We start from the raw sequence: 57671 nt of genomic DNA on the forward strand, positions 1-57671 counted from the left end.
GAATCATTGACTGGCGTCAACTCATCGGGACTCTCTCGTTTGCCGCCTTCCTGCAACTCGAATTATTTAGGGTATATTTCGATTAATAGCAACATTCATTAAAGTCGAGCCATCGCCCCACCATTAGCAAAATATGCTTTGATACCGGCAAATATAGATTCGGCCACTTGCTGCTGAAAATGGCTGGTTCGTAACTTTCGCTCTTCTTCCAAATTGCTGATAAACGCCGTTTCAACCAAAATTGATGGGATATCAGGTGCTTTCAATACAGCAAAGCCCGCTTGATCAACACGATTTTTGTGCAGCTTATTAATTTTCCCCATGCGGTTGAGCACTTCTTTACCAAATTTCAGACTGTCATTAATCGTTGCGGTTTGCAGCAAATCAATCATGGTATGGTCAAGATAGCGATCACCACTTTTGCTAACCCCACCAATCTGGTCGGCCTCATTCTGTGTTTGCGCTAAAAAACGCGCAGCAGTACTGGTTGCCCCTTTAGTCGATAACGCAAAGACAGAGGAACCTCTGGCTGCCTGACTGGTAAAGGCATCGGCATGAATCGAAATGAATAAATCCGCACGCAGCTTGCGGGCTTTCGCCACCCGAACTTTTAATGGAATAAAGACATCTTCATTACGCGTCATAAATACCCGCATATTCGATTCTTTCTTAATCAGTGCCTGCAACCGCCGGGCAATTTGCAGCACAATATCTTTCTCACGGGTTTTATTTCGCCCAATCGCTCCTGGGTCTTCCCCACCATGTCCTGGGTCTAGCATGATAACAATCGGCCTGTCCCGTCCTGCTTTACCTGCTTTGGGGGCTTCTGCGGGCAAAGTGCGCTCCACATTACCTTTATTGTAATCTTCCAATAGTGCCAGTAACGGGTCATCCTCTGCCGAGGTTTTCCCTTCTTGCGGATAGAGATCCACCACCAGACGATTTTTGAATTCGGCAAAAGGTTTAAGAGTAAAAAGTTGCGGGCTAATACTTTGCTTCAGCTCCAAGACCAGGCGAACCGTATTCTTATCAAACTGCCCAACCCGTGCCTGCTTAAGGTAAGGGTCACCGGACTGAACTTGCTTAGTCATCTCTTTCAATGCGCTATTGAGATGCACGCCTTCAATATCAACCACGATTCGATCCGGATTCGTTAGTGCAAATTGACGATACTTAAGCGGTGTATTGGACTCCAACGTGACTCGGGTATAGGTTGAAGAGGGCCAAATTCTGACGGCGATAATATGGGAAGAAGCAGCAAATCCAACCCGGCTGACACTCAGTAGCCAGGTCGCGGCGGCACCTTGTAGTAGACGCCGACGCCCAGAATTATGATTTGAATCTGCCATGTAACTCCAAAGTAACTACCAAAAAATGAATAAAAATCGAACAAAAAAAATTCACGAGGAAAAACTTTAACGAATCGCTCCCACGCTGTCATCAGAAAAACATTTTTATGTTATTCAATTTATTAATACACATGTGCCATACATATGCATTTAATAGCAATTTCGTGCTTGCCATCTTGGTCAAAAAAGAATAAAAATACAAAAATATCGAATAAAAATTCAAAGAGGGTCTGCCGTGAAGGAACGTAGTACTGAACTGGTCCAGGGATTTCGCCACTCAGTTCCCTATATCAACGCGCACCGCGGCAAGACATTTGTTGTCATGCTGGGTGGCGAGGCGATTGAGCATGAAAACTTTTCTAATATCGTCAACGATATAGGCTTGTTGCATAGCCTTGGGATCAGGCTGGTCGTGGTATATGGTGCCCGGCCACAAATAGACAGTAATCTGGCACAGCATCACTACGAACCTATTTATCACAAGCATACCCGAGTCACTGATGCCCGTACGTTAGAAATGGTTAAGCAAGCGGCGGGTTTATTGCAGTTGGATATTACTGCAAGATTATCGATGAGTTTGAATAATACTCCGCTTCAGGGCGCGCATATTAATGTGGTCAGCGGTAACTTTATTATTGCTCAGCCGTTGGGTGTGGATGATGGTGTTGATTATTGCCATAGCGGTCGTATTCGCCGGATCGATGAAGAGGCTATTCATCGCCAATTGGACAATGGCGCTATTGTGTTGCTGGGGCCAGTGGCAGTATCAGTGACCGGCGAGAGCTTTAATTTGACCTCTGAAGAAGTTGCAACTCAATTAGCTATCAAACTGAAAGCTGAGAAAATGATCGGTTTCTGTTCATCGCAAGGGGTGACGGATAGCGAAGGTAATATTATTTCAGAACTGTTCCCAAATGATGCTCAAAAACGGATTGAAGAGCTGGAACAAGAAGGTGATTACAACTCAGGAACAGTACGTTTTCTGCGTGGGGCAGTGAAAGCATGCCGCAGCGGAGTACGCCGGAGTCATTTACTGAGTTATCAGGAAGATGGCGCTCTGGTACAAGAACTGTTCTCTCGTGATGGTATCGGCACCCAGATTGTCATGGAGAGTGCAGAACAAGTTCGTCGTGCGACCATTAATGATATTGGTGGCATATTAGAGCTGATTCGCCCACTGGAGCAGCAAGGTATTTTAGTGCGCCGTTCACGCGAACAGCTTGAGATGGAAATAGATAAATTCACCATTATAGAACGAGATAATCTGACTATTGCCTGTGCTGCACTTTACCCTTTCCCCGAAGAGCAAATTGGTGAAATGGCTTGTGTCGCGGTACATCCGGATTATCGCAGCTCCTCCCGTGGTGAAATGTTGTTAAAACGGGTAGCGAATCAGGCGCGGCAGATGGGGCTTAAAAAGCTGTTTGTGTTGACCACCCGCAGCATCCACTGGTTCCAGGAACGCGGTTTTACTCCCGCAGAGGTTGAGGTGTTACCAATTCAGAAGCAGGAATTGTATAACTATCAGCGCCGTTCAAAGATTCTATTGGCCGATTTGTAATCTGAAGGGGCATTTGCCCCTTCGATATTTTCACTTCAATTGATTCAAACGATCAACCAATCCGCTCACACGAAGTGTAGGGGTACGTATCGCATGACTTAATACTGTATCGCTGCAATACAGCGTCAAGCGCTGCCGTGCGCGGGTAATCGCGGTATAGACCAATTCTCGAGTTAACACTGGCATGAACGTATTGGGCAGAACCAATGCAGTATGCTCAAACTCCGACCCTTGAGATTTATGCACGGTCATCGCATAAGCAGTTTCATGGCTGGGAAGACGACTCGGCTGCACCGATTTGATATTGCCGTCAGGTAATTGGAAATGCACCCGCAGCTCACCTTCAGGATCAGGTAAAGCAATACCAATATCGCCATTGAATAAACCGAGCGCACTGTCATTAAGCCCTATCATCACCGGCCTGCCAACATACCAACGCCCCGACGGCCCTGGCGTTCGCTCTATTAATCGCTTGCGATGCAATAGTTGTTCGATCCGCTCATTTAAGCCACTGACACCAAATGGCCCAGCGCGTAATGCGCATAACAGTTGATAGCGGCCAAATGCAGCAAGTACGTCCACAGCTTGAGCACCTGCTGCTACCAGTTCAAGATAGTGCTGATAACCAGCTGCACAGTCCTCCAGCAATACCTGATAATCATCGGAATCTGCCAGAGAAAAGCGCTCGATATCCGAATATGTACCGTTAAAGACAGCTAACGCATCACGATATCTCCCGGCATTAACCGCTAAAGCAAGTTGCCCGATACCGGACTTTTCATCGAAACGGTAGCTTTTACGCAGCAAACACAAACTATCACGGACATTGACGGTATCTGTCTCCACCTCACCTATTGGGATGTTTCCCACCAATGTGCATCCCGTTAAGCGAGTTAACTGTTCAGCCCTTGGCTCGCTGTAACCCAACTCAGCAAAGCGACATATATCACCCAGTACTGCCCCCGCCTCTACCGAAGCCAATTGGTCACGGTCACCGAGAAAAATCACCTGAGCTTTGGCGGGTAATGCCGCAATGAGCCGTGCCATCATGGGTAAATCCACCATTGATGCTTCATCAACCACCAGCACATCAAGGTTTAGCGGGTTACCACGGTGATACCGTAAGCGCTGGCTGTTGGGTTGTGCACCTAACAAACGGTGCAATGTGGATGCTTGGTCTGGGAATAACTTGCGTTCATCGTCAGTCAGTGAGAGTTGGCGAATGGCGTTCCCCAGTGATTCAGTCAACCGTGCGGCAGCTTTACCGGTTGGAGCGGCAAGCTGGATACGTAAACGCTGCCCTTGGCTAAGTTGTATCAGCGCAGTCAATAGCTTGGCTACCGTCGTCGTTTTCCCCGTCCCTGGACCACCGGAAATCACGGAAATACGGCGGGTAGCCGCTACCGCAGCGGCCACTTTTTGCCAGTCGACCTCATTTTCTGCCGGCCCAAATAGGCGATCAAGCGTATCTCTTAATAATGTTTCGTTGACGTCTCTGGTTTCGCTGCCGTCACTGATTTCGTTGATAAGAGACGCCATATTGTCACTGGCAATAAAGCGCACTACATCACCTTCGTATTGCCACATCCGTTGTAAATACAAACGGTCATTTTGCAACACTAAAGGGGTGGGCTGCGAACCATCACTGACTGCCGGAGAACTATTGAGTTTTTGTATCCAATGTAATTGATCTGGCGCACCGACAGCCTGCCACAGTGCTTGTGATAGCGCTGGCTGTCGGCCACCAAACAGTTGATCTGGCTGCAAATAACTCAATGGTAGACACACGTGCCCGGCACCAGCTTCAGCACTGAGAACAGCGGCTGCCAGTTGCAACATGGGATCATCATCACCGGCTATCATCCGCGAGAACTGGACATCCAGTGGCCGTAGTAAGTGGTCACGAACCGCTTGATCCAGTAACGTCATCATATTGATGTGCCCTCACCGGCTATCGCCATACCACTGTTGTCACTTATATGCGGCCCTACTTCACGACCACTGAATAAACAGTCCATTCTCTCGATGAGTTCTCGTTCTGGGCGGCAGCTAAAAATACCGTTCCCTGGGTGTTGTTTATCAACACCACGCAGGAAGAGATAAATGACACCACCAAAGTCGCGCTGATAGTCATAATGACCCAATCGATGGCGCAAATAGCGGTGTAATGCCAGAGTATAAAGCTGATATTGCAAATCATAACGATGATCAGCCATGGCTTGGGTCATAGCATCTTGGGTATAGGCACTGCTGTCCTCACCCAACCAGTTGGATTTGTAATCCAGTAAGTAATATTTGCCTTGCCAGCAGAAAACCAGATCAATAAACCCTTTCAACATTCCTCTGACTTGCTGAAAATCCAGCACCGGGCACTGGCGAGAGAGTGGGTCATAGTGCTTGATTAAGGTATCTAGCTCACGGGCTTGCAGCAAAGTGTCTATTGGCAAATAAAATTGCAACTCGGCTTGCTTGCTCTGTGGCGTCAATTGCGCCAATGTCACACCGGTTTCATTCAGAGGAGTTTGTACAATGTCAGTTAGCCACTGATACAACATAGATGACCACTGCTCACCAAAACCTTGTTGCTGTAACTGTTCTGTCAGCCAGTCTTGTTCAATCGGCTGGCTGAAATCCAGAGGTTCAAGTAAATCATGCAAAAAAGTACCGGGTGCCGCACCTCGGGGAAAAGTATGAGGGGTTAACTGAGGCTCAGTTATTAATACCTGCTCGCCAACAGCGTCAGTATCCAACCGCGGTAATAACTCCTGTAATGGCACACTCAGCGCCTGTGAGGCTACGCTTTTACTCGAACCATGCTGTTGTAGGCCGGAATAGCTGGTGACCCGCCAAAAATCGTGTATTTGGCGACTAAACTGTCGAGCAGCAAGGGCTGGCAACTCATCCTGCTGCGGCTGCCAAGGTGTCTCATCCAGTTGCCCGGCTTGTGAAACAGAAATCTCTCCATCTGCCAGCGCCGCCAACTCTGCCAATTTATCAGCAAGATACTGTGCATCTCCCGCCTGGCCTTGTTGCACCAGATAACCTAACGCGCTGAGATGCATATCACTTTCACCTTGTTTCTTTCGCCCACCTTTAATTAGCGGAGCAATACCTATGCTGCAATGATAAACCGCACGGGTAAGTGCTACGTATAATAGCCGTAAGTCCTCAGCCAGACGTTCTTCCTCCGCCAAAGCCTGACTCTCTTCATCGGCATTCAGGTCAAGTAATGCTTCAAAGCTATGGCGATCATGGTAAAGCACGTCCTGCTGCTGACGGAAATTGCCAACAAAAGGTAACCAAACTAGCGGGTATTCCAATCCTTTGGATTTATGGATAGTAATGACTTGCACCAAATGGCGATCACTTTCTAAACGAAGTTGCTGATTATCAGACTGATGATTCGGTTGTGCTATTTGTTGTGCCAGCCAACGGATTAGTGCGTGCTCACTATCAAGCTGTGCTGCTGCTTCTTGCAATAACTCCCCTAGGTGCAGCAAATCTGTCAGCCGCCGCTCCCCCCCCTGAGTCGCCAGCAGATTCTCAGCTAAATGGCGCTGAGCCATAATCTCCCGCAGCATCGGGAGCACCCCACGGCGCTGCCAGTGTTGGCGATATCCATCGAACTCATCAACCAAACTATCCCACGCCCGCTCATCGTGATTCAACTCATCCAACATTCGCGCATCCAGCCCCAATATGCCGGTCGCCATAGCGCTACGTAATGTCCGCTCCTGCTCGGGAGCTAAAACAGCCTGTAATAGCCATAGCAAATCTTTGGCCTCTGCGGTATCAAATACGCTGTCACGATTGGAGAGATACACGGATGGGATAGCCAATGTACTCAGGGCATCGCGCACCAGTGCTGCCTCAGCCCGGCTCCGCACCAATATGGTGATATCTGATGCCTGAACCGGCCTTGAACTTGTGGCTGTCACTAATTGCGCCAGGCCTTTTTGCCCAGCAGTAAGCCAGTCTCGGATTTGGACGGCACATTGCCGAGCCATTAACTGTTGGTACTCACTAACCCCTACACCTTCCCCAGGCTGCAACCAGAAAGACATAGCGGGCTGTTTTTTCCCTTTTACTTCAAATGATAAATGTTTGTTTTTTTGTGCAGGTGCCACATTTATAAAGGGAATTTGTTTAAACAAAAAAGGAACATCGACCAGACTAAAAAGCCGGTTAACTGATTGCACCATTGGGAAGGATGAGCGCCAGTTAGTCTCTAATGTGTAGTGGGCACTTACTTCTGAGCGAGCACGAATATAAGTAAAAATGTCTGCACCACGGAAAGCATAAATAGCCTGCTTAGGGTCACCAATCAGCAATAGGCCACACTCTTCCTGCCCACCATAAAGTGTGTGGAAAATTCGGTATTGTTGCGGGTCGGTATCTTGAAACTCATCAATCATTGCTACGGGATAACGAGTGCGAATGGATTGAGCCAACAATTCTCCGCCAGGTTGTTGCAATGCCGCATCCAGTTTACTGAGTAGGTCATCAAACCCCAGCTCTGCCCTCTGACGTTTTTCTTGCTGCACAGAGACTCGTATCTCGCTGATAGCTCGGGCTAAAATCAGATCTCTAAGTGTCAGAGGTTGTTCGAATATACGGTCTATAGCATGAAAAACATCGTGCTGGGGAGCCTCACCCTTTTTGGTTTTTTCAAATAATACTGATTGGCGGAATTTCTCTAATTCTTTAGGCAACTGATAATCGCCGGTTTCTTGCTCAGCCCAACTACCGACTTTTTCCAACCAGTTAGGTAAATATCGAGCACTGTAGCTGCGTTTATCAACACCAGACCCACTAATCAACGCCTCTAATTCTGGAGCCGCAGCGCGCCATTGCGCCTTAACTGCATCAATTTGGGCCACTATATGCTGATGTCGACTGAGTATCGTTTCATCATCACCAGGCGCTTGTCGAAATTTTGGCGTTTCACCTTGTAAGTAAGCAGAAAGATCTTTAAGTAATGCCTCTGGCCCGCTCCACTCCTGGCTAACCGCTCTGGCAATAGTCAGCGGGAGCGGATAGCAATGACGCCGCCAGAAATCGGCGCAAGCCTGCCTACGTAATGGCAGTTCATCTTGCACCAAGGTTTGTTCGAATAAGATACCCGACTCAAAGGCATTGTTAGCCAACATTCGCTGACAAAAACCGTGAATAGTATAAATTGCCGCTTCATCCATCTGGCGCTCAGCTGCAAGTAATTGTGCTGCAGCCTCACTCAAATCAATAATTTCAGCTAATAAAGACCGATGCATTGGGTCATCACTGACTCCCCGAACGCAGGCGATACGCAACTCATGAATATTGTCACGAATTCGCCCTCTCAACTCCTCAGTTGCTGCTTCGGTAAAAGTCACCACCAGGATTTCCTCGACCATTAAGGGGCGACGAAACGCCGCTTCCCCGCCTAAGCCAAGCAACAATCTGAGATAAAGAACCCCAATGGTAAAAGTCTTACCAGTACCGGCAGAGGCTTCAATTAGCCTCTCGCCATACAAAGGGAGCGTTAGCGGTTCTAGCCGCTGGGGAGTCATTGATGTCATGGAGCCAATACCTTCTGCGGTAAGGTTGCTTGCAAGGCTGACGTTGTTGGATAAGTCGTCCATCCTTTAAGCACTGCATACCCGCCCTCAGTTTGCCCCAGCCCTTTAACCTGAGAAAGCAGTGCCAGACCTTGTGGTTTGATCACCGCTTGCTGGAAGAAATCTGCCAATGCCGTGTTCGTCAACAACTTCACCTGAGCGATCATTTTCTCACGGCTATTAAAGGCAAAATTATTGCGATTAAAATCATTGCTGTATCGGCTGGCTTCTTCATCCAGCGTTTGTGGGCGTTGCAGTAATTGGTTGATTAGCGCTTGTTTATATTGTTCAAAATCAGCCGGTTTCATTTCCCTCAGCCGCTTCTCCGCTTCTGGATAGAACGCAAGATAGCGCTGATAAAGATAATCAGGCTGTTTGCTATTACTTTGCAGTAAGAAACCTAAGCCCCATTGACGACCAACTGACATTGGGAAGGCAAATACCGCGTAACCGAGTTGCTCTGCTGTGCGCAGTTGATCATAGAACCACGGCTGAACAATTTGCCCCAACAAAGCGCTGTAAGCCATACCCTCAATTTCGCTATAACCCGTCGGCACATAGACGGCGGCCAGCGCAGCATCAGAACTGCTACCCAGCCGTTCCATATTGGCAAGCTGTGCTTTATCAACAACAACATCCTCACCAGTCCACCAGGTTGTTCCAGTCAAACTGAGTTGTTTTTTCAATGACTCGGCCAGAGATGTCACTTGCTCGGTAGTCATATTGCCTACTGCTAAGACTTCTACCGCAGACTGCTTGAGCAGGTCATCGCGATAAGTCACAACATCTTGCACGCTGATGCTGTCCAGCAATTTACGTCGCTCGCTGCGTTCTGCATAAGGGACATGAGACAGTAACTTCGCTGGCTGAATAGCCAATTCATAAGCCTTACCCTTCTCGGCGACTTCCAATTGCTCACGATACCAAGACTTAGCTTGCGCCAACCCCTCTTTTGTTGGCGTGAAACTGGAATAACCTTCAACCAAAGAAGTCAGCAATTGCGGCATCCGCTGAGTGAAGCCATTTGCACTGACATACAAGCCATTATTCGGCGATGTTGAGAAGCTGATCCCACCGATTGAGGCCTGATAACTCAGCTCATCCAGTGACAGCCCAGCCAGATAGTCAGTCAAAGCAAAAAGAACCTGATGACGGGCGGTGTCCAGAGCATGTGGATTACGGAAAGCAACGGAGATATCGGCTTTCGGTTCATCAGCAAAATACTGACTTGGCATATAGAATACCCGCAGCCCTGGTTGTTCAGCCACTTTCTGTGGTCGGGTGATATTTTTATCCGCTTTGATTAAAGAGAAGTTATCCGGAATATAGGGGTTAAGGGCCGGTAAACTCAGCGTGATATCTTTCCCCAATTTATGCCACTCATGCATCTCTTGCGGGCTGATTTTGTTGACCTGATAAGGAGCATCAACAAAATAAGCGACTTTGTTATGAGGTTCTTCTGGGCTAACAAACCAGATACGGGCATTTTCCGGTGTCATTTCAGCCAGTCGCGCAGCAATGGCTTTCGGATCATACTTATCAGCCAGATAAGGAGCATCAAGCACATGCTCGACAGGCACCCGCAGCATCATATCCACCAGCCACTCGATGTAATCCATATCCCGCGTGATTGAGGGATAGCGGAAATCCAGATTTAATACATGGGCGATTTCATCAAAATAACTCTTTTTAATGCCATCTTTGTGCAGCATGTTGATGTAATCAAAAATGGCCGCTACCACGACATCCCGATTAGCCAGGCCTTTATCGGTAAGGGATACTGAAATGGAGAATACGCCGCCATTTCTATCTACCATCGGGTCAGCACCAGCACTGATTGCATCAGCCAACCCTTGTTTTTGTAACCAATCAGACAAGGTGTCTTTGCTGCGATTCCCTATCAAATAACTGATATAGGTGTCTGTTTTACTGCGAAATTCTGCACTGTTATTTTCAATACGGAACTCGACTTTCAACTGTTTACGCGGTTGAGCTGGCACATAGTGAATAATAATACCGGTTTGCTCTGGTGTGACCGCAGGTACTGTAATCGGTGGTACTTTTGCATCCCGATTCGGAATTCGACCAAAGGTATCAGCAGCTAATTGTGCTAATTGCTCCAAAGATTGATTGCTATACAGTACCCCCACCATCAGATTGGCCGAGTAGTAGCGATGATAGAAACTCAGAAGCTCATCATGTAATTTACCATCTGGCTTATCTTTAAGTGTGTCCAGATTGCCACCGGAGAAACGCGCGCTGGGATGAGCTGGATTAAGTGTTTCCGCATTCACCTGCGCCATCCGCATGCCATCGCGTGAGCGAGCCATCGTCAATTCTGCATTCACCGCATTACGTTCACGGTCGGCATTAATAGGGTCTAACAACGGCTCTGCAATAGCATCAGCCAAACGGTCAACCGCCGGGGCTAATGCATCATTTTCAATTTCAAGATAATAAGCAGTTCGATATGAAGCCGTGCTCGCATTATGGCTGCCGCCATGCTTTTTCAAGAATTCAGAGAAGCTACCTGGCTCAGGAAAACGCTTAGACCCCATCAGTAACATATGTTCTAAATAATGGGCTAAACCCAGTTGGTTATTAGGATCTTCCAGTGATCCAACAGGCAATGCCAAAGCAGCCAAGGATTTCGGTGCTTGTTCATCAGAGACCAACAACACTGTCATACCATTAGGCAATTTTATTGCCTGATATTTACGCAGGTCATGTTCACTTTTGTGAATAACTTCTGCCAGTGGTTGCCATGCAGGAGTGTCAGCCCAACTCAATGGAGCCAGCAAACCTAATAAGAAAAATATGCCAATGATGCGGGCAAACTGTTTATGCATTCCGTTTCTCCCCTAACCCCTTAAAATTGCCGCTAAAACATATATCCGGCTTCTGGTATTCAATCTGCACTAAAATCTGGTTTGGTCATGCACAGCTATCACGCCTTATTATGGCGAGCTATTGGTAATAAATAACGTTCAGTTTCGTTTAATATCGTGTCGAGATGTTGGTTATCCATCAGGCGGAATACCCTTTGTATATAGTTATCCTCACCTTCTCCGGCAATCCGTTGGTCACCTTGCCAAACCTGTAAAAGTTTCATTCGGGCTTTGGTTTGTGTTTCTTCATCCCACAAAATTTGACCAGACTCGCTGTCAAAACACTGACTCAACCATGCCCAGCCACTTTTACTCAGTAATAGCAGAGGTTCGCACATACCTTGCTGATAACCACTGATTAACTGCTGTAAATATTGCCGTGCATCATCGCAATCCAGTGGAGCATAACGCCATGCGGTTCCTTTACGCCCATACATCCGGCTTTCACCCTCACCGCCTGCGGCGCAATACACCAAATGTTCAATCCACAATAAAAGCCCATCGACAGCCGTAAGTGCCGCTGGTCTCCAGCGAACTAAACCATCTTCCTGAATTTGATGCATCCATCCAGTCAGGGTGGTATCCCCAAACCCAATATTTAGCTCAATACTGTGGTTTTCTTTGCATTCAGCACGAATTTGTTCAGCTAATGGCAGCATTTCTTCTTGCTGACTTTCCCAGTAAAGCTCGCCGAAAGAACCATAAGGAAGATTGCCTGCCGCACGGGCTCGGGTGAAGACAGTATTGATATCACTTTCTTCTATCAATGCATTCAATAGTTGAGTATTAAACTGATAACGGTTGAGGTTATCCAAAGTAAAGGGCTCTTCATCGGGTAGCTCCGTTTCTTCAATAACGAAATTCACCCCCAACCGGAGTTGGAAAAATGCCCTCACAGGGTGACGATAGAAGCGGATTAATTCATCAAGAGTGATTTCAGGTAAGGGTTCTGGTGGCAGAGGCTGATTAAATTCTGGGTGCGCCGCCCCTCTGGACTCAGCAGCAGGTAACCATTCAGCGGCATAGCTTTGTAACTCACTATTTTGAGTAAAATTCTCTGCGGCAAACGGCATACGCGCATGCCAGCAGAGTAAATGTTGAATGACCCGTTTGGCACTGTCATCTGCACTGAGTTCTTCATCACCTGGCAAGTGATAACTTTGTGAAATGTATTCAATCAACTCACTAACCAGAACTGAAGGATAGCGCTTACTGTTGTCTTGAATTGAGCGCCCGATATAACTGATATAGAGCTGCTGCTGGGCGGAGAGTAATGCTTCGAGAAACAGATAGCGGTCGTCATCACGGCGGCTACGGTCACCGCGACGAACCTGTTTAGCCATCAAATCAAAACCTAACGGCGGTAGTGTTCGTGGGTAAACACCGTCATTCATCCCCAATAAGCACACCACTTTAAACGGGATAGAGCGCATCGGCATCAGCGTACAGAAATTGATTGGCCCCGCGAGGAAACGCTGGCTAATTCGTTCATTGTCCAGGCGCGAAGCCAGTTCATCTCGCAACAGATTCAGTGGCACGATATCCGGATATTGGGCAGCAATACCATAGCTGATAACCTTCTGCCATTGCTGCTCAATCAGGACCAGCACCGCTTCAGTATCATTATCGGGTTCAAAGAAGGTATCTAATAATTGACGGCATAATGGCAACCATTCACTGAGTGAACGAGATTCGCTTAATTGCTGTCGCCACTGGCTCAATTGCATCAACATATCTGCTAACTGCCCGGCAAGCTCAGCCGCTAAACCGCTGGATTCGTCATAGGGCAAAACCCCTTGCCAGTCACCGGCATTGCTGTCCATAGCATAACCCAGCAGCATACGAGTCAGGCCAAAATGCCAGGTATGCTGACCGGTTGCGGGCAGAGACAACTCACGCACATTGTCATCATCTAATCCCCAGCGGATACCTGACTCGCCAACCCATTGCCGTAAACGGCGCAATCCATCTTCGGTAATACCAAACTTATTGGCTAAAACAGGCACTTCCAGCAGGGCTAATACCTGCTCAGAAGTAAAACGGCTCTGGGGCAAATCAAGTAGAGAGATAAAAGCCTGAAGTGCGGGATGTGCCTGGCTAGCCTTGCGGTCTGAAATCGCAAATGGCAAATAGCGCTCCCCTGTAGTATTCCCAAATGTGGCCTGAATATAGGGGGTATAGCTGTCAATATCTGCGACCATGACAATAATGTCACGTGGAGTCAGTTCAGGGTCGGCCTCTAATAATCGCAGCAGATTATCTTGTAAGACTTCAACTTCGCGCTGAGGGCTGTGGCAGACGTGTATGCTTAGGGAGCGATCCCTGAGATCTAATACTCGCTTTTGGTGGCTATGCGCTAATGTCTCTGGTGTAGTGCCAATAATTGCGTGATCTTCAAGCTCCAGCATATCGTGTTGAATACCATGTAATAGGTTATCGGGTTCGATATCAACAAAAGCATGAACCTCTTGGATCTCATCAACTTGAGATAACAGATACATGTGGTCACGGCCAAGTCGCCCCCATGAGGCTAATAACGGGTTGCTAAGGTCTTGTTCACCATCAGCATTAAATAGTTGCTCCGCCTGCTCAGGGTCACGAAATAGCTTAACTTCCATCGACTCACGATAATGTCTGCGTTTGCGGCTTTGTAATTTCGCCAGAAAAGCATAATCCTGAATATCCCCCCAAAAATAACGGCATGGGTTAGTAAACATCAAATGGATATCGATGTGTTTGCCCAATGCTTGTAAGGCCTGTAAATAGATTGGGGGTAATGCGGATATACCACAGATGAATACTCGTTTGGGCAGCCCTGCTGGACAAACATCGGATTCGAGAAGTGTGCGGATAAAGCGCTGATAAAGATTGGCGCGGTGCCATTCCGGTTGTTCAAGTTGGCGGGTATAGCGCGTTAACTCAACCCATAGTAAAGATTGCCATTTCTGGGAATCATCCAATTTATCAACTAGTTGACCACACTCCCAACTCTCAAGCCATTCTGGACGGTACACCAGATATTGGTCAAACAGGTCAGCAACTCGTGCCGCAAGTTGGTGGATTTTACGCTTATCGCTATCGTCGCTTAAATAGCGTTTCATCGCAGAAAATACTGGATTTTCCAATAAATCCGGTAATAACCACATGAGTTTCCATGTCATGGCATCTTTGCTAAATGCGCTTTCTTTTGGGATTCCGGGTAACACACGGGTAAACATTTCCCAGATAAAGGTCGCCGGCAATGGAAACTCAATATTGGCTGCAATACTAAATTGTTGAGCCAATTGCATTTGTAGCCATTGAGCCATTCCAGGACTTTGCACCAGTACCACTTCTTGCTGAAAAGGGTTATCCAACGGTTCTCGTTCTATCAGCGCAGTTGTTAGCGCTTTGAGTAAATCTAATTGATTAGAATGATAAACCGTGAACATGATGACTCCCTTAAAGCACTATGGAGAATATCCATAAATGATTAAACCAGTTGATTATCACTTGTGGATAAATCCTGAGGTTTAATACTCTAGCTTGATAATGAATGAGCGCAATAGGTTATCGTCATTATCCTGTTTATAGCCATACGACTAACTACCCTCATCCGTATGACAAAACCAACGACTTAATTCTGCCTGCTGCTTCGGTTGTATTCTCAGGGTAAATGTAAACTCTGTGCACTCCCCATCAATTCGCTTTATAAACTGACGCTGTTGCCAGTGAGGTTTGATTCCAGAGATATGCGCCTTAGCTGGCTTATCACCACCACTGTCAATATGTTGATTAAGCAAAGACCACGCCTGACGTTGCTGCCATAAAGAAGAAAAACCCTGCAAAAGTACCTGATGGTATTGCAGCAATCCCAGCAGCGAGACTGAGAAAAAAAGGGCTGCAATCAAAGCCTCTGGCAGGCTAAATCCCTGTTGAAAATGGAACTTCCTACTTCCTTCTATATACTGTAGCGAGTCACGATACTTAACTAAATACAAAATTTCACATCCTTTTCTGGGCAAAAATCCAACCATCCATGAGCCACGTTCACTAACCGATATCGTCCTCTATTTCCTTGTTCTAAAATCAGTTTAGTTCGTTGGTAGAGCATCAAGGGCGGTTGAGATCCGAAAGACTTACTCTCTCCACGCAGGATAAAAAAACCAGCCAGCGATGACGGTCTAATACAGGCTTTTAAGCCATATTGTGGATGTTCATTGCAATGCCATACTGCCCCTATCTGCCACGGTAAGCTGAATGACCAAATCTGGTTCGCCCCCCAATTCAATGATGATGCCGCCTGATTAAAGGCACGCAAGTGGTGCTGTTCCTCTGCAGTAATTTTCTGAATATTATCCAATTGTCGATGTAAGGCTGACAACAGAAATAAGCCAAGCGCAAAAAGGGTAGCGATGGCTGCCAAAGTACTCGTCCCCCGCTGTTGCTCCAGCCTCATAAATTATTCCCACGAATGGTATAAGTCAGTTGACGGTGTATTGCCGGATTATCTTTTTTTTGTCCTGCTAATTGCACGCGATAAACCTGTTCAGTGGTGTGCTGCGGCAATCGGTTAACTGAAAAATGCATGATGGCGATCTCTTGTGGATCGAACAGCTTTTCCCAACCGTTGCCAGAACAATTCAGTGCTCCACGCTGGCCTTCCAATGCTTTATTACGCAGGCGATAACCAAAATATTCGGACTCCTGATGTTTCTCTCCTTCCCACCGGCCATTGCGGTTGAGATCATATGCAACAATCAAGCAAGAGTTTGCGGCCTCTCCTTGATATTGCCGTGTAGTTATGGCCTTTCCCTGGCACTCCCCGTGACAAAATCCCGCCCGCCGAAGATCCTTTTCCAGTGCGGCCATAATTTGGCTTAGCACCAGTTCCAGATGATAATGCTGCTGCAATATTGATATTTGCTTGTGTAATTGGGGGAAAACTTGTGTGGCGGCCATAACAATCATGCTGCCAACACTCAGTGCCAGCATCATTTCTGGCAGAGTAAAACCAGCCCTATATTTCTGCGAGAAATGATCAGGTACAGGGGCATCCATCTCCTTTACTATTTCTTGCATAAATTAATCCCAGCTATTGATTTTCCCTCACCACATAGCCGGATTCGCCCACGACTAGAGATAATTAGTCTGATACGTCCAGCAGGATTACTGAGCACAATATTTCCTGCCTGCGCCGTGTTTCTGAAGCCATAAAAACCAATGTCTTTATTTAAAGAAATCGTAATAGAAACATCAGGATAAGGTGGAGTAAATATTTCTCCCTCTAATAAGGAACAATCTACTGTTGGCTTATTACCACTGCCTAAACACCTCTGTTTGTCATACCGTATCCATAACAGTGTCGTGTTGTTACTGCGATTAGCCTTGGCCTGCAAATGTGTTAAAAAATCAAGTAACTGGCGAGCACTGTCCGCAAGCCTCTCCCGTTGTCGATAATGGTGCCAACTCTGTGCACCCCATACCGTCATAAGACCAGCTAAGGCAATGACTAATAACAGCTCAACAAGGCTGATACCTTTTTGTTTTTTAATAATATTTCCGCTGATAAAGCGCAGTTTATTGAGTCGTAGGTTGGTTTTCATGGTGTGAGTTTACGTCATGAAAAGTTGAGATCCAGCAGCGGTTAATTAAGGTTGGAAGTGGTACGCAAAATTTTATTTATAGCGACATAAATACTAATAAAGGTGCGGCGCACTTCGCAATTTTTTGCCAATAGACGTAGTAGATAAAATAAAAGGAGTGGCTATTAAAGGGGTTGTTGTAGGCTAAAAATTAGTGGTATATACCCTAAATAATTCGAGTTGCAGGAAGGCGGCAACTGAGATACAAATCGGTCGGGAACCGATTTGAACAGCATTTATGCTGCCCGCAGGGTGTGCCTCAGGGATGAGGCACATTCATCCCGATGAGCTTACACAAGTAAGTGATTCGGGTTATTGAACGTAGCCAACGCACATGCAGCTTGAAGTATGACGGGTATAAACCGGAGCCAAATGGCTCCGGTTTAACATCAGATAGCAATCGGGGCTTTGATACCAGGGTGAGGGTCATACCCTTCAATTTCAAAATCTTCGAAACGATAGTCAAACAATGAAGCAGGTTTACGTTTGATAATCAGTTTTGGCAGCGCCCGCGGTTCACGGCTTAATTGCAGGTGAGTTTGCTCAATATGGTTGCTGTATAAGTGCGTATCGCCCCCCGTCCAGACAAAATCACCTACAGCCAAATCACATTGCTGCGCCATCATATGTACCAGTAATGCATAGCTGGCAATGTTAAATGGTAAGCCGAGGAACACATCACAAGAGCGTTGATATAGCTGACAAGACAGCTTGCCATCAGCCACATAAAACTGGAAGAAAGCATGGCACGGTGCCAAAGCCATTTGATCCAACTCACCCACATTCCATGCAGAAACAATGATACGACGGGAGTTTGGGTCTTGCTTAAGCTGTTGCACTACCTTACTCAGTTGGTCAATCTGGCGGCCATCAGCAGCACCCCAAGCACGCCATTGCTTACCATAAACCGGGCCAAGATCACCGTTTTCATCCGCCCACTCATCCCAGATTGAGACGTTATTCTCCTTCAGATAACCAATATTGGTATCGCCGTTGAGGAACCATAACAACTCATGAATGATGGAACGCAAATGGCAGCGCTTGGTGGTTACCAGCGGGAAACCATCTTGTAAATTGAAACGCATCTGATGCCCAAAAATCGACAGCGTCCCAGTACCGGTGCGGTCATCTTTAGCAGTGCCTTCTTCCAGCACTTTTTTCATCAAATCCAGATACTGTTTCATGTTACCTCACGAAAGTTGTTGCGCAGGACGGCGATACGCCCAAATCATCATAATGATACCGGCCAGAATCATAGGTACAGAGAGGATCTGCCCCATGCTGATCACGCCGTCGAACAAGCCAAGCTGGGCATCAGGCTGGCGGAAACATTCCACAATAATTCGGAACGCGCCATAACCAATCAGGAACAGGCCTGAAACACTGCCCATAGGCCGTGGCTTGCGGATAAACAGGTTCAGGATGATAAACAGCACCACCCCTTCCAGAATCATTTCATATAATTGCGAAGGGTGGCGTGGCAATACACCGTATTGATTGAAGATTGCCTGCCACTTAGCAGGGTCTGCGGCAACAATCGCAATATCTTCGCCCCGAGAAGTCGGGAACAGCATCGCCCATGGAGTATCCGTGGTGACCCGACCCCACAGCTCGCCATTGATAAAGTTCCCCAAACGGCCAGCACCTAAGCCAAATGGAATCAGTGGCGCAATAAAATCAGCAACCTGGAAGAAATGGCGCTTGGTGCGGCGAGCAAACCACAGCATCACACAGATAACACCAATCAAACCGCCGTGGAATGACATGCCGCCATCCCATACCTTAAACAGGTACAGTGGATTATCGAGGAACAGCGGCAGGTTATAGAACAGAACATAACCAACACGACCACCGACAAACACTCCGAGGAAGCCGGCGTAAAGGAGATTTTCGACTTCTTCTTTGGTCCAGCCACTGCCCGGCTTATTGGCCCGACGAACCGCCAACCACATAGCGAAGACGAAGCCCACCAAGTACATCAGGCCATACCAATGCAGGGAAACCGGGCCAATTGAGAAAATGACCGGATCGAATTTAGGAAACGCCAGATAGCTATTGCTCATCTATCACCACGAAATGTCTCATATTTTGAGAGAGTTAATGTTCTTGCCCGGTTAGGGCTTCAGGTTGCGCATAATAGCATAGCCTGGGGGCACTCAGGGGAGCTACAGTAGGTAAAGTTCTGTAACATTACTTTCCGCCGCGAATCAAACCACCTAACCCTCTGCGCTCCATAAATGCCGCTGTGAGATGGCGTACATCCGTGGTCATTTGGGCGTTTAATACCCGCTCAGCCAAGGCTTGTGCATCCACTAAGTCGATATTGCGCAGCAAATATTTGATACGCGCCACACTGCGGCCATTCATACTGAGGTTGCGATACCCCAGCCCAACCAGCAGCAAAGCACCCATCGGGTCGCCAGCCATTTCACCACATAAACTCACTTGCAGGCCAGACTGTGTCGCCTGAGCTAAAATGTGACTCAGCACTTGTAGCATCGCCGGATGCAAACTGTCATACAGTGAAGCAACTCGTGTGTTATTACGGTCTACCGCCAGTAGATATTGCGTCAGATCGTTGGTGCCAACCGAGATAAAATCGACTCGCGATTTCAGATACGGCAGCATAAATATCATGGCTGGCACTTCAACCATCACACCCAGTTTGGGCTGTGGCAATTCGTAGCCCAAGACTTCCTGAACTTCACGGCCAGCACGATCAATCAAGCGTTTTGCCTCATCGACTTCTTCCAAGCTGGTGATCATCGGCAATAAAATACCCAGATTACCGGTTCCGGCATTGGCCCGAAGCATCGCTCTGACCTGGATCAAAAAGATCTCTGGCTGATCGAGCGTGACACGAATACCGCGCCAGCCCAGACAAGGGTTCTCTTCACTGATCGGCATATAAGGAAGCTGTTTATCCGCACCGATGTCCAGTGTTCTGAGTGTGACCGGTTTGTTCGGGTAAAGCTGTAACATGCCTTGATACTGTGCCACCTGCTCTTCCTCTGATGGGAAGCCACTTTGCAGCATAAAGGGAATCTCGGTGCGATAGAGGCCCACGCCATCCACTCGCCCACCCAGCAGTTGTTCATGTTCCGGGCTAAGGCCCGCATTGAGCATCACCTGGATCCGCTCACCACTTTTCAGCGCGGCGGGTTGCTCAACATCATCTTCAGCCAGCTTACTAAGTTCAATCTCTTCCGTGACCAGCCGTTGATATTCTTTGACCAGCACCGGCTCAGGATCAACCAGCACTTCGCCGCGATAACCATCAACAATCAGTAACCGCTGGTTCAGCAACGCAGGTTGAATATCTGCGCCCATTACCGTCGGGATCCCCATGGCGCGCACCAGAATGGCGGCATGGGAGTTAGCTGCACCATCCCGCACCACCACACCGGCGAGGCGATCTTGTGGTACTTCAGCCAATAATGTGGCGGTGAGCTCATCGGCAACCAGAATAAAACGCTCGGGCCACTGGCTGGCACCAGAAGTGCTGTCGTCGAGATGAAACAGCAAGCGCTGACCCAATGCCCGCAAATCACTGGCGCGCTCGCGCATATAGGTATCTTGCAAGCTGGCAAACTGCGCGGCAAATTGTTCGACGACTTGTTTAACCGCCCACTCCGCCACCGATCCGGCGTCAATTTGAGCGAAAAGTTCGCGCTTTAGGCGAGCATCATTAAGCAAGTGAGAATAGAGATCGAAAATCGCCGCGCTCTCTTTTTGTGAGCTGGCGGCAAAGCGCTTACTGAAGCGACGGAATTCGGCTGCGGCTTCCTCCAGCGCTTGTGTTAGGCGTTCACGCTCTTGGGCAGTATCGAGTGTCGAGGCCTCGTAAACCAAATCGAGGGAAGGCTGCGAAGTATCCTGCCAGCCCTCAGCAACCGCAACCCCCGGAGCCGCAGCGAGTGCGCGGATCCGCGTTTGTCGGTATTGGCCAAAAATGGCATTGAGTTGAGATTGAGAAAGAATGCCCGCCAGCTGTGTTGCCAGCGTGACCATGAACGACTCTTCGCTCTCATCAAACTGACGATGTTCACGTTGCTGAACCACCAGCACACCAAGCAATTGGCGACGATAAATAATAGGCACCCCGAGGAACGCCCGGAAGCGATCCTCTTTAACTTGGGGAACATATTTAAAACTGGGGTGGCTCTGTGCATCGGCCAGGTTAATAGGCTCAGCCAGGCGCCCTACCAACCCGACAATTCCTTCGTCAAAGGCTAGTGTAATGGTGCGACCACGGGGCTTTTTCAAACCCCGTGTTGCCATTAGGTAGTAACAACGGCGGTCATTATCTGCCAGATAAATCGAGCAAACTTCCGTGTCCATCGCCAGACAGGTTTCATTGACCAACAGCTCTAACGCATCCGTTAGGCTGGTTGCCATCGCCACTTTCTCAACTATTTCTCGCAAACGCGTGAGCATGATCGGCTTAACTTAACCTCTTTTACGGCGATAAGCGGGCGGCACCCGTGGCGGAGCTGCCTCCTGCACAGGCATTACGGTTGGAGCAAACTCTTTCATCACGCGACGATAAACATCCCGTTTAAAAGACACCACCTGACGCACCGGATACCAATAACTGACCCATCGCCAGCCATCAAACTCCGGAGTACTGCTGCGTTGCATGTTGATATCGGCTTCATTACATATTAACTGTAGTAGAAACCATCGCTGTTTTTGGCCGATGCATACCGGCTTTGTATCCCAACGCACCAAACGTTTTGGTAATTTGTAGCGTAACCAGTTACGGGTTGAAGCCAGAATTCGGACATCTTTTTTGTTAAGTCCTACTTCTTCAAAAAGTTCACGATACATTGCCTGCTCTGGTGTTTCACCGGGGTTTATCCCCCCTTGAGGAAACTGCCAGGAGTGCTGACCGTAACGCCTGGCCCACAACACTTCTCCCTGCCGATTACAAATTACAATCCCCACGTTCGGGCGGTAGCCATCATCATCGATCACCGGACTACCTCAATAAACTTAAAACTCAAAGATGCTCTGATTGTTTCACACTAGCAACAGGCGGTAAACCACTGGTTATCCGCCAACGAAACCTGATAACTCTGGGATAACTCACAGATATTGGCAAAGTTATAAACACCCTGAGGGCTGCACTCCCTTTTTTATTCACTTTTTCTGTGGATATAGGTGTGCAGAACTCTAGGGAAAAGCAGGTACAACTCATTTTAACGTAATTATACGCCAAAAATATTAGAAAAAATAAGTGATTAATTTCAATAAAATAACAGGTTTCCCACAGGTATTTATCACCTAAAAATGTGATCTATATCCGTTTTAGATCTGAGGCTGGCTAAAGATCCATCAATGTGGTTTTTATCCACAGATAATGAGGCAAAGTTATGCAAAAAAGGGCAAAACTCGCAAAAAAACCTGCCGTCAAGGCTGTAAATTGAACCAGTGATCACGATTTATTGGGGTTATCCAATAAATCTGTGGATAAATAGGTGTAAGATCCTGTTCATTATTCCTGTCAGCAGGTGTACAAGATAGTCCGATTGGCAGTATTTATCGGGTAGGAGGAAAGAAAACTTCCGTTAAATCATGCTATTATTTGTTTCTGCTGCACTGGATAACAATACATCTACGGTCACTTTTATTTCAGCTCACTTTTTAACCTACTTTAGCAGGTTTACATTTTATGTCTGTTTATTCACTGCCTCCGGCACCGCCCACTGATGAACATCAACTTTTTCAACGTGCTGAAGCACTATCAGGTTTTACTCTTGGCGAATTGGCAACCAAAGCTGGCTGGAGTATTCCAGCGGATTTAAAACGGGTAAAAGGCTGGGTTGGCATGTTGCTGGAATTCTATCTGGGAGCCAGCGCGGGCAGTAAACCTGAACAGGATTTTGCTGATATTGGTATCGAGCTGAAAACTATTCCTATCAGTGCCCAAGGCAAACCGCTGGAGACCACTTTTGTCTGTGTTGCCCCCCTGACCGGTAATAGCGGCATCACTTGGGAAAGTAGCCATGTACGGCATAAATTGGCCCGCGTGTTGTGGGTGCCTGTTGAAGGTGAACGGCAAATTCCGTTAGCACAGCGCCGGGTTGGTGCTCCTTTATTGTGGAGCCCGAATGAGGAAGAGGAAGAATTACTGCGCCGCGATTGGGAAGAGTTAATGGATCTTATCGTTTTGGGCAAAGTTGAAACTATTACGGCTCGTCATGGTGAAGTCTTACAATTGCGCCCGAAAGCCGCCAATAGCCGCGCATTAACTGAAGCCATCGGCGAACACGGTCAACCCATCATGACCTTACCTCGCGGTTTTTATTTGAAAAAAACCTTTACCGGCCCGATGCTGGCCCGACACTTTTTGCTTTAACGGATGAATCCTATTATTCCGCTTAATCAATAAACGCGTATAATTGTATCTTTGTGTTTCCGTAAACTCCGTAATTTCCGTAAGGTGTAAGGCACAATGTTTGAATGGATTGCCGATCCAAATGCCTGGTTGGCGCTAGGCACACTGACTATCCTCGAGATCGTTCTCGGCATAGACAATATTATTTTCCTTTCTTTAGTGGTCGCAAAATTACCTAAAGCGCAGCAAAACAAAGCCCGTCGCCTTGGTTTGGCCGGTGCGATGCTTATGCGTTTGGCATTACTGGCTTCTATCGCCTGGGTTATCCGCCTGACGGAGCCGTTGTTTACGCTGGCCGGTCATGGCGTCTCGATGCGGGATCTCATTTTGCTGTTGGGTGGCTTGTTCCTGATTTGGAAAGCCAGCAAAGAAATTCATGAGACCATTGAGGGCAGTGATACCGACCATAGCAGTAATGTCAGTTCTTTCTTTGCAGCTATCGTGCAAATCATGCTGTTGGATATCATCTTTAGCCTGGACTCGGTGATAACTGCGGTAGGGCTGTCAGATCATCTGTTCATTATGATGGCCGCAGTCGTTATTGCCGTGGGCGTAATGATGTTTGCTGCCCGGCCGATTGGTGAGTTTGTTAACCGCCATCCCTCCGTCAAAATGCTGGCATTATCTTTCCTGATTTTGGTCGGGTTTACCCTGATGTTGGAAAGTTTCCAGATTCATATTCCGAAAGGCTACATCTACTTCGCCATGTTCTTCTCAATGGGTGTTGAAACCCTCAACCTCATGCGCGGAAAGAAAAATAAGCCTGTAAAATAAAAATATTGTGGGTGCGATTCGTCGCGCCCCTTTCCCACTATTTTCTGCACTTTTTCTTTGTGCTCTTCCCCCTGCCGCAGTGCTTAGTTATAGTCGGATAAGGCGGGTTTGACTTAGCCTGATAACTTCAGACACAAAGGAAGGTCGGCAATGCAATATCATCGTATCCCCCACAGTTCATTAGAAGTAAGCCTGCTGGGTCTGGGCACCATGACTTTTGGTGAACAAAACAGTGAAGCCGATGCCCATGCTCAACTGGATTATGCCGTTGCAGCCGGTATTAACTTAATTGATACCGCAGAAATGTACCCGGTTCCCCCAAAACCAGAAACCCAAGGGTTAACCGAGCAATACATTGGTAGCTGGCTCAAAGCCCGCGGTAGTCGAGACAAAATTATTTTAGCCAGCAAAGTCTCCGGGCCATCACGCGGCAACGATAAGCCCATTCGCCCTAATATGGCACTGGATCGGAAAAACATCCGTGTCGCGCTGGAAGATAGCCTCCGACGCCTCAATACCGATTATCTTGATATTTATCAGTTACATTGGCCACAACGAGAAACCAACTGTTTTGGTAAACTGAATTACCGTTACAGTGAACAAACCGCTGTTGTCACCTTGCTTGAGACACTGGAAGCGCTGAACGAACAGGTACGCGCCGGTAAAATCCGCTATATCGGTGTCTCGAATGAAACACCTTGGGGTGTGATGCGTTATCTGCAACTGGCAGAAAAGCATGACTTGCCGCGTATTGTGTCGATTCAAAATCCCTACAGTTTGCTTAACCGCAGTTTTGAAGTCGGTTTGGCCGAGATAAGTCAACACGAAGGGGTGGAACTGCTGGCTTACTCTAGTCTGGCGTTTGGCACTCTGAGCGGTAAATACCTTAACGGTGCACAACCTGCCGGGGCGCGTAATACCTTATTTAGCCGATTCACCCGTTATACAGGGCCACAAGCTCAATTAGCCACAGCTGAATATGTGGCGTTGGCAAAACGTCATGGGCTGGATCCCGCACAGATGGCATTGGCTTTTGTACGTCAGCAACCTTTTGTTGCCAGCACATTGCTAGGTGCAACTACGCTGGAACAACTGAAAAGTAATATTGATAGCCAGGATGTGGTGTTGAGTCAGGAAGTATTGGATGCATTGGAAGAGATTCACACCCGCTTTACCTTCCCTGCGCCTTAATCCTGTCTCTCTTCAAATAGTAAAAAGGCCGCTGAATGCGGCCTTGAGGTTAATGACAAAGTGCCCGTAGCGGTGAAAACAGGCAGATCGTAAAGACGCCGTCAATACGTCCATGTAGGCTCGACCCGCGCCATCCTTGGCGCGGACGCTTTACTCTTCTGCCTGCCTTCACCTTGTAAGATCGAGTCGTTGGGGTTTGTCTGTAGACAGCCTTTCAAATTATTCAGTCGCTTTACGTCGCTGTTGACGCCACTGCCAGCCCCAAAGTAACGCGATTGCCAGTGCAAATATCACGCCGAAGCCAACCCCCACCGCTATCACCGGCACGCCAAGTTTCACGACCACTGAGAATAAGCCCAGCATCAGCAGCATCGCGGTGTTTTCACCGAGATTTTGCACCGCAATCGCATTACCGGCACCGACGCTATTTTTGCCGCGCTCCTGCAATAGAGCATTAAGCGGCACCACAAAGAATCCGCCCAAAATCCCGATGATAATCAGCAGCAGATAGGCCATCGGCATACTGTGTTGCAGAGCAAAAATCGCCACCGCCACACCAATTAGTACCCCCGCTGGTAAGCAACGTTTCACAGTTTTCAGTGTAACAAAACGAGCCGCTGCTCCTGCGCCCACAACAATACCAATCGCTACCATCGCATTTAGCAGTGTGGGAGTGGCATTATCCGTGATCCCCAGCGCGATAGGCACCCAGAGCACCAACAGGAAACGCAGAGTAACCCCTGCCCCCCAAAATAGACTGGTTCCCGCCAGTGAGAAGCGAGTTTCACCGTCACGCCATAAAATCCGGCAAGCAGCAAAGAAACTGCCGGTCATTGCCCGAGGTCGCCATGAGCTGCCTGAGCGAGCAGCAGCTAGCTTTGGGATAAACATATTAGCGACCACCGCAATGGCATATACCAGTGCGCACACACCCAATGCCGCGCCCAAGTGCCAGTCTGCTAACACACCGCCCGCGACCGAGCCGAGTAAAATAGCGGCGATGGTTGAAGCCTCCATCATGCCGTTGGCTTTAACCAACTGCTCGCCAGAGGTAATTTCACCCAGAATGCCATATTTAGCAGGTGAATAGGCCGCAGCCCCCACACCCACCAGGCTATATCCCAGAAACGGATTAAAACCAAAACAGATAACCAGCGCACCGGCCAGCTTCAAGCCATTCGCCACCATCATCACTCGCCCTTTGGCAAAGCTATCGGCAAATTGCCCGACAAACGGAGCCAGAATGATATAGGTCGCGACGAATGCCATTTGTAAAATAGGCTGACTCCAGTCGGGATATAACTGCTGCTTAATTAATGCCAGCGTAGCAAAAAGCAGTGCGTTATCACCAAAAGCCGAGAAAAACTGCGCACATAGAACCGCTATCATCCCTCTGGATAACAATGGCTTATCTGCTAATATTGGCTGACTCATGCGCTCATCTCCGGATCTTCCGCCATTTTACTTAACGTCACAAAGTCAGGTTTGCCGCTCCCCAACAAAGGCAAGGCTTTCACCACCCGAATGTCGCGCGGTACAGCCAGTTCAGGCACACCGTTTTCCCGCGCTGCTTTAACTAATTTCTCGCGGGTTATCTCGCTGTCGGTAGTAAACAACACCAAGGCTTCCCCTTTGGCGCTATCTGTTTTCGTGGCTGCCGCATGCTGCCCTTCTGGTGAAATTCGCAGTACAAGCTGCTCGACACTTTCCAGTGATACCATTTCTCCGGCTAATTTAGCAAAGCGCTTCATGCGGCCTCGAATGGCGCAGAATCCTTGTTCATCGATAGCCACAATATCACCGGTGTCATACCAGCCCGCTTCCTGCTCACCCTGCGCATTTTCAGCGGAGGGGCGTTCCAGCACACCCGGTTTCTCTACCCGCAGGTAGCCGCGCATAATATTCGGGCCGCGCAATTGTAAGCGCCCGCCCTGTTCGATTCCCGGCACAGGGATCACGCGAGACTCCATGCCCGGCAAAATGCGGCCCACAGTATTCACTTTTGCCGCCATCGGTACGTTAATTGCTACGACTGGCGCGCATTCCGTCACGCCATAACCTTCCAAAATACGAATACCAAACTTGTCCTGCCAAATCTGTTTGGTGCTATCAGCCAGCTTTTCAGCGCCAGCCACCACATAACGCAAGCGGGCAAAATCGTATGGATGGGCAAAGCGGGCATAATTCCCCAGGAAAGTGGACGTACCAAATAACACGGTACAGTTACGGTCATACACTAATTCTGGCACCACCCGATAATGCAGCGGGCTTGGATAAAGAAATACCCGGCTGCCGGTCATTAGCGGTGTGAATAAACCGACCGTCAGACCAAAGGCATGAAACAGTGGCAGTGACGACATAAAACGATCACGCGGCGTAAAGTCTGCAATGGTGCGGATCTGCTCAACGTTTGCCAATAAGCTGGCATGTGAATGCACCACACCTTTAGGGTTGCCTTCTGAACCGGAGGTAAACAAGATCAAGGCACTATCATCGGCTTGTTGTGGCACCATCGCCCGACGCGGGCAGCATAAATGGAATAAAATCCATAACTTATCAGCCAGCGTAACCGTATCTTTTAAATCTTCCAGATAGACCCAATTGGCCTCTGTGACCTGTTCAGGTAAATGTGTCAGTTTGCCTTTTTCCAGGAACTGGCGCGAGGTGACGATAGTCTTCAGGGACGCAGCAGTGATGGCACTTTTCAGGCCTTTGGCACCGGAGGTGTAGTTAAGTAGCGCCGGGATACGGCCACGGAGGGTCGCACCGAAAATCGCCGCGGTCGTGATAGTCGCATTGGGTAATAGCATCCCCACATGCTCTCCCTGCGTAGTAAAACGTTGCAGGATACGGCTGACACCTAAGATTTTCTTTAGCAGCGTCTGGTAGCTATCTTCTTTAAAGGAAATGTCTTCGATGCACGGTTTAAAACGCCCATAACGCGTTTGTGCGGATAGCAACGCTTCAAAAAGTGTTTCACGTGGCACGATAGCCATCCGCGCCGCCATCATAATGGAGTGTAAGCGCTCACCCGCCAGCACCCTGCGGTCACGGGCACGCGGCGCTTGTGGCATAGGTAAAGTGGTCGCGGGCAGTACATGAATACTGATTTTCGGGAACCAACGGACTTTTAGCACATCCCCCAGTCGCCCAAAGCGGGTAAATTCAGGGCCTTCCAGACGGATAGGAACCACCGCAGCACCTGATTTTGCAGCAATAAATGCTGCACCATCATAGATTTTCATTAATGAGCCGGTCACCGTGATGCGCCCTTCGGGGAATATCACCACCGGCCTGCCCTGTTCGACCATTCTAACCAAGTGTTTGATTGCCATTGGCTTGGTCGGGTCAAGCGCGACAAAGTCCACATAGGGTTTCAACCAACGCATATACCAGCTTTCAGTAATGTTGGAATAGACCGCAAACACCGGCTTTATCGGGAGAAACAGCGCTAACAAAGCCCCATCAAGGAAAGAAACGTGATTTGGCGTAATAATCAGTTTTTGGTGCGAAAACTGGTCAGTAATACCATCAATAGTGACGCGAAATAACCCACGGAAAAGAGCGCGCAGCAAACGATAAGCCATGTCTGTTTCTCTATAAGTCGATGAATATACAAAGGAGAGAATACTATAGTATGAGAGAGAATAGCGCGAAGAGGGTGCCGCAGAGGTAACAAATAAAAAAAAACCTACGCATCTGCGTAGGTCGGTGTAAATAAAAAACTGGCTTTAACACACAGCGTATGTTGATTACTCACCAATTAATACCTCTGGGATCACTACTCTATCCGTTTAAGTGAAACCTCAGCCAGCAAGCAATCGCAACATTTACGTGCAAAGTGTAACCAGGAGTGAACATTGTCAGAAAGGCGAAAAGGTTTGTAATTCATTGCGGTACATCCGATGCATCAGTACCGCTGAATAAGTACAACTGTATTAATACAGTGCCACCTCAACCAGACAACTCATCGCGTTCGGGCCTTGGGTCAAACGAGAAGTACCAATATCTAATGTCAGGACATTAGGATTACCGGATTGCTCAACTTGATGTTGTTCGCTACCAAAAGGCTGTTTGCCACCAAAACCGGGATCAAACCAGGCCCCCGTTGCCATCAGCACCACCCCACGCGTCACACCGTCAGTAATACGTACCCCCGCCAGACAACTTCCGCGTAAATTACTCACTTTAACCTGGCTACCTTCCGTAATTTCACGATGAGCGGCATCCTGTGGGTGCATATAGAGGGTTTCGCGACCGGCGGTTTTATTGCCCTGCGCCAAGGGAGCAGGATCAAGCTGGCTGTGCAGGCGATCACTCGGCTGGATAGAGATCAAATGCAGCGGCCATTGCTCAGCTTGCGGCGCACCCAGCCATTCAATAGGTGGCTTCCATTGGGCATGCGGGGCAAAATCCTCATATTGGTAACTGGCGATTTTTTCACTGAATAATTCAATTTTACCGCTCGGCGTCTGCAGAGGATTAACCTGCGGATCGGCGCGGAAAGCATCGAAGAAAACGAACTCTTTCTGCGGAGCCGGTAAATCCACATGTCCCCGTTGCCAGAAAGTCTCAAAATCAGGCCATTCCACCTCATGGGGCTGTTGTGCGACACCGCACTCCTGATAAATATGTTTGATCCACGCCATTTCATCGCGCCCTTCAGTGAAGGTGTCGCGATAACCGAGCCGCTCAGCTAAGTCAGCGAAAATATCAAAATCGTGCCGAGCCTGATGTTGCGGGGCAATGGCCTGATGCATTGCCAATACATAGCGATCCCGAGACGATCCACCAATATCATTGCGCTCCAGCGAACTGGTAACCGGCAACACGATATCTGCCATTTTCGCTGCGGGTGTCCACCAGATATCCTGCACAATCACGGTATCCGGCTTTTGCCAGCCCTCCACCAGCCGATTCAATTGCTGATGATGGTGGAAAGGATTGCCACCCGCCCAGTGCACCAAATGAATGTCTGGATAGTTATGAGTTTCCCCCTGAAACTGATAAGGCTGCCCCGGTTGCAGCAACATGTCACAAATCCGCGCCACCGGAATCGCCAGCCCCGCTGGATTTTTCCCCACCGGCATACTTGGCCCCGGGGTATCAATTCTGGGATTACCCACGCCATTCATTGAGCCGTGACCAAACGAGAAACCGCCGCCGGGTAAGCCCACTTGCCCTAACATGGCCGATAACGCAATGACCATCCAGTAAGGTTGTTCACCGCGATGCGCGCGCTGAACGGAATAGGAGCAAGTCATAAAGCTGCGCACACCAATAAGTTGCTGTGCCAACTGACTAATTCTTGCCGCCGGAATACCAGTAATATCGCTGGCCCAATCTGGCGTTTTCGCTACGCCATCATTCACTCCGCGAATGTAATCAGCTAATTGCTCATAGCCCACACAATGAGAAGCCAGAAAAGCCTTATCCTCACCCTCAAGGCGCTGAATTTCATACGCCAGTGCCAGCATCAGTGCCACATCGGTGTTAGGACGAATGGGGATCCATTCTGCATTCACAAAGTCCGGGCAATCATCGCGCATCGGGCTGATGTTGATCACTGGCGTGCCCTTTTGTGCCAATTTCTCCAGCCAGGGTTTTAATGAATGTTCCGCCGAACCGCCAGAGGACACCTGAGCATTTTTCAGCGCCAATCCGCCGAACGCGATAAACAGTTCGCAGTGCTCCACCACACTGGGCCAAGAGGTCACCCTGCCCGTCAGTGGGCTAAAAGTCCCGATGACATAAGGTAAGAAAAACTGTGCCGATCCCCAGCTGTAGTTACCCAGTTGATCAACACCACCGCCGCCACTGAAATAGAAACGCCTGACTAATGAGCGAGCGTGATGTAAACGCCCAGCAGAAGACCAGCCATAAGAGCCAGTAAACAGCCCTGATGGGCCATACTGACCTCTCACTCGGCGATTCTCTTCTGCGACTAAATCCAGCGCGACATCCCAGTCCACCTCAACAAAATCTTCCCGCCCACGCAAAGTGCGATCACTTTTTTCACGTTGCTGCAGCCACGAGCGACGCACTGCGGGTTTGCGGATACGTTTGTCGGAATACACCATCGGGGCAATGGAATCCAATAAGGGTGAAGGATTGGGATCATCAGCAAAGGGTTCACAGCGGATCAATTTGCCATCTTCGACAACTGCAGTATAAGCGCCCCAGTGGGCAAGCTGGGGGTAACGGGTGATGGACATGGCTATCTCAGGCAATTGAATAGATCATAAAAGTAACATTCACATGACAGTAAGCCCAAAGCATAATTTTGACTAAGCATAATCATTTTAGACTAAGCTGCCGCTGGCTATTTTGTTGACCGATATCTGGTGGAGTGACTCTGTTTGCCGCCAAGCGCGCGCCATGTTGCTAATTTCCTTTTCTTTGGTCTTTTCTCACCAAGTTGCGATCATCCCCCCTTGCGGACAGCTTCATTTTCCGCAAAACTGAGTGATGTAAGCGATTACCCTGAAAATATCTGGAAGAAAAATGGCCACTATTAAGGATGTTGCCAAGTTGGCGGGCGTTTCCGTCGCTACGGTATCTCGTGTTATCAATAATTCGCCCAAGGCCAGTGAAACATCAAGAAAGGCAGTATGCAGCGCCATGGAGCAGTTGCAATATCACCCGAATGCCAATGCGCGGGCGCTAGCGCAGCAATCCACAGAAACCGTCGGGATGATTGTTTCTGATGTATCAGATCCCTTCTTTGGTTCTATGGTCAAAGCGGTAGAGCAAGTGGCTTATGCCACCGGTAATTTTCTATTGATTGGAAACGGTTACCATGACGCAGAAAAAGAGCGCCAGGCTATCGAACAATTGATTCGCCATCGCTGTGCCGCACTGGTGGTTCATGCCAAAAAATTATCTGATGAAGAATTGACGTCATTAATGCAGCAAATCCCAGGCATGGTGTTGATTAATCGTACCCTTCCCGGTTTTGAAACCCGCTGTGTGGCGTTGGATGATCGTTATGGTGCCTGGCTGGCAACCCGTCATCTGATTCAGCAAGGGCATAAACGAGTAGCGATTATTTGCTCCAATCATCAAATTTCTGATGCCACCGATCGCCTGCAAGGTTATCTGGATGCTCTGGAAGAGTTTGGTATTGCGGTTGATGACCGTTTAATTTCCTACGGTACACCGGATGAAATCGGCGGTGAACAAGCCATGACTGACTTACTTGGCCGAGGCCGAAACTTCACTGCGGTCACTTGTTATAACGACTCGATGGCAGCAGGGGCATTGTCCGTGCTCAGCGATAACAGTATCGAAGTGCCACAAGAGATCTCATTGATCGGTTTTGACGATGTGTTGATCTCCCGTTATCTGCGCCCGCGGCTGACTACCATTCGCTATCCCGTCGTGGCAATGGCGACACAGGCCGCAGAATTAGCACTGGCGCTAGCCAATAACACGCCACTGCCTGAAACCACCAATATGTTCAGCCCAACACTGGTGCGTCGCCATTCGGTCGCCAGCCCGCAAGCATCGCTTGATGATTGAGATGCTGGCTCATTATGATTAAATCAATTCTAACGCAATAAGTTCTTCAATCGTTTGGCGGCGGCGGATTAAACGCGGCTGCCCCTGTTCAAACAAGACTTCTGGCAATAATGGCCGGCTATTGTAGTTTGAAGACATTGAAGCACCATAAGCCCCAGTGTCATGGAATACCAGATAATCGCCGATGTTAGCGGCGGGCAATGCACGAGTCTCTAACCCGCCCCCCGCTTCCTGAGTAAACACATCCCCCGATTCGCAAAGTGGGCCAGCAACCACAGTATCAATCAGCGGTTGGTTGGCAAGTGAGCGCCCGTCAGCTGGTAATACTGAAATATGGTGGTAACTGCCATACATGGCTGGTCGCATCAAATCATTGAAGCCCGCATCCACCAAGACATAGTGCCGACGCCCCATATTTTTCACCGCCCTAACCTGCGCGATTAACACTCCTGCTTCAGCAACCAGGAAGCGACCGGGTTCTATTTCAAGACTGACGGGATGGCCTAAATGCGCAGCGATCCGCTCGCGTGCGCTGTTCCATAAGCCGTAATAATGCTCGGTATCAATCTCATCATCGCCAAATTGATAGGGGATTGATAACCCACCACCGGCAGAAATAGCACTGATATCCTGCCCCAGCGCAATCACCTGTTGCACCATGGCATCACACACTTGTTCCAGATGCTGATAATCAACACCAGAACCAATATGCATATGTATCCCCACCAGCGTTAATCCATATTGCTGAATTTTCACAATGGCTTGCGGCAAGTCCTCATGCCAAATACCGTGTTTGCTGTTTTCGCCGCCAGTATTGGTTTTCTGACTGTGTCCGTGGCCGAAACCTGGATTAACCCGCAACCAAACCGGGTGACCGGGCGCATGCTGCCCCAGTTGATCAAGCATATCAATGGAACCCGCATTAACCGGAATGCTTAATTCAGTCACCCGCAGTAAGGTAGCCTGATCCAATAAATCGGCGGTAAAGACAATCTCAGCAGGTTCCTGCCCCGGCTGAAAACCAGCCTGCAAAGCGCGCTCAATTTCACCCAGAGATACCGAGTCAACTTTCACGCCTTGCTCACGCATCAAGCGCAAAATATGAATATTTGAGCAGGCTTTCTGGGCAAATCGAATTACATCAAAATGCCGCAATTGATTGATTTTTTGAGTGATAATTTCGCCGTCATAGGCCCAAACCGGGCAACCAAAACGTTCTGGCAAGGCAATCAGATTTTGGGCCGTCAGTGCCGAAGAGGTGTCATTAAGTGCGCGCGGCATAGGTCTTTCCTAATAATGGGGTCAATATATGGGGCGAAAATAATGATTTCGCTGATAGGTTATTATTAGCAACATCGTGGGTGTGAATAAAATATCTATTTACCCTTAGTCTATTCATTTATGATATGGGTTAGATTAAACAGTCGCCACCGCAGGAGAGCTGTGATGCCCGCAATTTCCCTACGACAAATAGAAATTTTTCATGGTGTTATGACCACCGGTAATCTGACTGAAGCCGCGTTATTACTCCAAACGTCACAACCTACTGTCAGCCGCGAATTGGCTCGTTTTGAGCAATTAGTCCAATTAAAACTGTTTGATCGCGTGCGCGGGCGGCTGTACCCCACAGTGCAAGGTTTGCGCTTATTTGAAGAGGTTCAGCGCTCTTATTATGGGCTTGATCGTATTAAACAGGCTGCCGAAGGGATACGCCAATTCCAGCATGCGCAGCTTTCTATTGCCTGCCTGCCAGTGTTTTCTCAGTCATTGCTTCCAGCGGTGTGTAAACCTTTTATTGACCGCTATCCGGAAGTTAGTCTGAGCGTTATCCCGCAAGAATCACCTTTATTAGAAGAATGGCTTTCGGCTCAGCGGCACGACCTCGGTTTAACAGAGAATACACAGACTCCGGCGGGCACGGTACGCCATGCGCTGATGACCGTAAATGAAGTTTGCGTATTACCCTGCGGCCACCCCTTGCTGGAAAAAGCCGTACTGATCCCACAAGATTTTCAGGGCGAGAACTTTATCAGCCTGTCAGTCACCGACAGTTACCGCCAGTTATTAGATAATCTCTTTACCGAACAAGGTATTAATCGAAGATTAGTTTTGGAAACTCATAGCGCAGCTTCAGTTTGTGCCATGGTGCGGGAAGGCGTGGGGGTCTCTATTGTTAATCCATTAACCGCTCTGGATTATATTGGTGCAGGAGTCAATGAAGGTGTTTGCATACGGCCATTCAGTGTTGATATTCCTTTTACTATCAGTTTGATACAGCCGATACATCGCCCATCATCCAACCTGGTTGATACCTTCATTGAGCATTTAAAACAGCAGGCAATCACCTTCCAACAACGTCTGGCGGCGGTGATTACCCAACAGTACTCATCTTTTAATTAAAGCGCAGTAGCCTTACCGGCGCGCGCGCGGGAAAACGTAAACAGGCATAACAGCAAACCAACAACCGCCAGTGCAGCGGCGGCTAGTGGGACGACTGTCAATCCCAATCCTTTGGCAATCACCACACCTCCGACCCACGCACCTAAAGCATTGCCAACGTTAAAGGCCGCAATATTAAGTGTTGATACCAGATTAGGGGCTTTTTTGCCGTAAGCGACCACATTAATTTGCAAGGCAGGTACGGCTGAAAATGCCGCGGCAGACCACAGGAAGAGTGTCACTTCCGCAGCCAGTAATGAGTAACTTGTCCAACTGAATAGAGCGGAAAATATCGCGATGAGTAGGAAAGTCGTCGTCAGGCTTACGGATAAACGCCAATCCGCCAACCGCCCACCCACAATATTACCTAATGTCAGGCCTACGCCCATCAACAACAAGGTCCAACTGATGCCATGCTCAGAAACCTGAGTCACTTCAGTCAAAATTGGGGCGATATAAGTAAACAGGGCAAACATAGCCGCGGCAAAAAAGACCGTCATCAGCAATGATAACCAGATACCCCCTCCGCGCAGCGCAGCAATCTCCTTACGTAACTCTGTTGGGGCTTCCTCCTGAGAAGAAGGCAATTTGCGGTAGAGTGCGGCCAGTGAAAATAAACCGATGATCGACACCACCCAGAAGGTCGAGCGCCAGCCAAAAGCCTGCCCCAACGCCGTTCCCAAGGGAACCCCCAGCACATTGGCGAGCGTCAGGCCGGTGAACATCAGAGCCACTGCGGATGCCCGTCGGTTGGGGGCCACCAGATTAGAAGCAACCACGGCACCAATACCAAAAAAGGCTCCATGGCTCAGTGCGGTAATAACCCTGGCCAGCATCAGGAAATCATAACTGAATGCCAGCGCGCACATCAGATTACCAATGATAAAAATCACCATTAATAACAATAGTGTCTTTTTGCGTGGCAATTTGGCGGTCAGGACAGCCATGATAGGCGCGCCGATAGCCACTCCCAGTGCATAACCGCTGATTAACCAACCTGCCGTTGGAATCGAAATGTGCAGATCACCCGCCACTTGAGGCAGCAGCCCCATAATGACAAATTCAGTGGTCCCAATAGCAAAAGCACTTAGTGCTAATGCCAGCAGCGCAACAGGCATAATAAAGCTCCCAGGCAGATCAAAATGTTGCCGGTAAATGATTAATTAACCGGTACGTTGTAGTGAACAGAAAAAGGTAGATAGGGTCGAATTGCCGGATAAAACCGCAATAACCCTATTATTTATAATTATTTAATTTGCATGCCCAATCGAATTCCAGGTGACGGGTACAAATAGAAATAGCATGAGTTAAGGAATAATAACCAGTAATGAACAGAGTTATAACTAGCATGATAAGTAATATATCTCTCTATTCATTGATAACTAAATGAAATTCAAAATAATTTAAGCTCTGTGCCAATAATAAAAATATGTTTAGGAATGTAACCGCGCAGCTAACACCGCTGCGGTTTCAATTAGGCAGTGGGTGGGTAGTAAACCACTCCACCAGAAAGTCCAACATCGACCTTAATGTGGCTGGCATTTGTCGGCGCGAAGTATAGATACCGTAAATTCCCATCTCTTGAGGTTGATAATCGGGTAATAACTTGGTTAATTCACCACTGGCAATATACGGCGCGGCAGAGTAACTGGGCTGCAAGGTGATTCCCGCCCCTTCCAATGCTCCGCTGAGTAACACCACTGATTCATTGGCACTGAGATTCCCTCCGACCGCAACCGATGATCTAACGCCTTGTTGGTCAAAATGCCATAAACTTTTGCCAAAATAAGAGTATGTCAGGCAGTTGTGAACGGCCAAATCCGGTGGGGTTTTCGGTGTTCCTTTGGCGGAAAGGTAATCCGGAGAAGCACAAACAACGGAATGGCAGATAGATAGCGGACGAGCGATTAAGTTTGGATCTAAATCATTGGTAATACGCAGTGCTAAATCAATACGCTCTTCTACCAGATTGACGGCTCTGTTATTCATTTGCAAATCCACTGCCACTTGTGGATGACAACGTAAATACTCAGCAACAGCAATAACCAATGCACTTTGTCCGAGGGATTGAGAGCAACTGATCCGCAATAAACCGCGCAATTCTTCATTTTCTTGCCCCTCGACTAAATCCATGTCCTTTGCAAATTCAAGCATATGGCGACAACGCACCAGGGTCGCTTCCCCCGCATGAGTTAAACTTAACTTACGGGTTGTCCGGTGTAATAAACGAGCTCCGGCCCACTGCTCCATCTCAGCCAAATATCGTGTCACCATAGCCCGCGACATCTCCAAAACCTCCGCAGCAGCAATCATACTGCCCCGCTCAACAATGGTGACAAAGACCTCTGCTGCGGTAATTCTATCCATAATTAGCTCGATTTAAGCAACAAACAATTGTCCATTATCGGGTTTTTCTATCGATATAAGCAATCTATTATCTAGCCCATATCCCAGTGACTCTCAGGAAAACAAACATGTTAAATAAAACACTATTACAAATGGCCTTTGCGGGTCTGACAACTTTCGCTGCTATATCAACAGTACATGTTGCTGAACAGCTAAAAATGGAAGTCTATAATCCCGGAGAAAAAAGCATCTTCCCGGTATCGTCTGAAATTATTAGCGGTAAAACAGAAGTGGCTCTGATTGATGCGCAATTTCAGCGCAATGATGCTGAAACGCTAGTGAAGAAAATTAAGCAAAGTGGCAAAAAGTTGACCACTATTTATATCAGCCAGGCAGATCCTGATTTCTATTTCGGTCTGGATGTCATTACCCAAGCATTCCCACAAGCTAAAGTCATCGCCACACCGCAAACTATTGAAGAAATTAAGGCCACTAAAGAGGGGAAAATGGCTTATTGGGGCCCTATTCTCAAAGAGAACGCCCCAACACAAATCATTGTTCCTCAGGCGCTGCGTGGCAATAGTTTCACTATTGATGGGCAGGAAATTAGCGTCGAAGGCTTAGATGGACCATCGCCAGAAAAGACATTTGTCTGGATCCCATCATTAAAAGCAGTAGTCGGCGGTGTTGCGGTCTCAGGCAATATTCATTTATGGGTTGCCGATACTCAAACTCCTGAGTCTCGCCAGAATTGGCTGACAACACTGGAAAAAATCAAAGCATTAAAACCCGTCACAGTGGTTCCAGGACATTATCTTGATAACGCCCCACAAACATTGGAATCAGTGACATTTACTCAAAACTATTTAACCACCTTAAATACAGAAATTCCTAAAGCAAAAGACTCAGCCGAACTGATTACAGCAATGAAAAAACATTATCCCGACCTAAAAGATGAATCCAGCTTGGAATTAAGTGCCAAGGTACTTAAAAACGAAATGAAATGGCCGCAGTAAACTGTTAATGCTGATCGTCTCTCAATGAGTACGCCAGAAAAGATAATAGAGGAAGATACGATGACTGCCACAAAGTTACATTACATTTTCGATCCATTATGTGGCTGGTGTTATGGTGCTGCACCACTGGTACAAGCTGTACAAAATATTCCTAAACTCACATTGGTATTACATGGCGGCGGAATGATGTCTGGGGCTAATCGTCGCCAAATAGACAGCCAGTGGCGTGGATATGTAATGCCCCATGATCGGCGTATTGCGCAACTCTCCGGGCAAATTTTTGGCGATGATTATTTTAATAAATTACTCAATGATACCTCGGTTATGATGGATTCCACACCGCCGATTGCCGCCATTCTGGCAGCGGAAGAACTTGCGGGTCGCGGTACAGAAATGCTTCATCACATCCAACACGCCCATTATGTTGAAGGGCGTCGCATTGCAGATACTCACGTATTAGCTGAACTGGCGGTGGAGCTTGGGCTAGAGAGTGAGATATTTATTTATACCTACAATACGGCGCTAGTAACATCCAACCAACATATTGCTGAAAGCCGCACACTCTTGGCTAAAGTGCATGGGCACGGCTTCCCGACCTTTGTGCTGGAAGATGAACAGGGGAAAATAACGCTTTTACCAGCTAGTGAGTATTATGGAAATCCGTCGGGCTGGCGCGAATTATTAACAACTATCATGGCACATTAAAAACTCACTGCGACCTCCTTATTAATACATTGAGGGGGACGCACTGTGACAGGTAAACAAAACCGTGCCACCGACTGATTGAGCTGAAATATTTGTTTCTGCAGCACTTCAGAGGCTTGGCTGGATTGACCGACTAAATCAGCATTCAGTTGGGTGACTTCATTAATCATTCCAACCCGTGCAGTGATATCTTCAATACCTTTACTTTGTTCTTGCGATGCAGCCGATATTTCAGCCATCAGATTAGTCACTTTTATGACCGCGCCAATAATTGCGCGTAAATTGTCACCAGATCGCCCCACCAGATCGGTGCCTGCCGATATGGATTTTGAAGAGTTACCAATAAGGCGTTTAATATTTAGAGCAGAATGACCACTTTGGTGCGCTAATATTCCCACTTCACGTGCAACAACAGAGAATCCCCGCCCGTGTTGACCCGCATGAGCAGCTTCAATTGCAGCATTTAAGGCCAGAATATTGGTCTGAAAAGCTACCGATTCTATTAAAGTGATGATCTCGGCTATCTCCTGTGAGCCCGCAGAAATATCAGCCATCGAATTCACCACGCCAGACATCATATCACCACCTTGACTGGCAATATTTTTAGCTTCATTCGCCAATTGATTTGCCAGGTTTGCACTTTTAGAATTCTGTTTTACACGCTCGGTAAGTTGATACATATTCTGTGTCGTGGCAGCCAATGACTGCGTTTGTGATTGCGTTTGCTCAGAAATACGATGGCTGTCTGCAGCGATTTGATTAACGCCCGTTAGAATAACATCGACTCCACCGCGCACCTGGCTAACCAATGCTACTAACCCTTGTTGCATCTGGTATATGCTGACTGCCAACAGTCGAACTTCCCGGCTGGTAAAAGCGTTATGCTCAATCTGATGAGATAAATCTCCCGCGGCAATCACATGAATTTGGGCAATCAGATAATTAAGTGGCCGAATAACCCAGCGAGTCACACCTAACCAAACAGAGAATGCAAGGCACAATAAAATCACCAAAGCAATGATAACGGCCTGTTTTGCCGAGGACAAAGAAGAGAGCAATTGGCTATCCATAACCGTGCGGTTATTTTCGCTTTCCTGCAAATAACGGTAATATTTTTCAGTAAAATCACTTTGAAAACCTTGGATAGGAACTTCAAAAAAGGCATCAATATTGTTGTTTTTAGCCATTCCCTGACTAATTTCTGATAGACCTTGATACAACTGTAGATAGCTTTCTTTCAGGGCAACGAACTCAGGCCGATCATCATGGGCCGAAACCAATAACAACTGACGGAAATCACCTTGTGACTGCTGCATCGATTGTGTTGCTTCGCTCAAGAGACTCTGCCAACTACCTTCAGAACCAGTCTCTTTATCTTCCATATAATAGATTCCTGCCCGATTAAGTTTATCGCTAGCGATTAATAACTCCATTCTGGCACGATCCATTAATACTTCTTGCTGATGGCGATGGTGTGTTTTTTCAACATTACCTTTGGTATTATCCAATATATGAGATAAATACCCGATGGAAAATAGTTGGAGTAAAGAGAATAGACTAATAACCAAAATAAGGCCCGACAAGATACCGAATCTTCCATTCGTAAATGAGCTTATAGATTTAACACCAGATAAAAATTTCATAACAAAAAAGACAATGCGAGAGAACATTATTTTCACACTTAGCCATGATTGATAAAGCAATATTACTCGCCAAATATGACAGGTATATTTCAATAAATAGAAAGATATACTCAAGTATCAAATACGTGTTAATAATCGCAAGTTGTTAACAGGGTGCCCCTGAGATTGCTCCATCAAAATAGTATTTTCATTCAGCTGATAAAATATAGGATAACTTACCGCGTAAGGTGTATTTAGAAAATTGTTCAAATAAAGGTCATACTCTCCCTCCATCGATAGAGATAATACCTTACCGATGAAGATGTTTTTTTTAGAGTCCATCACAGTGAACACTATATTTCTCCTGGCTTTAATATTGCCATTACTATCATATACATCTGCAGATGCGTTTATTTCCCTTCCAACAATACTGACTCGTGAGTAAACATGATAATTTTTTATGTCATGATAAAAATCATAATTACTCTCCCAATATCCTTCCATATTATTCATTGGATGAAAATAAGAGTAGATACTACCAAAGCCATATCCAACTCCCACACCAAACAAAACAATTATAAATATTTTTTTTGTCATTTTCTTTTGCATGTAATCCCTCCACGTTGTAACTTACAGACTGTATACTCACCATTCTTTTGTTTTTTTAAGAAAATATAAGGCTCTTTATTATAAGAAAATAAAAAACTCTTATTATGCACCTCATCTATATTTATGATGAGAGGTAACTTTTTAATATTGATAATTTTTATCTGATAATAATCAGATGTAATATTAAAGGAAATCAGTAAACAAACACAGAAAATCATGAATATAGTAAATTTGTTTGCAATATGGTTCCGTTTAGAGGGTAATTCGGTAGTATAATAAGCAGAATTATCTAATACATCAGTTTGAACCACTGGTGAAATGTCAAAGGAGTCATGGCTGGTAAAATCAGGTTTTACACCAAGACAGTACCCTTTTCTGGGAATTGTAATAACCAACTCATGTTCTTTATCATTCAAAGCATGACGTAAATTGCTAATAGTCTGGGTTAATGTATTATCAGTAACGTAGGTTTCACTCCATACATTCTTCTCGATATTCTCACGAGAGAGCACATCAGGATAGTGAAAACACAGTAAAGACAAAACCTCGGACTCTTTGTTTCTTATCTTGATGACACCCCCTCCTTTTTTGAGGGTTCTCTTTAGTGGAGTAAAGATAAAATCTCCAATAATTATGTCACTCATCACATTTCTCACACTTAAAATTAAATTTTAAAACCAACAAAAACAATATCATTAGTGTCTTATTATAAGATCATAAAAAAAGACAAAAACAATAACTTCAAATGAAAAACAACAATCACGGTCAAACTAATGATAAACATGAAAGTCTATCAAAAACACGTCAGTAAATAATAAAAACACATCACTGACATGGAGTTATAAGATACAATTTATAATGAAAAAAACATTCCACATCTGCTAAATAAATACATTGACTCAATGAAATATACTTGAGGCATAATTTTGAACACTTACTAACAATAAGAAACTCAACAATCCCAAAAGAAGCCTCTACTAACATGACAAAAGCTAATAATTAAGTTCAATAGAATCCAGCCGAAATCAATAGCAGATTAAAAAAACCAAATCATCACCCAGAAAAAAGTGACCCTAGTTAAATAGCGCACAATACAACAGCTATATATCGCAACTTATGACATTGCTATATAGCTTGCGGTATTAATCATCTTAATATAAACATATCATATTTATATGATATGGAGCTAAGGAAATTCTGGTGAATTTATTTTCATGACACATAGATTAAAAACATTTTTATAAGTACGAACTCCATTATCATTTAATGGTATTTATAGATATAATATCAAAAAACATAATTTTTAGATAAAAATAACAACATTTAAAAACTCCAGACAAATAACCCAACAACAATATAAAAATAACCTCAGCTAAAAAACACATCGAACGTGATGATATTTAATACCTTAAGATAATCCACCAAGAATAGTGAAATAACAGCTCACATTACCATTGACTTTATCAAAAGTAATATTTATCGTGCTAATCTCCATGCGTTCATCTTGTATCAATAAGTAAATCGCATCAATAAGTTTTGAAAATTTTATACTTTCAACTTTTACTGAAGTATAGCCTGGCGATGAATATACAATTTCAAATGAGGTCAAGTTTTCAATAAACAATGCAGACAATATATTATTAATATTTTCATTGGAATGCTTATCAACATTAGAGTTAGTAATAGCTGACAACTTTAATCTACTAGCAAGAGATGAATAATTCATAAGTTTACTATGGTATAAATTATATTTTTTTTGTAGATTTTCGTTGTCTAATGAAGCTATTGTAATAATAGAAACAAAAAGTAATGTTATTATAACTGTCAAAACCACCACTACCATACTTCTACATGAATAAATGGATATTTTGCTATAATTCATCACTTAAACTCAAATATAATTTCGCAGGTGTCATTGTCATTAAATACTTTGGTGATATTTAATCTCTCATCTTGCTCATGTGGATCTTTTAGCTCCCAAACCACATCTTCGTCATCATCTATATTGAAACTAATTTTGTGTGCATTATTGTCGAAACTAATACTATTGATACTAATGTCTGCATCACCAAGAACCTCGCTTGATTTATGTAATAAATCTATAAAATCAGAATATATATCTTCATAATCATGGTCAGCGATAACACTATTATTTTTATAATTCAATACCAGTGGATATTTAACATGAAAATCTGATAGAAGTATATTTATATCATGTATATCTTTTAAGATATTATTTCTATAAAAATAAGAATTAGAGTAAATCACAACAAATAATAACAGACACGAAAAAATAATCATAAGATATAAACTATTATTAACAACTACTTTTCTATGCTGATAATACTGCCCACTGAGTAAATTAGTATTATTATTTTCAATATTATTATCCATAATATTTAGTGCTTCACAAAAGCTCGTAACTTCCGAAGTTGGCTCTTGGCTTTTATTAGGAATCAGTAAGTTTTCACGAAATGGTAATGTTGTTGATAAATATAATTTTTCAAATATACATCTATCTAATAAAAATCCAGAAACCCCACTATCTCTGATTAACCATTCATTATCCAGTTTGACTGTAAACCATTTATTCTCCAAAAATGGTAATGTAAGGACATCAGGAATCATTACAGTAGCAGATATACCGATTTCAGTTAACCACCCTAACCAAAGATTCATTAAGTCACGTTCAACCACCATTACATGACAAAATTCTCTACTCGATTTCAAAATCACAACATGATAATTTTCTATATCCCCAACAATTAAACTTTCAATAGAAAAAAGTAAGAACCTTCTATTCTTTAAATATTTTTTATTTTTTATTTTAATTGTCCTGAAAATCACAACTCTAGATGTTACTAATATCTTCACTTCGTCATTAAAATAAAAAGAAATGTCTTTTAATTCTGTATAATTATTGAGTCTACCATATTTGCAATCCTTTCCAGATTCCGTTTTTACATACCAATAAACAGGGTCACTAGCACAAGCTCCAAGTCTAATAACCAGTATAGTTTTAGATGAAGTTTCACTATTAATATTACTCACTAAAATTGAACCTCCGTCGCACCACAGTAGCGCCCTTATCATTTACATAAAAAGTACTCATCAACTGATAATTCCCTTTATCCTGATACAGTTTAAAAATAGATGAAAAATAATATTTATCATGAGAAAACTTAAGTGTTAAATTATTTTTAAACCCATCTAATTTGTCATTATCAATCGTTGTATTTTCTGTTATAAATTCAAAAAAAGATTCGACCGACGCCCAACCTTCATCAGGTTTAGATGAGATTATCTTCGCAATATTATCTTCACTAATTATATTTATAAAAATAGCTTGTAGCAATTTACCATGTTTAGGCTCAAGCATGTTAATATTGATTAGTAGTACACCGTCATTCCTATGGCAAATGAATGGAGTTATTTTAAATAAATCATCGCCACTTAATTTAATAATGTAATCAGACAAATAACTAATAGCCAATATATCTTCTTCACCAGGAACTAAATAATCTTTAATGCTATCAATATAATCATTTTCAAAACCAAGTTTAGAATAAAACCCAAAATACATCATTCTCTCGTTGAATTCTTTAGACGTGGTATTATTAAGCCGTAAAATATACCAAAACACAATCCATGGGTAAATCGTTCCATTTCCATTGACAGCATTTAGATTAAAACAGTTTGTACTATCAATTAATCTGTAATTAACCTCTGCATCATTCACTTTAATAACATCAGATAAAATCAATAGTTCTAATGAGATATTGTTAAAATGCATTCCCTTTGCAATTAATTGGTTAAATGCTTCCAAAAAAAAACCTTCGGAAGCGAGTAATACCTGTTTCTCAAATTGTTTATTTTTATTATTCTCCACTATATAATATATATCATGTAGATCACGATATGTTAAAGAAACTATTGCACTCATAAATAAAATAGCACATAAAACGAGCAATAACGCAAGTCCTTGTTGCATCATCTGTTCATCTCTGGTTGAAAATTTTCATTTAATAGAAGGATTATTTTTCTTATAGTTCCTGTATTTTCCAGTTTAATAATTATCTCAATTCCTTGAGGTAGAATGGCAGACTCATTCCATTGCGTTAACCACTTTCCTTTATAATACACACGAATTACAAACGCCGTTACACCATCCAGGATTTTAGACACTTTAAGCTCATCACTACTTAAATCATATAATAACTTTTCTAACCTACCATTCTTTAGCCGATATCCAATGGGCATTGGCTGAATGTGATAAGATATGCCACTATGAATATCACATAAAAAATAAATTCCATAATCATCACTCTTTAATAAAAACTTACCGACCTGTAGACCATTATGATGCTGGCTATTTTTTTGTATTTTAGGAAAAACTACTGTATGTGAAACATGATCTTCAATCATATTTATAGCTGTTTGTAATTTATTTATTTCCCTTAACTTTTTATTTATAACACTGTTTCCTTTAACCGTAGCGGTAATAGCTTGATAAACAGTTAAACTTATCAAAGTGAAGATAATAATTGATAACAATACCTCTAAGAGTGTAAATCCTTGTGCGAGATTTTTATTCATTAATAACATGATATCCTTCAAGGATAAATTCTGGATGCAGGCTACTTTTGTTTCTACGGACTTCGACAGTAATAATATCTATTGTATTATTTTTTTTCTCTTTTGATTGCCAATACCATTTTTTATTAAGCACTACATAACTTCCTGTTAACCAGTCTTCAGTTTGCACAGTTTTTAACAATTTAATTTCTGCCAAAACATTCTCTGCAACCCAAGATGCTATAATTTTATCTTCAAAATCTTTAACTCTGGTTAATTGCACACTAGTAGTAGCCATAACTCCTATACCAATAATAGAAAAAATCAGCATCGAGAGCATAGACTCTAGTAAAGTAAAACCTAGCTTATACTTCAGAGATATATCCTTTTTACTGATATACATTTAATATTATACTCAATTATTCTTTATTTTCCTCTGAAGACACTGACCAATTTCCGATATCATCCTCAGTTCTTAACTCTCTATCAGGCCCAGATGAGAGCACATCAATTTCTTTATATTGGCCTGGATTATTAATCTGGTATGCATTTCCCCAGGGATCTTTTGGTAATCTCCTTATATACCCATTTTTAGGATAAATACGAGGGATCGGTAACTCTACTGGTTTGATAACCAATGAATCAATACCTTGAGAATCAGTTGGATAATGACCATTATCTAACTTATACATATCCAACGCATTCTCTATAGCTGCAATATCACTTAATGCCTTTTGGTAGTCAGCTCTATTCTTATTAGCCATTATGCTAGGTATCGTTAAACTAGCAAGAAGCCCCAAAATAATAATAACCACCATCATTTCTAATAATGTGAAACCATTTGGTTTAATATTATTCATATAATTCCTTATAAAAAACTACAAGACTAAATTATTCATTTCCAACATCGGCTGGAATATAGACAATACGATAAGAAATATAAATACCGCCATAAACAACATTATTATCGGCTCTAGTAATATCATAAGAACATTTATCTGATGTAATAATTCCTGTTCTTGAGACTCAGCTATTTTATCTAGAATAAATTCCAATCTTCCACTACGTTCGCCGGATGAAATCATATGTAAAACCATAGGAGGAAATATATTACCATTAGCCAATGATGATGAAACACTCCCCCCTTCACTAACTAATCTTGTGGCAACCTCTAATTTAGACTTAACATATAAATTAGTAACTACTGAACAACTGATCTCCATAGCTTTGATCAAATCAATACCATTAGATGCTAAAATAAACATCATTCTTATATATCGGGATATATTAAGGTTAAATATTAACTTACCAAATATCGGTAATTTCAGGCAATAAAAACCAAGAAATATATTTATCTTTTTTATTTTTGACACGCGAAACAGGATAGTAAATGAGATAACAAATATCGTAATCATTAAAAAAAAATATTCTTCTAACCAATTACTAGTCAATATAAGAATTCTTGTTGATAACGGTAGTGATTTATCATAAAGAATGAACTGCTCAATTATGTTTGGGATAACAATCACTAACAATATAATTACAATACATATAGATATTATAATGAGAACAACAGGATATATTAATGATTGAATTATCTTGCTTTTTATCTTATATACTTGTTCAATATGTTCTGCAAGATTAGATAAGGCTAAATCTAAATGACCAGATACTTCACCGACGGCGACCATAGTTCTGTATAGTGAGCTAAAAAAAAATGGGAACTGTGAGAGTGAATCTGATAATGAGTGCCCCTCTTGAACTCTTTTTCTTACCTCGTAAATTACATTATTAATATTACGATTTCCATTTTGTTTTTCGATTAACTCCAGCGCTTCATTCAATGGAATTGAGGAACTCACTAAAATAGACATCTGACGGGTAATTAACACAAGATTCTTATTACTGACAAATCTGTAAATTTTAAACCACCGTGAAAATATGCTCCTTTGCTTCATTTTTATTTTTAGTAAAAACAACTTTCTTTGATAAAGAGTATTTCTAGCTAAAAACACACTCTCAGCTTCTACACTACCTTTTATTTTCACTCCATCGCGATTGATAGCTAAATAATTAAATACAGGCATGCTTATCCTCTAAGTTCACTCTCATGACTTCTTCTATTGATGTGTAACCAGAAATAACTTTATCAATCCCATCTTGCATTATTGTCTTTGATTTCTTTTCAACCATTTTACTTAAATCAAGTTCACTTTTTCCCTTATAAATACCTTCACGTAAGCTGTTATCTATAATGAGTAGCTCATGTAAAGCAATTCTCCCACGATAACCTGTCGTGTTGCATTTATTGCATCCTACGGCGCGATATCCATATCCTTTCATAGAGGTATTCCCGCTAAAAATTAATTCTTTTAGTACACCCTGTGGGTGAGTATGTTGTTGCCTACATTTGATACATAATCGACGAACCAAACGTTGAGACAAAACAGCTAATAAAGAACTTGATAACATAAATGGTTCAACACCCATATCCTTAAGTCTGGTTACTGCACCAATAGCGCTGTTTGCATGTAATGTTGATAAAACCAGATGTCCTGTCAACGACGCTTGTACTGCAATTTGTGCCGTTTCCATATCTCGTATTTCACCAATAAGAATAACATCAGGGTCCTGCCGGAGTATTGCTCTTAAACTGCGTGAAAAAGTCATATTAATCTTTGGATTTACCTGAGTTTGAGAGATTCCTTCGATATCAAATTCAATAGGATCTTCTACAGTCATTATATTTCTTTCGTGGGCATCTATTCCCATCAGAGCAGCATAAAGTGTAGTACTTTTACCCGCGCCAGTAGGGCCAACAATTAATATGATTCCATGAGGTTTAAGCACAAGCCCCTTCATAAAATTACAGTTTTTGGATGACATTCCTAAAGACTCTAAGTCTAGTTTAAGGCTGTTTTTATCTAATAACCTCATAACAACACGCTCTCCGTGATTTACAGGTAACACCGATACCCGAACATCTAAAGCTCTCCCAGCTAGATTCAGCGCTATCCGACCATCTTGTGGAACACGTTTTTCTGCAATATCCAGTTTTGCCATAATCTTAATCCGCGATATTAATAATAGCGCGACTCTAGGTTGTAGCTCTAATATATTCTTTAATACACCATCAATACGAAACCTTATAATAATTTTTTCACCAAAAGACTCTATATGTATATCTGATGCTAACTCTTTAATAGCCTCAGCTAAGATTGTATTTATCAGTTTTATTACCGGGGCCTCATTATTACAATCTAGCAAGTCCTCACTAACTGAAATTTCACCACTAAACGTGTAAATCGCTATTTCATCACTTATATCACTCATTATTTCATGTGATTGCAATGAACTATTTTGATATACAGCAGCAAGGAAATTATCAAACTCATCATCAGTGACAAATTCTAGCCCAATAGGTCGATTACCGACTCTGTTTCCCTCAAGTATTGCATCAAGAGATGCTGAGTATCGACAGATGAGTTGGTAACCTTGCTCGACAGGTAATAGAATCACACCATTATCCCGTGCCCAGCCAAACGTTAATGGTAGCAATTCTATTTTATTTCCCGTCATATAGCCTCCCTGCCGTTTCATAAAAATTAATTACATCACTTCGGAGAGAACTAATAGAGCTATGCTTTATTTTATCTGATAATACTTCAATAGGTTCATTTATATCAGAATTAGCTGAATACAAGTTATTATGCTCAATATATTTATCTGTTGTCACTTGGTTATAGTCACTAGCCTCTCTAAGTATTGTTGGCCGGATAAATAGAATAAGATTACTTTTTTCTATTTTTTCTTTGCTCTGTCTAAACAAACCACCAATCAAAGGTATATCTCCTAAGAATGGTATTTTATTTATTATTTTATTAAGTTTTTTATCTAATAATCCACCGACGACTACTGTTTCTCCACTTTTTACTAAAACTGCATTATTGACAACCCTTTTGTTAAAAACCGAACCTAAGTTATTAGCATTAACATCAGAGCTATCGGCCACACTTGATACCTCTTGTCTGATTTCCAATAAAACCGAATCTCCTTTATTTATCTGTGGTTTAACCTTCAACATAACACCAACTGATTGCCGAGAAATCGAGTTATATACCTTGTCTGTTGATGTAGTTTGTGTTGATGTAAGAACGGGAACCTCTTGACCAACATTAAATTCAGCCTCCATATTATCCAACGTAACAATACTCGGCGTTGCCAGAATATTATTATTTGAATTAGTTGCTAATGCTGTAAAAAGGCCATCCCAATTACCTTTGTAAAAACCGGCAGTTAACCCAGCCATCACCATTGGTATATTTTTTTTATGATTATTACTTTCTCTTATCTCTTCTGATTTTTGTATAAAATTAGCTCCACCATGATATTTATTAGCCCATTGGATACCAAGATTTAATCCTTCTCCATTTTGAGTTTCAACTATAATTGCTTCAACCAAAACTTGTGCACGTCTAACATCTAATTTATCTATGACTTGTTCTAATTCTTTCATTACTTTGGGATTGGCAGTAATAACTAAAGCATTTGTCTGGTCATATGCTTTGATCGCCGTATTTTTGCTATTATTCTTTCCTGTCATTTTTTTCAAATTTTCATGATTTACTTCGAAGCTAACACTATTTAATACGTCTAATAATTTAGAGGCTTGAGCATATTTCATATAAAAAACCTTAGTATTCCCTTGACTATCTTTCTGCCTATCGAGCCTTTCTATCATTTGAATAGCTTTCTTCCTGGTATGGCGATCACCACTCACTAAAATAGTATTAGTTCTGTCATCAGCAATGGCGTTTCCTGTAGTAATAGACTCTTGTCTACCGCTATTTACTGGGTTAATTACCTGATTAACTAATTTGATCATATCTGCAGCAACGGCATGATTCAGTTGATAGAGTTCAACGCCTATATCTCCAGGTTGGTCTAATATTTTTATAATATTATATAATCTGTTAACTATCGCAGCACGCCCAGTCATTAATATGACATTTGAAGGGTCATAATGGATGATATTACCTGATTCAGAATTATCATTCAGTTGGCGGAGTAACGGTGCTAGATTTTTCGCCGAAATATGTTTAAGTTTAAAAACCCGATTAATAAGCTCGTCACCATGGGATTCTTCTGCATTCTTTTGCAAAGCAACGACTAAATTCTTTGCTCGTTTTACAGGCATGACTTTTAAAATATCATTAGGCATTTCAACTACTGTATAGCCATAAACATCAAGGACATTCAAAAAAAATTGATAATACTTTTCTTCATCTAATAACTCATAACTGCGGACACTGACTAACCCATGAACTTTAGGATCGATAATTATAGTTTTATTAATGTTTTTACTGACAGTATTGATAAACTCTTTAATATCTGCGTCCCTAAAAGAGGCAGAAAAGTTTGCACTATATATCTCCATAGGTAAAATGGCAGTAAGAATTATGATTCTGAAAAATATTGTATTGAAATATTTAAGCATTGAGATTAGATTAACTACTCTTACATACATTAATAATTGATTATAGCTGCGCATCCCTCCCCCCCCAATTACTTGCGATAATTATTCATAATATCATTAATGAATAATATGATTTATTTTCACTTATTATAACTTTATCTTTTAAGATTTTAATAATAGTGGAATTATCTATTTTATCACCAATAGAGTATAGGTTTTGTTTCCCATTCAACTCTAAAATTGCAATAGAGCTAGATTCTTCAGTATACTCAAGCACACCAACTAACTTTATAATTCCAGTATAAGATGGGGAGTTAATAATATCAGTTTTATTTTTTAAAATTTTCAAATTATTTTTATCATTAAAATTCTCTTTAAATACACTTCTATTTTTAATTTCATTTATCATTTTTAACTTATTGTTTTTATGCCATGCGTTACTTTCTTCATATAATACTGGAATTATCCTTTTTTGTTTTCCTGTTATTATATTGTAGCCAATTATTATTTGATAAAAGATGCATATTGTAATAACCCCACCAAGAAGATACACCCTTCTATTAACTAATAATTTATAGGGTGCTATAGATATTCTATTAAGAACAGACAACACCCTACCCTCTCAAACCATAATAAATAAAATATAAAAAAGATAGAATAACCGTCTGTATTTAATAGCCAGTAAATCTATCTTTCATCTTATCAGATTCCATTGCACTCAATATTCCTGAATCTAACCTTAATCCATATCTGTTTATAGTTTTAACAATCCCATCAGGAATGCCAGCATTCTTCAAATGTACGCGAAATTTATGTATCAATTGATGATAGTTATTATCTGAAATGCTTTTGTGGTTTTCATACCAAACAACTTTAATAATATCTTGTTTTCTATTCACATCATTAAACAAACACATGACCAATCTCTTTTGCTTCTCATTAATATCTATGGTTAATTTTCTAGAGTGGAAATGTATTTTGTTCATACAACAATCCAGTGATATCTCTTTTTCATAGTCAATCACTCCCTTTCCATTAATATCAATGAACTTACTACCAGAAACAACAGAGACTGTATCAACATACATAAATAACCCCTACAAATATATTCACTCAGTTAATATAAATAAATCACACTACAGATGTGATAAGAGAACTAGTGATTAGTATCGCGTTTACTTAATGAATAAAACAAATCAAATTATATTTTTTAATTATATTTAATAAAAACACACACATATAATGAGGACATAAAGATAATAATTATAGCGTGTGGGAATAGATTGTAATAATGTATTCTGTGATACAATTAAACAACCTAACCTATATGAGGTATATATTTTATTTATAATACCTATCTCTTGTTTATACATTGAGTAATGCCACACGTAATCACAGAGTTAACATACAATAATAATTAAAAAACTCAAGGAATAAATATTATTTAATAATATTAAATCAAGTTATTTACCAATAACACATAATAATAACATTGTACGTTCTACTTACTGTAGTTTATAATATACACTCCATTGTATTATAATATATAAATATCTCTTGCTCTGATTACAATCCATTCTCACACGAGTTTTCCTTTAGTCATATAAGCACAAAATTTAATTACCACCAAGGGTGTTATGACAATAAAAAAGATAATAGGATAGACAAATCAATATGAATTTTAAATTTAACACTATCTATTCCCCTTGATATAGTCCAAGGGGAATAGAAAAATACAAATGATTACATGAAGAATTCGACCTTACCACCATTTAGATTATACATGCTACCGACTATTTTTATTTTCCCTTCTTTCTCTAATTTATTAATTATTTCACTATTTTTACGTATCTCATCAATAGTGTGCTTCACATTACTTTTCGCGACCGCATCGACATATTTTTCGTTCTTCCCGCTCTTCTCGCCATCAAATTGAGTTGCCTCAATAGCTGGTTTGATTTTATTAAGTAGGCCAGTCAAATTACCAAGTTCAACATCATCGATAGCCCCTTTTACTGCCCCACAAGCCGTGTGTCCCATAACCAAAATGACTTTTGCACCTGCTGCAGCACAAGCAAACTCCAGGCTACCTAACAAGTCATCATTAGAAATGTTACCGGCAATTCGGGCATTAAATGTTTCGCCAATACCCGTATCGAAAATAATTTCCGCAGGCGCTCGGGAATCAATACAACTCAATATAACAGCTGCGGGGAATTGTCCCTCTGCACTACTGCGTTTTTGTGCGAGATAATCGTGTTGCTGCATCTTTCCAGAAACAAATCTTGTATTACCTTGCTTCAAACTTTCCACTATCTGCTCAGGGGTTAATTTATCTCGCTCTTCTCGCGTCAGAGACGCGGCATACGATACTTGAGGTAACCCTAGTCCAATCCCACCAATAACACTCGCAGCAGTGATTCCTAAAGCTGCTTTTAGCACGCTCCTTCGGCTATTTGGATGACTATCTTCTGAACAACAACCCGTTATCTTACTCATACACTCTCCTTGAAACTATTGTTGCCATTTTCAATACTGCATAATTAATGAGCAGCATATTAAATGTAGTACATCCATCTTGCTTTACGCGATAGTCAAAATATAGATTGTGTAAAATCAGCCATTTCTCGATTTTCTAATAATCTACGTTATAAACTGCTATTAAGTTCTCGATGATGATCCCTCATCCACTGCGCCAGGGAGTCCAGTGTTGGCTTTAATGTTTTTCCCAATGCCGTAATTTCATATTCAACCCGGGGTGGTACTTCGGCATAGATCTTGCGATGAACCAACCCACGTTGCTCGAAAGCACGTAGCTGGCGGGTCAGTTCTTTTTGAGTAATAAGGGTAATCGCCCGCTGTAGCTCACCAAATCGAATAGGTGCGTCAGTGACTATCAAACGATAGAGAATAGGTATTGCCCACTTCCCAGCAATAAGTTCAACAAATTGCACCATCGGGCACTTTTCTTGCTCGATGGTGCTATCAGGTATCGATTTATTTTTAGGTGTCAGAGGCTGATATGCTGTCATTACATTCCTGTTGCATCATTAGTATCAAATTGGAACCTACTATACTTTAGATACTTTTGTATTAAAAATGGTCTTTCACGGCTATCAATTGGAAAGATCACTATGGATCGTTTAAAAGATAAATATGCACTAATTACCGGGGGGACAAGTGGCATTGGGTTGGAGACGGCACGGCAGTTCCTGACCGAGGGGGCGACAGTTGCCATTACAGGCCGAAGTGAAACAGCATTGCAGGCAGCACGCAATGAACTCGGAGAGCGTGTTTTACTGCTAAAAAGTGACGCCAGTAATGTCGCAGATCAATCGCTATTGGCCGCTAAACTAGCTGAAAACTGGCCACGTCTGGATATCGTTTACATCAATGCTGGTGATGTGACTCATAATCCAATAGAAGAATGGGATGAATCTAGCTTTGAACGGGTGCTCTCAACCAATCTGAAGGGCCCTTTTTTCCTGTTACAATCATTGCTTCCCCTGCTGGCTAACCCTGCCTCCGTCATTCTTTGCGGTTCGGCAAGCGCCCATATTGGTTTACCGCAAAGTAGTGTTTATGCCGCCAGCAAAGCGGGGTTACTGTCGCTTGCTCGAACACTGTCAGGGGAGTGGGCAGAAAGAGGAATTCGGGTTAATGGATTAAGTCCCGGGCCGACACAGACTCCTGCATTACAAAAACTGGGGTTATCGGGTAGTGAAGAAGAAAAACTGACTGAGCAAATTCGTCAATTAGTGCCGATTAAAAGAATGGGTACACCGGCTGAAATTGCTCACGCGGCGGTATTTCTGGCTTCAGATGAATCCAGTTTTGTCGTCGGGACAGAATTTCGAATCGATGGTGGTGTGAGTAGCCTTTAATCGATATCCGCTGTGTGCGGTCTATTTAGAGGCAACACGGGTTGGGCCAGCAACCCGTGTTCACTTTGTTAAGATGTTTGAACAAAACGATCAAGTTGCCTGCGCAATTGGTCGTTCTCTTTCTTTAACTGCTCAATTCGCTCAAGCAGAGTCAAGGTCATAGCCACTCCAGACCAGTCCAAATCCAACTCATGTTGCAAGCGCCGGGCGCGTTTAAGGTTGTTTAATGCATCCGCATCAAACACCCAAACCGTGGCCTCGGGTTCTAATGGCATAATTACACCTAACCCTACAACCTCGACCAATTCATCTTGCATGATCCCCGTTGACTGGCATAACTCAGTCACAGTGTAGGTTATCTCTATTTCAGCCATAATCTGTTACTCCCATCCAGTCCGAGGATTAAATGCCGCCTGCTCTGACAATTGTTGCCAAAGCGCCCGCGTTTTCTCGTCTGGTTTCGGTGGCATAACCACTTTGAGGATGGCGTACAGATCGCCCGTTCCTTTTTTACTGACCAGACCTTTGCCTTTAATGCGCAAACGCTGCCCACTTTGGCTACCTGCTGGGATAGTTAAAGCAATTTTCCCCGTCAGTGTCGGAACCTCGACACTGGCCCCCAATGCCGCTTCCCACGGGGCTAACGGCACCACTATTTGTAAATTCTGCCCATCAATATCAAACAATGGGTGCGGAGCAATGCGAATGATCAGGAATAAATCACCATTGGCTCCACCTGCAATACCCGGTGCTCCCTGCCCTTTAAGACGAATGCGTTCGCCATCCCCCACACCGGCAGGAATTTTTACTTTCAATGTCTTAGAGGTTTCAGCACCAGGGAAGCCCGATGCATCAATGGTCGGGATCTTGTAAGAGATAGAACGTGTTTGTTCAGTTAATGTTTCTTCTAAAAAGATGGGTAATTCCATCTCAAGATCCTGTCCACGCACCCCATGAGATGCCCGACGAGATGAGTGTTGAGCTGAAGAAGCGCGGTTACCAAAGAAGGATTCGAAAAAGTCCGAGAAGTCATGAGCGCCGCCACCAGCACTGCTGTGCCACTGTTGACCACCAGTATTGTATTGATCAAACTGATGTTGGCCAAACCCTGGGTCATTACGGTGCAATCTTAATTGATCATATTCAGCTCGCCGCTCGGTATCCTTTAATACTTCGTAAGCCTCAGCAACTTCTTTAAATTTACTTTCAGCATCATCTTCTGAACTGACATCCGGGTGATACTTACGTGCCAGCCTGCGATAGGCTGTTTTAATCTCTTTTAGGGAAGCCGTGGGCTCGACACCCATCACGGCATAATAGTCTTTGAATTCCATGCGGTAATATCCTTAAATTCATTACTTGATTAGGTATATCCCCATCAGACTTAGATAAAACTTATTTATGTCTATTTTCAATTTTTTCAACCCCATCAAGTGGGTAAACCTAATAGTAAACTATAGCGCTAACTGTCTACTTGTGGGCTATCAGTGTCTATTGGTAGCGGCATATTCACCCTATAAGCATTACAAATCATATAACTGATCTGAGCACTTATTCTCCGCAGGCAAGATTCTTTTCTGATTAATTTGCTTTACCGAAGAGCGAAGCACTAATTTGCCTTGCAGGAGGGTATTACTGATAGGGGCGTCGGGCCGCAATAAACGCCGTTGCAATAACTGGATAGCTTCCGCTCCCAGCTCGTCACGCGGAACATGCACTGCCGTCAGCGGAACATCATGAATTTCGGCCAAATTAAAACCGTCCATGCTCATGACTGAAACTCTTCCCGGTACGTTTATATTCAATTTATTCAGCGCATTAACGGCGCCCACAGCCATATAATCGCCCCCTGCCAGAATAGCCGTAGGCAGTTGGTTGTTATCTTCACAACCTGCAATAAATGTGGCGATCGCCTGCTCGGATTCCGCTGCGCCGAAACCGTGAGTGGTCACCAGATGTTGGTTATCATCAAAATGCATATTATTGTTGGCGAAGGCCTCTTTAATCCCTACCAGCCGCAGTTCCATAGTGTTACGGCGTAAACATTGCAATGTCAAAATTCGCCGATGCCCTTGCTGTATCAGATAGTTGGCA

47 protein-coding genes (1 of these 47 running past the window's edge) are annotated in these 57671 nt (G+C 44.0%); 9 read left to right on the forward strand and 38 right to left on the reverse strand.

Annotated elements, in window-relative coordinates; genetic code table 11:
• Positions 1-98: 98 nt before the first annotated feature.
• A complete protein-coding gene (amiC, locus tag FTB31_RS20125; RefSeq protein WP_005173271.1) occupies positions 99-1349 on the reverse strand; it encodes an N-acetylmuramoyl-L-alanine amidase AmiC in 1251 nt (416 codons plus the stop codon).
• Between the two features lie 235 nt (positions 1350-1584).
• On the opposite strand from amiC, the gene argA reads away from it, so the two are divergent.
• Positions 1585-2910 (forward strand): amino-acid N-acetyltransferase, encoded by a 1326-nt coding sequence (argA, locus tag FTB31_RS20130; protein ID WP_050078644.1) that lies wholly within the window; start codon positions 1585-1587, stop codon positions 2908-2910.
• A gap of 30 nt (positions 2911-2940) precedes the next feature.
• Here argA and recD read toward each other — a convergent pair whose 3' ends face one another.
• The 12 genes from recD to rppH form a co-directional block, all read right to left on the reverse strand.
• Complete coding sequence (gene recD, locus FTB31_RS20135; protein WP_407084067.1) at positions 2941-4839, reverse strand: exodeoxyribonuclease V subunit alpha; 1899 nt, start codon at positions 4837-4839, stop codon at positions 2941-2943.
• Positions 4839-8468, reverse strand: a complete 3630-nt coding sequence (recB, locus tag FTB31_RS20140) for an exodeoxyribonuclease V subunit beta (protein WP_077175351.1) — start codon at positions 8466-8468, stop codon at positions 4839-4841. Before recB ends, recD begins: the two co-directional genes overlap by 1 nt.
• Complete coding sequence (gene ptrA / locus FTB31_RS20145; protein ID WP_227731725.1) at positions 8465-11356, reverse strand: pitrilysin; 2892 nt, start codon at positions 11354-11356, stop codon at positions 8465-8467. Before ptrA ends, recB begins: the two co-directional genes overlap by 4 nt.
• Before the next feature lie 98 nt (positions 11357-11454).
• A complete protein-coding gene (gene recC, locus FTB31_RS20150) occupies positions 11455-14826 on the reverse strand; it encodes an exodeoxyribonuclease V subunit gamma (RefSeq protein ID WP_227731726.1) in 3372 nt (1123 codons plus the stop codon).
• A 150-nt stretch (positions 14827-14976) separates the two neighbouring features.
• Positions 14977-15339 (reverse strand): prepilin-type N-terminal cleavage/methylation domain-containing protein, encoded by a 363-nt coding sequence (locus FTB31_RS20155; protein WP_227727343.1) that lies wholly within the window; start codon positions 15337-15339, stop codon positions 14977-14979.
• 26 nt (positions 15340-15365) lie between these two features.
• Complete coding sequence (locus tag FTB31_RS20160; RefSeq protein WP_050078650.1) at positions 15366-15833, reverse strand: YgdB family protein; 468 nt, start codon at positions 15831-15833, stop codon at positions 15366-15368.
• Positions 15830-16435 carry a prepilin peptidase-dependent protein gene (locus tag FTB31_RS20165; RefSeq protein WP_227731752.1) on the reverse strand — a complete coding sequence of 202 codons (606 nt, stop codon included), beginning with the start codon at positions 16433-16435 and terminating at the stop codon, positions 15830-15832. Before FTB31_RS20165 ends, FTB31_RS20160 begins: the two co-directional genes overlap by 4 nt.
• An 8-nt stretch (positions 16436-16443) precedes the next feature.
• Positions 16444-16980 carry a prepilin peptidase-dependent protein gene (locus FTB31_RS20170; RefSeq protein ID WP_227731727.1) on the reverse strand — a complete coding sequence of 179 codons (537 nt, stop codon included), beginning with the start codon at positions 16978-16980 and terminating at the stop codon, positions 16444-16446.
• Positions 16981-17408: 428 nt separating this feature from the next.
• Complete coding sequence (gene thyA, locus FTB31_RS20175) at positions 17409-18203, reverse strand: thymidylate synthase (RefSeq protein WP_050078654.1); 795 nt, start codon at positions 18201-18203, stop codon at positions 17409-17411.
• A gap of 6 nt (positions 18204-18209) precedes the next feature.
• Positions 18210-19082 carry a prolipoprotein diacylglyceryl transferase gene (lgt, locus tag FTB31_RS20180; protein WP_011816984.1) on the reverse strand — a complete coding sequence of 291 codons (873 nt, stop codon included), beginning with the start codon at positions 19080-19082 and terminating at the stop codon, positions 18210-18212.
• Between the two features lie 127 nt (positions 19083-19209).
• A complete protein-coding gene (ptsP, locus tag FTB31_RS20185; RefSeq protein WP_011816985.1) occupies positions 19210-21456 on the reverse strand; it encodes a phosphoenolpyruvate--protein phosphotransferase in 2247 nt (748 codons plus the stop codon).
• Between the two features lie 12 nt (positions 21457-21468).
• Positions 21469-21996 carry an RNA pyrophosphohydrolase gene (gene rppH / locus FTB31_RS20190; RefSeq protein ID WP_050078657.1) on the reverse strand — a complete coding sequence of 176 codons (528 nt, stop codon included), beginning with the start codon at positions 21994-21996 and terminating at the stop codon, positions 21469-21471.
• A 697-nt stretch (positions 21997-22693) separates the two neighbouring features.
• Between rppH and mutH the strand changes: the two genes are divergently transcribed.
• The 3 genes from mutH to FTB31_RS20205 all read left to right on the forward strand — a co-directional run bounded on the left by mutH (position 22694) and on the right by FTB31_RS20205 (position 25384).
• Positions 22694-23380 (forward strand): DNA mismatch repair endonuclease MutH, encoded by a 687-nt coding sequence (gene mutH, locus FTB31_RS20195; RefSeq protein ID WP_050078661.1) that lies wholly within the window; start codon positions 22694-22696, stop codon positions 23378-23380.
• Between the two features lie 96 nt (positions 23381-23476).
• The gene (locus FTB31_RS20200; protein ID WP_050078662.1) at positions 23477-24193 is read left to right on the forward strand and encodes a TerC family protein; all 717 of its coding nucleotides are present in this window, start codon (positions 23477-23479) and stop codon (positions 24191-24193) included.
• A 150-nt stretch (positions 24194-24343) separates the two neighbouring features.
• Positions 24344-25384: an NADP(H)-dependent aldo-keto reductase gene (locus FTB31_RS20205; RefSeq protein ID WP_077175344.1), complete on the forward strand. Its 1041-nt coding sequence runs from the start codon at positions 24344-24346 to the stop codon at positions 25382-25384.
• Positions 25385-25603: 219 nt separating this feature from the next.
• Here the strand turns inward: FTB31_RS20205 and lplT are convergent, their stop codons facing one another.
• From lplT to FTB31_RS20220, 3 genes are all read right to left on the reverse strand, one after another.
• On the reverse strand, positions 25604-26818 hold the full coding sequence (gene lplT / locus FTB31_RS20210) for a lysophospholipid transporter LplT (protein WP_050078664.1): 1215 nt from the start codon (positions 26816-26818) through the stop codon (positions 25604-25606).
• Entirely contained in the window at positions 26815-28971 is a 2157-nt protein-coding gene (gene aas, locus FTB31_RS20215) for a bifunctional acyl-ACP--phospholipid O-acyltransferase/long-chain-fatty-acid--ACP ligase (protein WP_077175343.1), read from the reverse strand. Before aas ends, lplT begins: the two co-directional genes overlap by 4 nt.
• A gap of 351 nt (positions 28972-29322) precedes the next feature.
• Positions 29323-31599, reverse strand: a complete 2277-nt coding sequence (locus FTB31_RS20220) for a molybdopterin guanine dinucleotide-containing S/N-oxide reductase (RefSeq protein ID WP_227731728.1) — start codon at positions 31597-31599, stop codon at positions 29323-29325.
• A 289-nt stretch (positions 31600-31888) separates the two neighbouring features.
• Here FTB31_RS20220 and galR point away from each other — a divergent pair, with 289 nt between their 5' ends.
• Positions 31889-32905, forward strand: coding sequence for an HTH-type transcriptional regulator GalR (gene galR / locus FTB31_RS20225; RefSeq protein WP_077175341.1), 1017 nt, complete (start codon positions 31889-31891; stop codon positions 32903-32905).
• An 18-nt stretch (positions 32906-32923) separates the two neighbouring features.
• On the opposite strand, the gene lysA is transcribed toward galR, so the two are convergent.
• Positions 32924-34186, reverse strand: a complete 1263-nt coding sequence (gene lysA / locus FTB31_RS20230) for a diaminopimelate decarboxylase (protein ID WP_077175340.1) — start codon at positions 34184-34186, stop codon at positions 32924-32926.
• Between the two features lie 165 nt (positions 34187-34351).
• Between lysA and FTB31_RS20235 the strand changes: the two genes are divergently transcribed.
• Complete coding sequence (locus tag FTB31_RS20235; RefSeq protein WP_077175339.1) at positions 34352-35305, forward strand: LysR family transcriptional regulator; 954 nt, start codon at positions 34352-34354, stop codon at positions 35303-35305.
• On the opposite strand, the gene FTB31_RS20240 is transcribed toward FTB31_RS20235, so the two are convergent.
• Together FTB31_RS20240 and FTB31_RS20245 are read right to left on the reverse strand one after the other, a co-directional pair.
• Positions 35302-36462, reverse strand: a complete 1161-nt coding sequence (locus FTB31_RS20240; protein ID WP_050078673.1) for an MFS transporter — start codon at positions 36460-36462, stop codon at positions 35302-35304. The two genes, FTB31_RS20235 and FTB31_RS20240, sit on opposite strands and share 4 nt — an antisense overlap.
• Before the next feature lie 352 nt (positions 36463-36814).
• Complete coding sequence (locus FTB31_RS20245; RefSeq protein WP_050078674.1) at positions 36815-37711, reverse strand: LysR family transcriptional regulator; 897 nt, start codon at positions 37709-37711, stop codon at positions 36815-36817.
• 107 nt (positions 37712-37818) lie between these two features.
• Here FTB31_RS20245 and FTB31_RS20250 point away from each other — a divergent pair, with 107 nt between their 5' ends.
• Positions 37819-38706 (forward strand): MBL fold metallo-hydrolase, encoded by an 888-nt coding sequence (locus tag FTB31_RS20250; protein ID WP_227731729.1) that lies wholly within the window; start codon positions 37819-37821, stop codon positions 38704-38706.
• A 60-nt stretch (positions 38707-38766) separates the two neighbouring features.
• Complete coding sequence (locus tag FTB31_RS20255; RefSeq protein ID WP_050078677.1) at positions 38767-39411, forward strand: DsbA family protein; 645 nt, start codon at positions 38767-38769, stop codon at positions 39409-39411.
• Here FTB31_RS20255 and FTB31_RS20260 read toward each other — a convergent pair.
• From FTB31_RS20260 to FTB31_RS20335, 16 genes are all read right to left on the reverse strand, one after another.
• Positions 39408-41081 (reverse strand): methyl-accepting chemotaxis protein, encoded by a 1674-nt coding sequence (locus tag FTB31_RS20260; RefSeq protein ID WP_139343737.1) that lies wholly within the window; start codon positions 41079-41081, stop codon positions 39408-39410. The two genes, FTB31_RS20255 and FTB31_RS20260, sit on opposite strands and share 4 nt — an antisense overlap.
• 90 nt (positions 41082-41171) lie before the next feature.
• A complete protein-coding gene (locus FTB31_RS20265; protein ID WP_050078680.1) occupies positions 41172-41642 on the reverse strand; it encodes a hypothetical protein in 471 nt (156 codons plus the stop codon).
• A complete protein-coding gene (locus tag FTB31_RS20270; protein ID WP_077175338.1) occupies positions 41627-42286 on the reverse strand; it encodes a winged helix-turn-helix domain-containing protein in 660 nt (219 codons plus the stop codon). Before FTB31_RS20270 ends, FTB31_RS20265 begins: the two co-directional genes overlap by 16 nt.
• Positions 42287-43050: 764 nt before the next feature.
• A complete protein-coding gene (locus FTB31_RS20275; protein WP_139344336.1) occupies positions 43051-43479 on the reverse strand; it encodes a hypothetical protein in 429 nt (142 codons plus the stop codon).
• 44 nt (positions 43480-43523) lie between these two features.
• Positions 43524-44693, reverse strand: coding sequence for a type II secretion system protein GspL (gene gspL / locus FTB31_RS20280; RefSeq protein ID WP_175628110.1), 1170 nt, complete (start codon positions 44691-44693; stop codon positions 43524-43526).
• Positions 44686-45636 carry a type II secretion system protein GspK gene (locus tag FTB31_RS20285; protein WP_077175335.1) on the reverse strand — a complete coding sequence of 317 codons (951 nt, stop codon included), beginning with the start codon at positions 45634-45636 and terminating at the stop codon, positions 44686-44688. Before FTB31_RS20285 ends, gspL begins: the two co-directional genes overlap by 8 nt.
• On the reverse strand, positions 45633-46238 hold the full coding sequence (gene gspJ / locus FTB31_RS20290; RefSeq protein ID WP_077175334.1) for a type II secretion system minor pseudopilin GspJ: 606 nt from the start codon (positions 46236-46238) through the stop codon (positions 45633-45635). Before gspJ ends, FTB31_RS20285 begins: the two co-directional genes overlap by 4 nt.
• Positions 46231-46620, reverse strand: coding sequence for a type II secretion system minor pseudopilin GspI (gene gspI / locus FTB31_RS20295; protein ID WP_072081957.1), 390 nt, complete (start codon positions 46618-46620; stop codon positions 46231-46233). Before gspI ends, gspJ begins: the two co-directional genes overlap by 8 nt.
• 16 nt (positions 46621-46636) lie before the next feature.
• Positions 46637-47077: a type II secretion system major pseudopilin GspG gene (gene gspG, locus FTB31_RS20300; RefSeq protein WP_077175333.1), complete on the reverse strand. Its 441-nt coding sequence runs from the start codon at positions 47075-47077 to the stop codon at positions 46637-46639.
• Positions 47078-47095: 18 nt separating this feature from the next.
• Entirely contained in the window at positions 47096-48304 is a 1209-nt protein-coding gene (locus tag FTB31_RS20305) for a type II secretion system F family protein (protein ID WP_077175332.1), read from the reverse strand.
• Entirely contained in the window at positions 48291-49796 is a 1506-nt protein-coding gene (gene gspE / locus FTB31_RS20310; protein ID WP_077295505.1) for a type II secretion system ATPase GspE, read from the reverse strand. Before gspE ends, FTB31_RS20305 begins: the two co-directional genes overlap by 14 nt.
• Entirely contained in the window at positions 49783-51744 is a 1962-nt protein-coding gene (gene gspD, locus FTB31_RS20315; RefSeq protein WP_227731753.1) for a type II secretion system secretin GspD, read from the reverse strand. The genes gspE and gspD overlap by 14 nt, the downstream gene beginning before the upstream one ends.
• Before the next feature lie 55 nt (positions 51745-51799).
• The gene (locus FTB31_RS20320) at positions 51800-52306 is read right to left on the reverse strand and encodes a type II secretion system protein N (protein ID WP_227731730.1); all 507 of its coding nucleotides are present in this window, start codon (positions 52304-52306) and stop codon (positions 51800-51802) included.
• A gap of 58 nt (positions 52307-52364) precedes the next feature.
• Entirely contained in the window at positions 52365-52781 is a 417-nt protein-coding gene (locus FTB31_RS20325) for a winged helix-turn-helix domain-containing protein (protein WP_050078830.1), read from the reverse strand.
• A gap of 655 nt (positions 52782-53436) precedes the next feature.
• Entirely contained in the window at positions 53437-54192 is a 756-nt protein-coding gene (locus FTB31_RS20330) for a carbonic anhydrase (protein ID WP_077175329.1), read from the reverse strand.
• Between the two features lie 149 nt (positions 54193-54341).
• Positions 54342-54725, reverse strand: a complete 384-nt coding sequence (locus FTB31_RS20335; RefSeq protein ID WP_077295509.1) for a winged helix-turn-helix transcriptional regulator — start codon at positions 54723-54725, stop codon at positions 54342-54344.
• A 102-nt stretch (positions 54726-54827) separates the two neighbouring features.
• On the opposite strand from FTB31_RS20335, the gene FTB31_RS20340 reads away from it, so the two are divergent.
• A complete protein-coding gene (locus FTB31_RS20340) occupies positions 54828-55577 on the forward strand; it encodes an SDR family oxidoreductase (protein WP_077175327.1) in 750 nt (249 codons plus the stop codon).
• Positions 55578-55645: 68 nt separating this feature from the next.
• Here the strand turns inward: FTB31_RS20340 and cbpM are convergent, their stop codons facing one another.
• The 3 genes from cbpM to FTB31_RS20355 all read right to left on the reverse strand — a co-directional run.
• Positions 55646-55951 (reverse strand): chaperone modulator CbpM, encoded by a 306-nt coding sequence (gene cbpM / locus FTB31_RS20345; RefSeq protein WP_005165131.1) that lies wholly within the window; start codon positions 55949-55951, stop codon positions 55646-55648.
• 6 nt (positions 55952-55957) lie between these two features.
• Positions 55958-56911 (reverse strand): curved DNA-binding protein, encoded by a 954-nt coding sequence (cbpA, locus tag FTB31_RS20350; RefSeq protein ID WP_050078834.1) that lies wholly within the window; start codon positions 56909-56911, stop codon positions 55958-55960.
• Positions 56912-57100: 189 nt separating this feature from the next.
• Positions 57101-57671: the 3' portion of a LacI family DNA-binding transcriptional regulator gene (locus FTB31_RS20355; RefSeq protein ID WP_227722105.1), read on the reverse strand. The gene runs 512 nt beyond the window's last position; the window shows 571 of its 1083 coding nt (coding positions 513-1083); the start codon falls outside the window, past its right edge; its stop codon occupies positions 57101-57103.

Origin of the sequence: Yersinia proxima (assembly GCF_902170785.1) — a bacterium.
Lineage (GTDB): Bacteria > Pseudomonadota > Gammaproteobacteria > Enterobacterales > Enterobacteriaceae > Yersinia > Yersinia proxima.

Excerpts from the sequence above, each read along its gene's own strand:
- amiC (WP_005173271.1), bottom strand. The coding sequence starts at position 1,349 with ATGGCAGATTCAAATCATAATTCTGGGCGTCGGCGTCTACTACAAGGT.
- recD (WP_407084067.1), bottom strand. The coding sequence starts at position 4,839 with ATGACGTTACTGGATCAAGCGGTTCGTGACCACTTACTACGGCCACTG.
- recB (WP_077175351.1), bottom strand. The coding sequence starts at position 8,468 with ATGACATCAATGACTCCCCAGCGGCTAGAACCGCTAACGCTCCCTTTG.
- ptrA (WP_227731725.1), bottom strand. The coding sequence starts at position 11,356 with ATGCATAAACAGTTTGCCCGCATCATTGGCATATTTTTCTTATTAGGT.
- recC (WP_227731726.1), bottom strand. The coding sequence starts at position 14,826 with ATGTTCACGGTTTATCATTCTAATCAATTAGATTTACTCAAAGCGCTA.
- FTB31_RS20160 (WP_050078650.1), bottom strand. The coding sequence starts at position 15,833 with ATGAGGCTGGAGCAACAGCGGGGGACGAGTACTTTGGCAGCCATCGCT.
- FTB31_RS20165 (WP_227731752.1), bottom strand. The coding sequence starts at position 16,435 with ATGGATGCCCCTGTACCTGATCATTTCTCGCAGAAATATAGGGCTGGT.
- FTB31_RS20170 (WP_227731727.1), bottom strand. The coding sequence starts at position 16,980 with ATGAAAACCAACCTACGACTCAATAAACTGCGCTTTATCAGCGGAAAT.
- thyA (WP_050078654.1), bottom strand. The coding sequence starts at position 18,203 with ATGAAACAGTATCTGGATTTGATGAAAAAAGTGCTGGAAGAAGGCACT.
- lgt (WP_011816984.1), bottom strand. The coding sequence starts at position 19,082 with ATGAGCAATAGCTATCTGGCGTTTCCTAAATTCGATCCGGTCATTTTC.
- ptsP (WP_011816985.1), bottom strand. The coding sequence starts at position 21,456 with ATGCTCACGCGTTTGCGAGAAATAGTTGAGAAAGTGGCGATGGCAACC.
- mutH (WP_050078661.1), top strand. The coding sequence starts at position 22,694 with ATGTCTGTTTATTCACTGCCTCCGGCACCGCCCACTGATGAACATCAA.
- FTB31_RS20200 (WP_050078662.1), top strand. The coding sequence starts at position 23,477 with ATGTTTGAATGGATTGCCGATCCAAATGCCTGGTTGGCGCTAGGCACA.
- FTB31_RS20205 (WP_077175344.1), top strand. The coding sequence starts at position 24,344 with ATGCAATATCATCGTATCCCCCACAGTTCATTAGAAGTAAGCCTGCTG.
- lplT (WP_050078664.1), bottom strand. The coding sequence starts at position 26,818 with ATGAGTCAGCCAATATTAGCAGATAAGCCATTGTTATCCAGAGGGATG.
- aas (WP_077175343.1), bottom strand. The coding sequence starts at position 28,971 with ATGGCTTATCGTTTGCTGCGCGCTCTTTTCCGTGGGTTATTTCGCGTC.
- FTB31_RS20220 (WP_227731728.1), bottom strand. The coding sequence starts at position 31,599 with ATGTCCATCACCCGTTACCCCCAGCTTGCCCACTGGGGCGCTTATACT.
- galR (WP_077175341.1), top strand. The coding sequence starts at position 31,889 with ATGGCCACTATTAAGGATGTTGCCAAGTTGGCGGGCGTTTCCGTCGCT.
- lysA (WP_077175340.1), bottom strand. The coding sequence starts at position 34,186 with ATGCCGCGCGCACTTAATGACACCTCTTCGGCACTGACGGCCCAAAAT.
- FTB31_RS20235 (WP_077175339.1), top strand. The coding sequence starts at position 34,352 with ATGCCCGCAATTTCCCTACGACAAATAGAAATTTTTCATGGTGTTATG.
- FTB31_RS20240 (WP_050078673.1), bottom strand. The coding sequence starts at position 36,462 with ATGCCTGTTGCGCTGCTGGCATTAGCACTAAGTGCTTTTGCTATTGGG.
- FTB31_RS20245 (WP_050078674.1), bottom strand. The coding sequence starts at position 37,711 with ATGGATAGAATTACCGCAGCAGAGGTCTTTGTCACCATTGTTGAGCGG.
- FTB31_RS20250 (WP_227731729.1), top strand. The coding sequence starts at position 37,819 with ATGTTAAATAAAACACTATTACAAATGGCCTTTGCGGGTCTGACAACT.
- FTB31_RS20255 (WP_050078677.1), top strand. The coding sequence starts at position 38,767 with ATGACTGCCACAAAGTTACATTACATTTTCGATCCATTATGTGGCTGG.
- FTB31_RS20260 (WP_139343737.1), bottom strand. The coding sequence starts at position 41,081 with ATGTTCTCTCGCATTGTCTTTTTTGTTATGAAATTTTTATCTGGTGTT.
- FTB31_RS20265 (WP_050078680.1), bottom strand. The coding sequence starts at position 41,642 with ATGCAAAAGAAAATGACAAAAAAAATATTTATAATTGTTTTGTTTGGT.
- FTB31_RS20270 (WP_077175338.1), bottom strand. The coding sequence starts at position 42,286 with ATGAGTGACATAATTATTGGAGATTTTATCTTTACTCCACTAAAGAGA.
- FTB31_RS20285 (WP_077175335.1), bottom strand. The coding sequence starts at position 45,636 with ATGATGCAACAAGGACTTGCGTTATTGCTCGTTTTATGTGCTATTTTA.
- gspJ (WP_077175334.1), bottom strand. The coding sequence starts at position 46,238 with ATGAATAAAAATCTCGCACAAGGATTTACACTCTTAGAGGTATTGTTA.
- gspI (WP_072081957.1), bottom strand. The coding sequence starts at position 46,620 with ATGTATATCAGTAAAAAGGATATATCTCTGAAGTATAAGCTAGGTTTT.
- gspG (WP_077175333.1), bottom strand. The coding sequence starts at position 47,077 with ATGAATAATATTAAACCAAATGGTTTCACATTATTAGAAATGATGGTG.
- FTB31_RS20305 (WP_077175332.1), bottom strand. The coding sequence starts at position 48,304 with ATGCCTGTATTTAATTATTTAGCTATCAATCGCGATGGAGTGAAAATA.
- gspE (WP_077295505.1), bottom strand. The coding sequence starts at position 49,796 with ATGACGGGAAATAAAATAGAATTGCTACCATTAACGTTTGGCTGGGCA.
- gspD (WP_227731753.1), bottom strand. The coding sequence starts at position 51,744 with ATGTATGTAAGAGTAGTTAATCTAATCTCAATGCTTAAATATTTCAAT.
- FTB31_RS20325 (WP_050078830.1), bottom strand. The coding sequence starts at position 52,781 with ATGTATGTTGATACAGTCTCTGTTGTTTCTGGTAGTAAGTTCATTGAT.
- FTB31_RS20330 (WP_077175329.1), bottom strand. The coding sequence starts at position 54,192 with ATGAGTAAGATAACGGGTTGTTGTTCAGAAGATAGTCATCCAAATAGC.
- FTB31_RS20335 (WP_077295509.1), bottom strand. The coding sequence starts at position 54,725 with ATGACAGCATATCAGCCTCTGACACCTAAAAATAAATCGATACCTGAT.
- FTB31_RS20340 (WP_077175327.1), top strand. The coding sequence starts at position 54,828 with ATGGATCGTTTAAAAGATAAATATGCACTAATTACCGGGGGGACAAGT.
- cbpM (WP_005165131.1), bottom strand. The coding sequence starts at position 55,951 with ATGGCTGAAATAGAGATAACCTACACTGTGACTGAGTTATGCCAGTCA.
- cbpA (WP_050078834.1), bottom strand. The coding sequence starts at position 56,911 with ATGGAATTCAAAGACTATTATGCCGTGATGGGTGTCGAGCCCACGGCT.